This is a genomic window from Rhodococcoides fascians A25f, from assembly GCF_000760935.2.
Classification (GTDB): Bacteria; Actinomycetota; Actinomycetes; order Mycobacteriales; family Mycobacteriaceae; genus Rhodococcoides.
In genome coordinates this window covers 3,158,872-3,216,042 of record NZ_CP049744.1, presented here as the reverse complement: position 1 = coordinate 3,216,042, position 57,171 = coordinate 3,158,872, and the positions used below count along the sequence as shown (strand labels likewise).

General features: G+C 64.8%; 55 protein-coding genes (2 of these 55 cut by a window edge). 33 read left to right on the top strand and 22 right to left on the bottom strand.

Features of this window, described 5'->3' with window-relative positions:
- Positions 1-354 carry the 3' portion of a glucose-6-phosphate dehydrogenase gene (gene zwf, locus BH93_RS15110; RefSeq protein ID WP_032403260.1) on the top strand. It extends 1,101 nt beyond the left edge of the window, so 354 of the gene's 1,455 nt are visible here — the last part of the coding sequence; the start codon falls outside the window, past its left edge; its stop codon occupies positions 352-354.
- 6 nt (positions 355-360) lie between these two features.
- Here the strand turns inward: zwf and BH93_RS15105 are convergent, their stop codons facing one another.
- Complete coding sequence (locus BH93_RS15105; RefSeq protein ID WP_032403261.1) at positions 361-834, bottom strand: hypothetical protein; 474 nt, start codon at positions 832-834, stop codon at positions 361-363.
- 140 nt (positions 835-974) lie between these two features.
- On the opposite strand from BH93_RS15105, the gene thyX reads away from it, so the two are divergent.
- The 3 genes from thyX to BH93_RS15090 all read left to right on the top strand — a co-directional run bounded on the left by thyX (position 975) and on the right by BH93_RS15090 (position 4,596).
- Positions 975-1,727: an FAD-dependent thymidylate synthase gene (gene thyX, locus BH93_RS15100; RefSeq protein WP_032377139.1), complete on the top strand. Its 753-nt coding sequence runs from the start codon at positions 975-977 to the stop codon at positions 1,725-1,727.
- A 101-nt stretch (positions 1,728-1,828) separates the two neighbouring features.
- On the top strand, positions 1,829-2,737 hold the full coding sequence (gene dapA / locus BH93_RS15095; protein ID WP_032377140.1) for a 4-hydroxy-tetrahydrodipicolinate synthase: 909 nt from the start codon (positions 1,829-1,831) through the stop codon (positions 2,735-2,737).
- A 107-nt stretch (positions 2,738-2,844) separates the two neighbouring features.
- Positions 2,845-4,596 (top strand): ribonuclease J, encoded by a 1,752-nt coding sequence (locus BH93_RS15090; protein ID WP_032377141.1) that lies wholly within the window; start codon positions 2,845-2,847, stop codon positions 4,594-4,596.
- A 22-nt stretch (positions 4,597-4,618) separates the two neighbouring features.
- Here the strand turns inward: BH93_RS15090 and BH93_RS15085 are convergent, their stop codons facing one another.
- Complete coding sequence (locus BH93_RS15085; RefSeq protein ID WP_037173944.1) at positions 4,619-5,398, bottom strand: sulfite exporter TauE/SafE family protein; 780 nt, start codon at positions 5,396-5,398, stop codon at positions 4,619-4,621.
- Positions 5,399-5,477: 79 nt separating this feature from the next.
- Here BH93_RS15085 and BH93_RS15080 point away from each other — a divergent pair, with 79 nt between their 5' ends.
- Together BH93_RS15080 and BH93_RS15075 are read left to right on the top strand one after the other, a co-directional pair.
- A complete protein-coding gene (locus tag BH93_RS15080) occupies positions 5,478-6,101 on the top strand; it encodes a TIGR03085 family metal-binding protein (protein ID WP_094618792.1) in 624 nt (207 codons plus the stop codon).
- Positions 6,102-6,171: 70 nt separating this feature from the next.
- The gene (locus BH93_RS15075) at positions 6,172-8,856 is read left to right on the top strand and encodes a DNA translocase FtsK (protein WP_197914405.1); all 2,685 of its coding nucleotides are present in this window, start codon (positions 6,172-6,174) and stop codon (positions 8,854-8,856) included.
- A gap of 83 nt (positions 8,857-8,939) precedes the next feature.
- Here the strand turns inward: BH93_RS15075 and BH93_RS15070 are convergent, their stop codons facing one another.
- Together BH93_RS15070 and BH93_RS15065 are read right to left on the bottom strand one after the other, a co-directional pair.
- Complete coding sequence (locus BH93_RS15070) at positions 8,940-9,224, bottom strand: YciI family protein (protein ID WP_037173942.1); 285 nt, start codon at positions 9,222-9,224, stop codon at positions 8,940-8,942.
- 41 nt (positions 9,225-9,265) lie between these two features.
- Positions 9,266-9,853, bottom strand: coding sequence for an amino-acid N-acetyltransferase (locus tag BH93_RS15065; protein ID WP_230592483.1), 588 nt, complete (start codon positions 9,851-9,853; stop codon positions 9,266-9,268).
- 140 nt (positions 9,854-9,993) lie between these two features.
- On the opposite strand from BH93_RS15065, the gene pgsA reads away from it, so the two are divergent.
- From pgsA to BH93_RS15040, 5 genes are all read left to right on the top strand, one after another.
- Positions 9,994-10,701 (top strand): CDP-diacylglycerol--glycerol-3-phosphate 3-phosphatidyltransferase, encoded by a 708-nt coding sequence (gene pgsA / locus BH93_RS15060; protein ID WP_080734410.1) that lies wholly within the window; start codon positions 9,994-9,996, stop codon positions 10,699-10,701.
- Between the two features lie 198 nt (positions 10,702-10,899).
- On the top strand, positions 10,900-11,241 hold the full coding sequence (locus tag BH93_RS15055; protein ID WP_032403266.1) for a helix-turn-helix domain-containing protein: 342 nt from the start codon (positions 10,900-10,902) through the stop codon (positions 11,239-11,241).
- Positions 11,242-11,385: 144 nt separating this feature from the next.
- Positions 11,386-12,198, top strand: a complete 813-nt coding sequence (locus BH93_RS15050) for a PspA/IM30 family protein (RefSeq protein WP_032377147.1) — start codon at positions 11,386-11,388, stop codon at positions 12,196-12,198.
- 42 nt (positions 12,199-12,240) lie between these two features.
- The gene (pspM, locus tag BH93_RS15045; RefSeq protein ID WP_242458985.1) at positions 12,241-13,110 is read left to right on the top strand and encodes a phage shock envelope stress response protein PspM; all 870 of its coding nucleotides are present in this window, start codon (positions 12,241-12,243) and stop codon (positions 13,108-13,110) included.
- A 99-nt stretch (positions 13,111-13,209) separates the two neighbouring features.
- Positions 13,210-13,383 carry a hypothetical protein gene (locus BH93_RS15040; protein WP_032378230.1) on the top strand — a complete coding sequence of 58 codons (174 nt, stop codon included), beginning with the start codon at positions 13,210-13,212 and terminating at the stop codon, positions 13,381-13,383.
- Between the two features lie 12 nt (positions 13,384-13,395).
- Here BH93_RS15040 and BH93_RS15035 read toward each other — a convergent pair whose 3' ends face one another.
- Positions 13,396-14,292, bottom strand: coding sequence for a diacylglycerol kinase (locus tag BH93_RS15035; RefSeq protein ID WP_032377148.1), 897 nt, complete (start codon positions 14,290-14,292; stop codon positions 13,396-13,398).
- A gap of 238 nt (positions 14,293-14,530) precedes the next feature.
- Between BH93_RS15035 and BH93_RS15030 the strand changes: the two genes are divergently transcribed.
- The 5 genes from BH93_RS15030 (at position 14,531) to BH93_RS15010 (ending at position 18,397) form a co-directional block, all read left to right on the top strand.
- Positions 14,531-15,151 (top strand): TetR/AcrR family transcriptional regulator, encoded by a 621-nt coding sequence (locus BH93_RS15030; protein ID WP_052065154.1) that lies wholly within the window; start codon positions 14,531-14,533, stop codon positions 15,149-15,151.
- 72 nt (positions 15,152-15,223) lie between these two features.
- Positions 15,224-16,396 (top strand): glycosyltransferase, encoded by a 1,173-nt coding sequence (locus BH93_RS15025; protein WP_037173940.1) that lies wholly within the window; start codon positions 15,224-15,226, stop codon positions 16,394-16,396.
- A gap of 10 nt (positions 16,397-16,406) precedes the next feature.
- Entirely contained in the window at positions 16,407-16,598 is a 192-nt protein-coding gene (locus BH93_RS15020; RefSeq protein ID WP_032377150.1) for a DUF3046 domain-containing protein, read from the top strand.
- A gap of 197 nt (positions 16,599-16,795) precedes the next feature.
- Positions 16,796-17,833: a recombinase RecA gene (gene recA, locus BH93_RS15015; RefSeq protein ID WP_032377151.1), complete on the top strand. Its 1,038-nt coding sequence runs from the start codon at positions 16,796-16,798 to the stop codon at positions 17,831-17,833.
- Between the two features lie 12 nt (positions 17,834-17,845).
- Positions 17,846-18,397 (top strand): regulatory protein RecX, encoded by a 552-nt coding sequence (locus tag BH93_RS15010; protein ID WP_165712723.1) that lies wholly within the window; start codon positions 17,846-17,848, stop codon positions 18,395-18,397.
- 106 nt (positions 18,398-18,503) lie between these two features.
- On the opposite strand, the gene BH93_RS15005 is transcribed toward BH93_RS15010, so the two are convergent.
- From BH93_RS15005 to BH93_RS14990, 4 genes are all read right to left on the bottom strand, one after another.
- Positions 18,504-19,376, bottom strand: a complete 873-nt coding sequence (locus BH93_RS15005) for an amino acid ABC transporter permease (RefSeq protein WP_032377153.1) — start codon at positions 19,374-19,376, stop codon at positions 18,504-18,506.
- Positions 19,376-20,053: an amino acid ABC transporter permease gene (locus BH93_RS15000; protein WP_032377154.1), complete on the bottom strand. Its 678-nt coding sequence runs from the start codon at positions 20,051-20,053 to the stop codon at positions 19,376-19,378. Before BH93_RS15000 ends, BH93_RS15005 begins: the two co-directional genes overlap by 1 nt.
- Positions 20,054-20,138: 85 nt before the next feature.
- Complete coding sequence (locus BH93_RS14995) at positions 20,139-20,972, bottom strand: glutamate ABC transporter substrate-binding protein (protein WP_037173936.1); 834 nt, start codon at positions 20,970-20,972, stop codon at positions 20,139-20,141.
- Positions 20,973-21,025: 53 nt separating this feature from the next.
- A complete protein-coding gene (locus BH93_RS14990) occupies positions 21,026-21,754 on the bottom strand; it encodes an amino acid ABC transporter ATP-binding protein (RefSeq protein WP_197914673.1) in 729 nt (242 codons plus the stop codon).
- 342 nt (positions 21,755-22,096) lie between these two features.
- Here BH93_RS14990 and miaB point away from each other — a divergent pair, with 342 nt between their 5' ends.
- Both miaB and BH93_RS14980 read left to right on the top strand, forming a co-directional pair.
- Positions 22,097-23,554 (top strand): tRNA (N6-isopentenyl adenosine(37)-C2)-methylthiotransferase MiaB, encoded by a 1,458-nt coding sequence (miaB, locus tag BH93_RS14985; protein ID WP_037174368.1) that lies wholly within the window; start codon positions 22,097-22,099, stop codon positions 23,552-23,554.
- Positions 23,551-24,138, top strand: a complete 588-nt coding sequence (locus BH93_RS14980; protein ID WP_037174366.1) for an Rv2732c family membrane protein — start codon at positions 23,551-23,553, stop codon at positions 24,136-24,138. Before miaB ends, BH93_RS14980 begins: the two co-directional genes overlap by 4 nt.
- A gap of 40 nt (positions 24,139-24,178) precedes the next feature.
- Here the strand turns inward: BH93_RS14980 and BH93_RS14975 are convergent, their stop codons facing one another.
- A complete protein-coding gene (locus tag BH93_RS14975; RefSeq protein WP_037173934.1) occupies positions 24,179-25,696 on the bottom strand; it encodes a DUF349 domain-containing protein in 1,518 nt (505 codons plus the stop codon).
- Positions 25,697-25,848: 152 nt separating this feature from the next.
- Between BH93_RS14975 and BH93_RS14970 the strand changes: the two genes are divergently transcribed.
- From BH93_RS14970 to BH93_RS14950, 5 genes are all read left to right on the top strand, one after another.
- A complete protein-coding gene (locus BH93_RS14970) occupies positions 25,849-26,571 on the top strand; it encodes a hypothetical protein (RefSeq protein WP_037174364.1) in 723 nt (240 codons plus the stop codon).
- The gene (gene miaA / locus BH93_RS14965; protein ID WP_037173933.1) at positions 26,564-27,499 is read left to right on the top strand and encodes a tRNA (adenosine(37)-N6)-dimethylallyltransferase MiaA; all 936 of its coding nucleotides are present in this window, start codon (positions 26,564-26,566) and stop codon (positions 27,497-27,499) included. Before BH93_RS14970 ends, miaA begins: the two co-directional genes overlap by 8 nt.
- Before the next feature lie 10 nt (positions 27,500-27,509).
- Positions 27,510-28,379, top strand: a complete 870-nt coding sequence (dapF, locus tag BH93_RS14960) for a diaminopimelate epimerase (protein WP_037173931.1) — start codon at positions 27,510-27,512, stop codon at positions 28,377-28,379.
- A gap of 79 nt (positions 28,380-28,458) precedes the next feature.
- Positions 28,459-29,994 (top strand): GTPase HflX, encoded by a 1,536-nt coding sequence (gene hflX, locus BH93_RS14955; protein WP_037173930.1) that lies wholly within the window; start codon positions 28,459-28,461, stop codon positions 29,992-29,994.
- A 5-nt stretch (positions 29,995-29,999) separates the two neighbouring features.
- On the top strand, positions 30,000-31,088 hold the full coding sequence (locus BH93_RS14950; RefSeq protein WP_037173929.1) for a hypothetical protein: 1,089 nt from the start codon (positions 30,000-30,002) through the stop codon (positions 31,086-31,088).
- A 30-nt stretch (positions 31,089-31,118) separates the two neighbouring features.
- Here BH93_RS14950 and BH93_RS14945 read toward each other — a convergent pair whose 3' ends face one another.
- From BH93_RS14945 to BH93_RS14930, 4 genes are read right to left on the bottom strand one after another with little or no spacing between them, the layout of a single operon-like run.
- Entirely contained in the window at positions 31,119-31,376 is a 258-nt protein-coding gene (locus BH93_RS14945; protein WP_032377711.1) for an HPr family phosphocarrier protein, read from the bottom strand.
- Positions 31,377-31,419: 43 nt separating this feature from the next.
- The gene (locus tag BH93_RS14940; protein WP_037173927.1) at positions 31,420-33,468 is read right to left on the bottom strand and encodes a PTS fructose transporter subunit IIABC; all 2,049 of its coding nucleotides are present in this window, start codon (positions 33,466-33,468) and stop codon (positions 31,420-31,422) included.
- A gap of 9 nt (positions 33,469-33,477) precedes the next feature.
- Positions 33,478-34,488: a 1-phosphofructokinase family hexose kinase gene (locus BH93_RS14935; protein ID WP_037173926.1), complete on the bottom strand. Its 1,011-nt coding sequence runs from the start codon at positions 34,486-34,488 to the stop codon at positions 33,478-33,480.
- Positions 34,485-35,252, bottom strand: a complete 768-nt coding sequence (locus BH93_RS14930) for a DeoR/GlpR family DNA-binding transcription regulator (protein ID WP_032377714.1) — start codon at positions 35,250-35,252, stop codon at positions 34,485-34,487. The genes BH93_RS14935 and BH93_RS14930 overlap by 4 nt, the downstream gene beginning before the upstream one ends.
- 171 nt (positions 35,253-35,423) lie before the next feature.
- Between BH93_RS14930 and ptsP the strand changes: the two genes are divergently transcribed.
- The 3 genes from ptsP (at position 35,424) to BH93_RS14915 (ending at position 39,738) form a co-directional block, all read left to right on the top strand.
- Positions 35,424-37,154, top strand: coding sequence for a phosphoenolpyruvate--protein phosphotransferase (ptsP, locus tag BH93_RS14925; RefSeq protein ID WP_052065096.1), 1,731 nt, complete (start codon positions 35,424-35,426; stop codon positions 37,152-37,154).
- A 20-nt stretch (positions 37,155-37,174) separates the two neighbouring features.
- Positions 37,175-38,446 (top strand): uracil-xanthine permease family protein, encoded by a 1,272-nt coding sequence (locus BH93_RS14920; RefSeq protein ID WP_197914403.1) that lies wholly within the window; start codon positions 37,175-37,177, stop codon positions 38,444-38,446.
- Between the two features lie 149 nt (positions 38,447-38,595).
- Entirely contained in the window at positions 38,596-39,738 is a 1,143-nt protein-coding gene (locus BH93_RS14915) for an acyl-CoA dehydrogenase family protein (protein WP_032378423.1), read from the top strand.
- 77 nt (positions 39,739-39,815) lie between these two features.
- On the opposite strand, the gene lexA is transcribed toward BH93_RS14915, so the two are convergent.
- On the bottom strand, positions 39,816-40,493 hold the full coding sequence (gene lexA / locus BH93_RS14910; RefSeq protein WP_032377716.1) for a transcriptional repressor LexA: 678 nt from the start codon (positions 40,491-40,493) through the stop codon (positions 39,816-39,818).
- A 379-nt stretch (positions 40,494-40,872) separates the two neighbouring features.
- On the opposite strand from lexA, the gene BH93_RS14905 reads away from it, so the two are divergent.
- A complete protein-coding gene (locus BH93_RS14905) occupies positions 40,873-41,268 on the top strand; it encodes a hypothetical protein (RefSeq protein ID WP_032403280.1) in 396 nt (131 codons plus the stop codon).
- Between the two features lie 101 nt (positions 41,269-41,369).
- Positions 41,370-41,834 (top strand): transcriptional regulator NrdR, encoded by a 465-nt coding sequence (gene nrdR / locus BH93_RS14900; protein ID WP_008716872.1) that lies wholly within the window; start codon positions 41,370-41,372, stop codon positions 41,832-41,834.
- 12 nt (positions 41,835-41,846) lie between these two features.
- On the opposite strand, the gene hrpA is transcribed toward nrdR, so the two are convergent.
- Positions 41,847-45,743, bottom strand: a complete 3,897-nt coding sequence (hrpA, locus tag BH93_RS14895; RefSeq protein WP_037173924.1) for an ATP-dependent RNA helicase HrpA — start codon at positions 45,741-45,743, stop codon at positions 41,847-41,849.
- A 70-nt stretch (positions 45,744-45,813) separates the two neighbouring features.
- Here hrpA and BH93_RS14890 point away from each other — a divergent pair, with 70 nt between their 5' ends.
- Together BH93_RS14890 and BH93_RS14885 are read left to right on the top strand one after the other, a co-directional pair.
- On the top strand, positions 45,814-46,488 hold the full coding sequence (locus BH93_RS14890) for a Pr6Pr family membrane protein (protein ID WP_052065095.1): 675 nt from the start codon (positions 45,814-45,816) through the stop codon (positions 46,486-46,488).
- A gap of 3 nt (positions 46,489-46,491) precedes the next feature.
- A complete protein-coding gene (locus BH93_RS14885; RefSeq protein ID WP_037173923.1) occupies positions 46,492-47,751 on the top strand; it encodes an aminotransferase family protein in 1,260 nt (419 codons plus the stop codon).
- On the opposite strand, the gene BH93_RS14880 is transcribed toward BH93_RS14885, so the two are convergent.
- The gene (locus BH93_RS14880; RefSeq protein ID WP_032377720.1) at positions 47,735-47,965 is read right to left on the bottom strand and encodes a hypothetical protein; all 231 of its coding nucleotides are present in this window, start codon (positions 47,963-47,965) and stop codon (positions 47,735-47,737) included. The genes BH93_RS14885 and BH93_RS14880 overlap by 17 nt on opposite strands.
- A 60-nt stretch (positions 47,966-48,025) precedes the next feature.
- On the opposite strand from BH93_RS14880, the gene BH93_RS14875 reads away from it, so the two are divergent.
- Positions 48,026-48,673: a hypothetical protein gene (locus BH93_RS14875; RefSeq protein ID WP_037173921.1), complete on the top strand. Its 648-nt coding sequence runs from the start codon at positions 48,026-48,028 to the stop codon at positions 48,671-48,673.
- On the opposite strand, the gene BH93_RS14870 is transcribed toward BH93_RS14875, so the two are convergent.
- The 5 genes from BH93_RS14870 to sthA all read right to left on the bottom strand — a co-directional run bounded on the left by BH93_RS14870 (position 48,663) and on the right by sthA (position 55,763).
- Positions 48,663-49,337, bottom strand: coding sequence for a PhzF family phenazine biosynthesis protein (locus BH93_RS14870; protein WP_037173920.1), 675 nt, complete (start codon positions 49,335-49,337; stop codon positions 48,663-48,665). The genes BH93_RS14875 and BH93_RS14870 overlap by 11 nt on opposite strands.
- A 12-nt stretch (positions 49,338-49,349) precedes the next feature.
- Positions 49,350-51,866, bottom strand: coding sequence for a DEAD/DEAH box helicase (locus tag BH93_RS14865; protein ID WP_037173919.1), 2,517 nt, complete (start codon positions 51,864-51,866; stop codon positions 49,350-49,352).
- Between the two features lie 70 nt (positions 51,867-51,936).
- Positions 51,937-52,977: an alpha/beta fold hydrolase gene (locus BH93_RS14860; RefSeq protein ID WP_032377724.1), complete on the bottom strand. Its 1,041-nt coding sequence runs from the start codon at positions 52,975-52,977 to the stop codon at positions 51,937-51,939.
- Between the two features lie 243 nt (positions 52,978-53,220).
- Positions 53,221-54,165 carry a proteasome assembly chaperone family protein gene (locus BH93_RS14855; RefSeq protein WP_032377725.1) on the bottom strand — a complete coding sequence of 315 codons (945 nt, stop codon included), beginning with the start codon at positions 54,163-54,165 and terminating at the stop codon, positions 53,221-53,223.
- A 182-nt stretch (positions 54,166-54,347) separates the two neighbouring features.
- Positions 54,348-55,763 carry a Si-specific NAD(P)(+) transhydrogenase gene (gene sthA, locus BH93_RS14850; RefSeq protein ID WP_032377726.1) on the bottom strand — a complete coding sequence of 472 codons (1,416 nt, stop codon included), beginning with the start codon at positions 55,761-55,763 and terminating at the stop codon, positions 54,348-54,350.
- Positions 55,764-55,928: 165 nt separating this feature from the next.
- Between sthA and BH93_RS14845 the strand changes: the two genes are divergently transcribed.
- Both BH93_RS14845 and BH93_RS14840 read left to right on the top strand, forming a co-directional pair.
- Positions 55,929-57,014 carry an S-(hydroxymethyl)mycothiol dehydrogenase gene (locus BH93_RS14845; protein ID WP_165712720.1) on the top strand — a complete coding sequence of 362 codons (1,086 nt, stop codon included), beginning with the start codon at positions 55,929-55,931 and terminating at the stop codon, positions 57,012-57,014.
- A protein-coding gene (locus tag BH93_RS14840) for an MBL fold metallo-hydrolase (RefSeq protein ID WP_037173917.1) crosses the window boundary here: on the top strand, positions 57,011-57,171 show its 5' end (the start). 472 nt of this gene lie beyond the right edge of the window; the window shows 161 of its 633 coding nt (coding positions 1-161); it begins with the start codon at positions 57,011-57,013; its stop codon lies beyond the right edge, outside the window. Before BH93_RS14845 ends, BH93_RS14840 begins: the two co-directional genes overlap by 4 nt.

Genomic DNA, 57,171 nt, shown 5'->3' with positions numbered 1-57,171 from the left:
GACCTGGCGGACGCATCCAAGGTTTCGCTGTCGTTCTACGGCAAGCGGCCCGGGCCAGGGATGCGCCTGGACAAACTCAGCATGCAGTTCGCCATTCACGAAACCGAACGCGCCGGCGACGTACTCGAGGCCTACGAGCGGTTGATCCTCGACGCCATGTACGGAGACCACACACTCTTCACCACTGCCGAGGGCATCGAACGACTGTGGCAGGTATCGGAGCCGTTGCTGGCGGATCCACCTCCGGTGCGCCTGTACTCGCCGGGATCGTGGGGCCCCAACGCAATTCATCAACTCATCGCGCCGCACGCCTGGCGGCTCCCGTTCGAGCGGGAGTGGCGCGAGAAGAAGTAGCGCCCCTCAGTTGTTCCAGCCGCGATCCTTGCGCATCTGATCACGCAGAGCGCCCTGAACCGCTTGCGACAACCACGAATTGAGAGATACACCGCTGTTGTTGGCGGCATCCTCGGCGCGTTCCTTGATCTGTTCGACCAGCCGAAGCGTCACTCGTCGTACTTCGCCGGAGACGTCGTCCATCGTCGGGTAGTCCTCGGCTTCGGGTGCGTCGGTTACGCCCATGTCCACAATCGGGATGTCGCGTCGTACATCGGCGTGCGCCCGGGGGCCGTCGAGGCGGACGGTGACGGTGTGACCGTCCAGCTCGTTCGACACCTCGGCCGCGAAATCCGACAGCGCGGTGAGCAACATCAATCTGGCCGAGGCCTCCGCGGTCTTTCCGAGTGCCTCCGCCGTCTGCCGGGTGTGTTCGTCTCCCAGGGCGGCAGCCGCAAGAAGATCGGTGCGTAGCGACTCGGTGTACTTGTCCAATTCCATGACGCCAGTGTGACGTCATTGATGACGTCAGTCAAGGCGCTACAGTGGCGTCGTTCGATCCGTGATGACGTCACGCGTCGCCGAATGCGGTGGTCCGCACTTAGTGTTGTGCGGTGTCATCAGAAATCGAACGTAGAGCGGTGCCCCGAACGGTCGCGTTGAAAGTGCAACTCGTTGCTCGGACCGAATTCGTCCCCCCGGCCGACATCCCGTGGGACACCGACGCGGACGGCGGACAGGCTCTGGTCGAGTTCGCCGGACGTGCGTGCTACCAAAGTTGGTCCAAACCCAATCCCCGGACCGCCACCAATGCGTCGTACCTGCGCCATCTGCTCGACGTGGGGCACCTCTCGGTGCTCGAGCACGCAAGCGTGAGCTTCTACATCACCGGTATCTCCCGGTCGTGCACACACGAGCTCATTCGCCACCGGCACTTCTCCTACTCGCAGCTCTCGCAGCGTTTCGTTCCCGAGCACGACGCCAATGTCGTTCTGCCGCCCGCGATCGAGGGGGACCCCGAGCTCGAAGCACTGTTCGCGACCGCGACGGAAGCCAGTCGCGCGGCGTACACCGAGCTGCTCGGTGCCCTGGAGGGCAAGTTGGAGTCGGTCACCAATGCCGCGCTGCGCGGCAAGCAGGCGCGGCAGGCAGCGAGATCGGTACTGCCGAACGCGACCGAGACACGCGTGGTGGTGAGCGGAAACTACCGCGCATGGCGTCATTTCGTGTCGATGCGTGCCTCGGAGCATGCGGACGTCGAAATTCGCCGCGTCGCCGTCGAATGTCTGCGTAAGCTCGTGTCAGTGGCTCCGGACGTGTTCGGTGACTTCGAGATCTCGACGTTGCCGGACGGTACGGAAGTGGCCCGCAGCCCGTTCGTGACCGAGGTGTAGCGGCAAGGTTCGGATCGGGTCGGAACCGGGTACACCCGCCTGGGTGTCAGCGGGGAGTCCCGCTGCGCGAGAGTGGGCAAAGCACCGGGTAATCTGCTGCCATGACCTACGGTGACGCCGCTCCTTCCGTTGCGCCTGTGTTCGGTACGGTGCTCACCGCCATGGTGACCCCGTTCACGGCGGACGGTAAGTTGGATATCGACGCAGGCGTTCGGCTGGCACATCACCTCGTCGAGCAAGGCAACGATGGACTGGTTCTGGCCGGCACGACGGGCGAATCGCCCACCACCACCGAGAACGAGAAGCTCGAGCTGTTGCGCGCCGTGATCGCCGCGGTGGGTCATCGAGCTCGCATCATCGCTGGAGCCGGGAGCAACGACACAGCGCACAGTGTCGAATTGGCCCGCGATGCCGCTCGTGCGGGTGCGCACGGTCTCCTCGTCGTCACCCCGTATTACTCGCGGCCTCCTCAGGCCGGGTTGTACGCCCACTTCACCGCGGTCGCGAACGCAACCGACCTGCCCGTGATGCTCTACGACATCCCTCCCCGCTCCGTCGTGCCCATCGAGACCGAGACATTGCGCCGACTCGCCGAGCACCCCCGGATTCTCGCGGTCAAGGACGCCAAGGGAGATCTGAACGCAGGCGCGGAACTGATCGCCTCGACAGGCCTGCAGTTCTATTCCGGCGACGATCCACTGAACCTTCCCTGGCTCTCGGTCGGGGCGACGGGCTTCGTCAGTGTCATCGGCCACCTCGTTCCCGCTCGCCTCCGCGAACTGCACACCGCCTTCATGATGGGTGACATCGCGCGGGCGCAGGCGATCAACGTCAGCCTCATTCCGGTCATTCGCTCGGTCGCACGCCTCGGCGGCGTCAGCGCCTCGAAGGCCGGCCTCCGCCTCATCGGAATCGATGTCGGCGAACCACGACTTCCCCAGGTGCCACCGAGCATCGATCACATCGAATTGCTCGCAGCAGAGCTGCGGGCGGCAGGAGTTCTTGTATGACACGACCTAACCGATCGCGCGGACGCGCAACCCGAAACGCCGGACCGCCGTCCGAGCGGCCGGCCCCCACACAGGGCCGGCCGTCAGGTGCCCGGCAGGGCAAGCCGATGGTGCAGAACTCGGCGCGCACTCAGCGTCCCGACACGCGCCGCGAGTTCGATCCGACGCAACGCCTCGGAACTCCGCCCAAGGCACCGTTCAAGGGCCTGCGTGTGGTTGCGCTGGGTGGCATCGGCGAAATCGGTCGCAACATGACGGTGTTCGAGCACCAGGGCAAGATGCTGATCATCGACTGCGGCGTGCTCTTTCCCGAGGACCAGCAGCCGGGTGTCGACCTGATCCTGCCCGATTTCCGGCACATCGAGAACCGCATGGCCGACGTCGAGGCAGTAGTTCTGACGCACGGTCACGAGGACCACATCGGAGCTGTCCCGTTCCTGCTTCGTCTGCGCCCTGACCTGCCCGTCGTCGGATCCAAGTTCACCCTCGCGCTCGTCGCGGCCAAGTGCCGTGAGCATCGGTTGCGTCCGAACCTCGTCGAGGTCATCGAGGGTCAGCACACGCAGCACGGCCCGTTCGACTGCGAGTACTTCGCGGTGAACCACTCGATTCCCGATGCGCTTGCCATTGCCATCAGGACCGATGCCGGTCTGGTGCTGCACACGGGTGACATCAAGCTCGATCAGCTGCCGCTCGACGGGCGCCTGACCGACCTGGCCGGCTTCTCGCGGCTCGGCGACGAGGGCGTCGACCTGTTTCTGGTCGACTCCACCAATGCCGAGGTGCCCGGATTCGTCACCCCGGAACGTGAGATCGGCGGCGTACTCGACACCGTCATCGGCAAGGCGAAGCAGCGCGTCATCGTCGCGTCGTTCGCCAGTCACGTGCACCGCATCCAGCAGGTCATCGACGTCGCCGAGCGGTACAACCGTCGCGTCGCGTTCGTCGGACGCTCGATGGTCCGCAACATGCAGATCGCCCAGGATCTGGGTTATCTGCGGGTGCCCGACGGCCTCGAGGTCAATGTCGACACTGCCGCAACACTTCCCGACGATCGGTTGGTGCTCATCTCCACCGGCTCGCAGGGTGAGCCGCTGTCGGCGCTGTCCCGGATGGCTCGGGGCGAGCACCGTCAGATCAACGTCAAGGCCAACGATCTCGTGGTGCTGGCGTCCTCGCTCATCCCCGGCAACGAGAACTCGGTGTTCGCTGTGGTCAACGGCCTCGCCAAGCGTGGTGCCACCGTCGTGACGCAGCAGAACGCGAAGGTTCACGTCTCGGGCCACGCCTCGGCGGGTGAGCTGCTGTACCTGTACAACGCGGTACGGCCCACCAATGCCATGCCGGTGCACGGCGAGTGGCGTCATCTGCGCGCCAATGCGGCGCTGGCCAAGGCGACGGGTGTACCCGAAGACCGTGTGGTGCTGGCCGAGGACGGCGTGGTGGTCGACATGGTCGACGGGCTCGCCGAGATCGTCGGGCAGGTTCCGGTCGGTCACGTGTACGTCGACGGCCTCTCGGTCGGTGACGTCGGCGATTCGACGCTGTCGGATCGTCTCGTACTGGGCGAGGGCGGCTTCATCGCGATCAGCGTTGCCGTCGATTCGGCCACCGGCCGTGCGGTGACCGCGCCCGAGGTGTCCGGTCGCGGCTTCTCCGACGATCCGGCCGCACTCAAGGAAGCCGGTCAACTCGTCGAGTCGGAGTTGCAGCGTCTGGCGTCCGACGGCGTGTCCGATACGCACCGCATCGCGCAGGCCGTGCGCCGTGTCGTCGGTCGGTGGGTAGCGGACAAGTACCGGCGCAAGCCGATGATCGTTCCGACGATCATCGCGGTCAAGCCGCAAACGCAGTCCTAGGGAGCGAACGCAGTCCTAGGGGTCAGACGAGCAGTCGCCATACGCCGATGAGGCCGAGGACGACGATGGCACCGCGTAGGGCCGCCGGCGACAGCCGGCGGCCGTACCGGGCTCCGACGGAACCGCCGATCAGCGATCCGACGGCGATCAGACCGGCGGCCTGCCAACTGATGTCGTCGAATCGAAAGATCGTGAAAGCAACTGCGGCAACGATGTTCACCACGAGCGACAGCAAGTTCTTGGCTGCATTCATCCGCTGCATCGTCTCGGGGAGCAGGGCTCCCATAACGCCGATGAGCAGAATTCCCTGTGCTGCAGTGAAATAGCCGCCGTAGACGCCGACCAGCAGAGTGCCGATGGTGACCAGTGCCATTCGGCCGCGACCGATCTGGTTCGCCGCCTTGCCCGCCGCCTCCGATCGCCGTTTGGCCCAGGCTTGGATTTTCGGTTGTGCGACAACGAGAATCAACGCACCGATGAGCAGTACCGGAACCACAGAGGCGAATACTTTTTCCGGTAGGTGCAGCAGGAGCCATGCTCCACCGAGCGCTCCGAGGAAAGACGCGGGCAATTGCCAGCGCAGTCGATGCCACTGTCCGCGCAGTTCTCGGCGATACCCCCACGTCCCCGAGACGCTTCCCGCCACCAATCCGATGGCGTTGGACATCGTGGCGACCACCGGGGGATACCCGAACGCGACCAGCGTCGGAAACGTGATCAGCGTTCCGGAACCGACGACGGCGTTGATGGCACCGGCACCGAGGCCGGCGAGCAGGATGACGAGAATTTCCGATACCGGCACTGTTGGGAGGTTACCCAGACAAAGGATGGGATCCCGCGGCAGGATGCCGCTGGTTCCGTCTGGCCGTAGCCTGGAGCGCGTGAGCCTTGCCCAGGACGAACGTTCCCAACTTGTTCAGACCCTTCTCGACGTGGGTCCCGACGCGCCGACGCTGTGCGGTGAATGGACTGCGGCCGATCTGGCCGCCCACCTCGTCGTCCGCGAACGAAGGCTCGACGCGTCGCCGGGCATCCTCCTGCCGCCGCTCGCCGGCTACACCGAGCGGGTTCAGCGTTCCGTCGCGAATCGACCGTTCGCGGCCGTGGTCGAGGACGTTCGCACCGGGCCGCCGATGTGGTCGCCGTTCGCTCTGCTGGATCCGCTGATCAACCTCGGCGAGATGTTCGTCCACCACGAGGATCTACGCCGTGCCACCGGGAGTTGGACGCGACGGGTACTGCCGGTCGCGGTGGAGAAGCGACTGTGGCCGCAGGTTCGGTTCATCGGACGAGCAGGGCACCGCTCGGCGACGATTCCGGTGCATGCTCGCACTCCGGACGGCCGTGCTGCCACGTTCAAGGGTGGCTCCGGCGCCGGTGTGACCGTGGTGGGGGAGCCGTCCGAACTACTTCTCTACGCGTTCGGCCGAGACCAGCTGGAGGTCGAGTTCGAGGGTTCGGCGGGCGACATCGCTGCAGTGAAAGCGCTCGATCTGAGCTTCTGACGCACATCCTGTCCGCTGTTACTGGTGTTGCGGATGGTTTCGACGGGGCTGTTGCGACTAGCCTGGGTGCATGGCAGGAAAGACCAGCACCTCCACCGCCAGGGCCGGATCCAGCGGATCCGGATCTTCGCGCGCGTCCGGCACCGCTCGTAAGTCCGGCACCGGTCGCACGGCGCGCACCGTCACGACGCCGAAGAAGCCCACCGCGCCGCGCAACCCGGCGACCACTCGGGCGAGTGCGTCGTCTCGCGGCAAGGGACCTGCGAGAGGAGCAGCGTCACGGCGTCCGCCCACCAAGAAGAAGTCACGCGGTGCGCTCGACGCGATCGGCCGCGGAATCGCGTCCACATGGTCGATGGCGGCACGAGGTGTCGGTGCCACCACCAGGACGGTCGGCAAGGCCGCCGACATCGAGCACGGACACCGCCGGGACGGCATCGCTCTGGGGCTGATTGCCGTCAGCGTTGTCGTTGCCGCGAGCGTGTGGTTCAGTGCCGGGGGACCCGTCGGTGAATGGATCGAGGTGGGCATCCGCGCCGTCATCGGTGAGGCCGGTTATGTTGCACCCGTTCTCGGTATCGGCATCGCGGTCGTTCTGATGCGGTCCGAACCTCGTCCCGAGGTGCGGCCTCGGCTGGTTCTGGGCTCGATTCTTCTCGGCCTCCCGATCCTCGGCCTGTGGCACATGGCCGCCGGCTCGCCGACCGACGCCGCCGGCCGGTCCGAGGGTGCGGGCTTCGTCGGGTACGTGGCGGGCGGTCCGATCGCCGACGGCCTCACCGTCTGGTTGGCCGTGCCTCTGCTTCTGCTTGCCGGCCTGTTCGGAGTGCTGCTGCTCACCGGTACCACCGTGCGCGACGTACCGGACCGCATGCGTGCGCTGTTCGGCACCGACAGTCGGGGTGACGAATACGAGGACTACGACCCGGCCGACTTCGGTTCCGAATTCGGAGACGAGGGCTACGGCGACTACGACTCCAACTTCGATGCCGACGGCTATCCGGTCCACGGCGGCGCAGACCCGTACGACAACTATCCGACCGAGGAGTACATCCCGGTCGCGAAGCCGCCGCGCGCCCGTAAGACCCCGGCCCCGGAGGCCGCCACCGAGGTCATCACGCCTGCAGCTGCCGCAGTGCCGGTACCCGACGCGCCTGCCGCTCCTGCGCGGCCGAAGCCCAAGCCGATCGTCAAGGCGGCCGAACCGAAGCAGGCAGCCGAGGACGACAAGATCGTCGTCGATCGCGTCGTCGATGGGGATTACACGCTGCCGTCGTTGTCGCTGCTCATCGACGGCGACCCGCCCAAGACGCGGAGCCAGGCCAACGACGCCATGATCGAGGCCATCTCGGAGGTGCTCGAGCAGTTCAAGATCGACGCCGCGGTCACCGGATTCACGCGTGGCCCGACGGTTACCCGCTACGAAGTCGAACTCGGACCGGGTGTGAAGGTCGAGAAGATCACCGCGCTCGCCCGCAACATCGCGTACGCGGTCGCGACCGACAACGTACGTCTGCTCGCACCGATCCCCGGCAAATCCGCGGTCGGTATCGAGGTACCGAACTCGGACCGTGAGATGGTGCGACTGGCCGACGTGCTGACCGCGCCGTCGACGCGTAAGGATCACCATCCGCTGGTGATCGGCCTCGGCAAGGACATCGAAGGCGATTTCGTCAGTGCCAACCTCGCGAAGATGCCTCACTTGCTGGTGGCCGGATCCACCGGTTCCGGTAAGTCGAGCTTCGTGAACTCGATGCTGGTGTCATTGCTCGCGCGGGCGACGCCGGAAGAGGTTCGGATGATCCTGATCGACCCGAAGATGGTGGAGCTGACGCCGTACGAGGGCATTCCGCACCTCATCACCCCGATCATCACGCAGCCCAAGAAAGCTGCCGCAGCGCTGGCCTGGCTCGTCGAGGAGATGGAGCAGCGCTACCAGGACATGCAGATCAACAAGGTCCGCCACATCGACGACTTCAACAAGAAGGTCCGTTCGGGCGAGATCACCGCACCCCTGGGCAGTGAACGCGTCTACCGGCCCTACCCGTACATCCTCGCGATCGTCGACGAGCTCGCCGACCTGATGATGACCGCCCCGCGCGACGTCGAGGAAGCGATCGTGCGGATCACGCAGAAGGCCCGCGCCGCCGGGATCCACCTGGTGCTCGCCACCCAGCGACCCTCGGTCGACGTCGTGACCGGTCTGATCAAGACGAACGTCCCGTCGCGTCTTGCCTTCGCGACATCGTCGTTGACGGACTCCCGAGTCATCCTGGACCAACCGGGTGCCGAGAAGCTGATCGGTATGGGCGACGCACTGTTCCTGCCGATGGGTGCGGGCAAGCCGACACGTCTGCAGGGTGCGTTCATCACCGACGAGGAAATCGCGGCGGTCGTCGACTTCGCCAAGAACCAGGCCGAGCCGGAGTACAACGACACCGTCACCGCAGCGAAGGTCTCGGACAAGAAGGATGTCGACCCCGATATCGGCGACGACCTCGACGTACTGTTGCAGGCGGTCGAACTCGTCGTGACCAGCCAGTTCGGTTCGACGTCGATGCTGCAGCGCAAACTACGCGTCGGCTTCGCCAAGGCCGGGCGCTTGATGGACCTGATGGAGAACCGCGGAGTGGTGGGACCGAGCGAGGGATCGAAGGCTCGCGAAGTGCTCGTCAAACCGGACGAGCTCGACGGTCTGCTGTGGTCGATCAAGGGTGGCGATCCGGACGAGCAGCCGGCGTCGGACGAATTCTGACGCTCCCCGTTCGCGTGAATGAACCACTGCAGCCGTCTGGGCCGTGCAGTGGTCCATTCACGTGGGCCGAGTGAGCAGGGCGATCAGGACGTGAAAGTGCCCATGACCGGAGTCCATTCGTCGAACGTTGCCGACTCGATCAGGTTCTCGATCGCAAACGGATCCTGCGCGAAGAGTGTTTCGACGGTCGCGGAGTCCGGCCCCTCGACCAGCAACAGTGCCCCGCTGCCGTCGGCGTAGGGGCCACTCGAGACCAGCGTCTTCTGCTCGAGCAGTTCGGCCAGCCAAGCACGGTGGGCTGCGCGATGGGTGTCGCGGCCGTCCGTGGTGGTGGGGGAGTAGGTGTAGCTGACGGCGATGAGGGGCATTGCGCTCTCTTCCGGATTCGGGGGTTGTCCCGAGAATTCTGTCAGAGGGACAGCAGCATTCGAGTGTTGCCCAGAGTGTTCGGCTTGACGTAGCTCAGGTCCAGGAATTCCGCCACGCCGGTGTCGTACGACCGGCACATCTCCGCGTAGACCTCGGCGGTGACGGGGGTTCCGTCGATTTCGGCGAATCCGTGCCGAGAGAAGAAGTCCACCTCGAACGTCAACACGAACACTTTCTGCAACGCCAGATCACGCGCGACCTCGACGAGTTTGGCGACGATGAGATGCCCGGCACCGTGTCCTTTCGCAGCGGGATCGACTGCCACTGTTCGTACCTCGCCGAGATCGGCCCAGAGCACGTGCAGTGCCCCGCACCCGATGACCTCGCCGTCACGTTCGGCGACCCAGAATTCCTGTACGGCTTCGTAGAGCGTGACGAGGTTCTTCTCGAGCAGAATCCGGCCGGCGTAGATGTCGATCAGGCGCTTGATCTCGGGAATGTCCGAGGTCCTGGCACGACGCACGGTAAGGGTGCCGACGTGTGCGGAGTGGCGGTCCGTGGTCTCGGAATGTGCGTCGGATTCGGGATTTGCGGTGTCGCGACTCGCCCGATTCGGCCCAGAAGTCATGGGGTGAACAGTAGTCAGTACCGCAACCGATAAACTTTTCGTGTGTCGTTCAGTGAGCTGTGTCCCCGTCTCGGCGGGTGGACGCTGCGCGAGGGTGGACCTGCCGCCGGATTCGACACTGTCGGCTCGCGAGTTCGACGATGACCGAGCCCGTTGCGCCTGATCAGGGCGTCCCGTCGAGTAGTGGTGAGGCAAACGGTCGTGCCCCGGTCAGCGGTGTCTCCCGCGCCGTGAGTGGTGCGCGCAGCACGGATTTGCCACATGGCAACGCAGCCCCCGGTGGGACCGACGAGGTGCCGTTGCTCAACATCGCCAACATCTTGACGGTTCTTCGAATCGCGTTGGTCCCGGTGTTCCTCGCGGCGTTGTTCGTCGGTGACGGCCACGACACCACCTGGCGCCTGACAGCCACCGCGGTCTTCGCTGTTGCCGCCATCACCGACCGGATCGACGGCCAGGTGGCACGCAAGTACGGTCTGGTCACCGATTTCGGAAAGATGGCAGACCCCATCGCAGACAAGGCTCTGATCGGTGCCGCGCTCGTCGGTCTGTCGATGTTGGGCGATCTGTCCTGGTGGGTGACCGTGATCATCGGGGTGCGGGAAATCGGCATCACTGCGGTGCGCTTCGCAGTCATCCGGCACGGCGTGATCCCCGCCGGTCGTGGCGGAAAGGTCAAAACTCTGGTGCAGACATTCGCCATCGGGGTGTACCTGTGCCCGCTGCCGAGTGCGGTCGATCCGGTCGCGATGGCGCTGATGGCTCTCGCGGTTCTGCTGACCGTCTACACCGGTATCGATTACGTGGTGCAGGCCGTTCGGCTGCGCCGAGGAGTGTCCGCCTCGTGAACGCGTCGGCGGGTTACAGTCTTGGCAAACGTGTCGGAGGTGCTTCGACGCGTGTTGGAGTGAACGGGCATATAGGGTCGGGAACCAATCGGACCGACTGGGACGTTGAACATCATGACGGCTCCGGACGAACGAGATATGAACGTTGTCGTCTCGACGGCTCGGCCGTCGGCACGGACACCAACGAGGAGGAGCGAGATGGCGCTGCTATTGCGTGAAGCACTCGGCGACAGTCTGCGGCGTACTCGCGTCGCACAGAGCCGAACCCTGCGTGAAGTCTCGAATACTGCACGCGTGAGCCTGGGGTATCTCTCCGAGGTGGAACGTGGCCGTAAGGAGGCGTCGAGCGAACTGCTCGCCGCGATCTGCGATGCCCTCGCCGTCCCGCTCTCGGATGTCATGAGCGATGTCAGCGTGACACTGTCCGACGCGTCCGTCGCAGCCGCTCGACTCGACGAGGCGGCCGTCGCCACTCGCATCGACGGCGATACCCGCGTCGTGATTCCCGCACCTGCTGCCAGAGCTCTCGCTGCCGCCTAAGATCGGAAAAGTACTCCGTTTCCACTCCTGACCCAGACCAGACACCCGACTTTTTCAGCACGGACAGGTTCATTCCGGTCACTGCGAGAGCAGCCGACCCGTACGCGGCCACCGCGGCGCAACAGATGGAGGCAGGACCACCCCATGGCTAATCCTTTCGTCAAGGCCTGGAAATACATGATGGCGCTCTTCAATTCCAAGATCGACGAGAAGGCCGACCCCAAGGTTCAGATTCAGCAGGCGATCGAAGATGCGCAGCGGCAGCATCAGGCTCTGTCCCAGCAAGCTGCGTCCGTCATCGGTAATCAGCGTCAGCTCGAGATGAAGCTCAGCCGGCAGCTGGACGAGGTCGAGAAGCTCAACGCGAACGCTCGGCAGGCAGTCACGCTGGCAGATCAGGCCGCCACAGCGGGCGATATCGAGAAGGCCACGCAGTACACCAATGCTGCCGAGGCGTTCGCCGCTCAGCTGGTGACCGCCGAGCAGAGCGTCGAGGACCTCAAGGTTCTGCACGATCAGTCATTGCAGGCTGCTACTCAGGCCAAGAAGGCCGTCGAGCAGAACGCAATGGCACTGCAGTCCAAGGTCGCCGAACGCACTAAGCTGCTCAGCCAGCTCGAGCAGGCGAAGATGCAGGAGAAGGTCAGCGAATCGCTGCGCTCGATGGACAGCACGCTGTCCGCTCCAGGTAACACTCCGAGCCTGGACGCTGTTCGCGACAAGATCGAGCGACGCTACGCCGATGCTCTCGGTTCGGCCGAGTTGGCTCAGAACACCGTCTCGGGTCGCATGCTCGAGGTCCAGCAGGCTTCGGTGCAGATGGCGGGCCACAGCCGGCTCGAGCAAATTCGCGCGTCCATGGCGGGCGACTCGCTGCCGTCCGGCGATTCTGCTGCTGCCAAGCCGTCGATCGCCAAGTCCCCGAACGCAACGCCCGAGCCTCCGGCCCAGGCGTGATCGTCCGGACGAACACGCCTGTCGACTGACACCACTCTCGGCATGGGTAGGAAAGAACACGAATCGGGCCGGTCGCGTAAGCGGCCGGCCGTTTCGCTCGATCGGGGCTCCATCACCGCGGCGGTAGCGGAGTCGGGCGCGGTGGTGCGGTCTCTGGCGGAATCGGCGCGCACTGTCGGTACGTCCGTGTTCGATGCTGCCGGACGTCGAAAAGACCCTCGGGCCAAGCATCTGAAGAAGATTCGTCGAGCCAGACGACGAGGAATCCGGTTCGGAGCCGCCTCCAGCACGACGGCAGCGGGAACTGCAGGACTGGCTGTGCTGTCTGCACCGGAGTGGTCGCTGTTCGTCGGCGGCGGAGGTGCCGCGCTCATGGCCGTTCCGGCTGTGTTCGCGGTCACCCGGCTCCGCCGGCTGCGATCCCAGCCCGTACCCGTAGGGATACCGGCCAGGCGCACGTTGCCTCAGCGCGGATCTGCCGCATACGAACCGATGGCGCGGCTGGCCGGAGCCGAGAAGAGTCTGTTCGAGCTGTTGGGAATTCTGGCGAGATCCGAGACGATCGGGACCGACGAGGTGGAAGAGACGATCGGTGTGGCCTCGGACGCTGCCCAGGGCCTCGAGGGTGTCGCCGTCGACATCGCCGCTCTGGAACGAGCAGGGGCAGCCAGCTTCGCCACACGTGAACATCTGCGCATCGGAATAGATTCGGCTGCAGCCGACCTCGCGGCCGGAGTCGATCAATACGAACAACTGGTCGCGGCCGCGGCACGCATGACCGGGCCGGCTGCATTCACATCGACGACCGTTGTGGACGTCCACCGCCGCGAGCTCGAGTCGGCCACCGACCGATTGCAAGGATGGGCCGAGGCACTCACCGAGATCGATCGGATTCGGGCGCGGCACCGCTGACACAATTCAGGGTTCACCCCGATGTGCTCGGAGCGCACCGATGTCAAGATCGACGTACGCGACACGACACGGTGCGCGTCGATACGGTTGGAGTTCCACATGTTCTGGAAAGTGCTCGGATTCATCGTCCTGGTCTGGATCGCACTCGCGCTGCTCGGCACCATCATCAAGGGTGTTTTCTGGCTGGTTGTGGCCGGTGCGATCGTGTTGGGACTGGTGTGGCTGTACAAAGCGATCTCGTCGAACGACGACCACCCTTCGCTCAAGTTCTGACTCGTCCGTCCCTCAACCTCCCGACGAGCGATTCCGGGCTACGAACACCCGTAGAGCACCCGGTACGGTCTGCACTGTGACCGGAAGGTCGCCGACGCGTTCACCGTCCGCATATGCGACGATTCCCTCGCACCTGAGGGTGACCCGTTCCGACGTGTAGGTGTCGACCTCGGGGAGATCGATGTGCGTTCCCCGGTAGAGGGTAGGCGACATCCTGAGAAGTCGAGTTCGGCTCACTCCCCGCACGACGGTGATGTCGAGCAGTCCGTCGTCCACTCGAGCCGCGGGGCATATCTCCATCCCGCCGCCGTAACAGCTGCCGTTTCCGACGGCGACCAGTGTGGCGTCGACCCGAAGTTCGGCATCGTCCAATTCCAAGACGTACGAAAGTTTTTCGAGCGTGGCCAACTGCAGAATCATGGCTGCGTTGTAGCGCAGGGGACCGCCGAACCATCCAAGTCGACCGGCTCTCTCGGTGACCAGGGAATCGAAACCACTGGACAAGACAGTTGCAAACCACCGGTCACCGACTCGACCCAAATCGATCGTTCGCGTGAGATCGTCGGCGACGACGTCAGCTGCCCGGACTGCATCGCCCCGAGGTATCCCCAGAACGCGGGCCAGATCGTTTCCGGTGCCCGCAGGTATCAGACCCAACGGGGTGTCGGTGCCGGCGAGTACCTGGATCACGAGATTGACCAGCCCGTCGCCGCCGACCGCGACCACGGCATCCGTTCCGCTGTCGACGGCTCTGTTCAACAATGCCAACGCGTCTCCCGGGGTGCGGCCTTCGATGGCCGTGACGTGAATTTCGCGTTCGCGGAGTCGTGCCACGGCACGCCGACCGGTATGCGCTGCGCGCCCACCACCGGCCGTCGGATTGGTCAGCACTGTTACCGATCGGGTCATGGTCGTCCGGATTCGTCGGTCACGTCGATCAGCTTGCCAGGGTTGACGATTGCCGTGTCGGTGACCGGCGCTATTCCCCGTCGTCTCTCTTCGGCGTAGATTGCCGATTCGTGCTCTCGCTGAATCGAGGACCGAATGTGACCGAAGCCGTGAGGTACAGTAACGAAATTAGTTGATGCGGCCCGTGGTACTGATCTTCGGCCCATAGTGTGAAGGGTGGCACGTGACCGAGCGACCGGTGTCGAGTCCTGCCTCGTCTCAGTCCACGCATCCGTGCGAGACGGATGCGCCCGAGAAGTCGATCGAAGACTCCGTCCTCGATGCGGCCCGATCGTGCATCCTCGAGCATGGTGTCCGGCGCACCACCCTGGCCGAGATCGCCCGACGAGCCGAGGTCAGCAGACCTACTGTCTACCGGAGGTGGACGGATACCCGGGCAGTGGTGTCCAGCCTGCTCACCCGCGAGATCAGCGCACTCATACCGAGCTTCGACGCGACCGCGTCCGGTCGAGAGCAGATCGTGTCCGCTGTGGGCGAGGCTGCCGATCGGATCCGAATCCACCCGCTGTTCGTGAAGATTCTGCGTTCCGATTCCGATGTGCTCGCTACGTACATCCTGCATCGGCTCGGTACCAGTCAGTCGTTGATCATCGATACTCTGACGTCGTTGGTGGTTGTGGGACAACGTGATTCGTCGATTCGCCCCGGGGATCCCACGACGTTGGCAACGATGTTGCTGTTGATGGTGCAGTCGGCTGTCCAGTCCGCCGAGATGGTGTCCGAGCGCATCCCCGGTGCCGAGGTGATGCACCAGATGGCGTATGCGGTCGATGCCTATCTGCGTCCCCGGAGTGCGTGACGGGATTTCGTTGACCTGTAGTGATCTCGACACGCGTCGAGCTCGTGGAGTCGGGTGTGGCACGCTGGGCCGATGCGAGTTGCAGTGGTGGCCGGGCCCGATCCGGGGCATGCGTTTCCGGCCATTGCCCTGTCTCTGTTGTTTCGTCGGGCCGGTGACGAACCGGTCCTGTTCACCGGAAGTCGTTGGGTGCCCGACGCCCGTGCGCTCGGGCTTCGGGCATTCCCGTTGGGCGGACTGACACCGCGACCGGAGGACGACGATCTGGACGCCGGACAGCGTATCCACTCTCGCGCGGCGTTCGTCTCCACCGAATTGTTGCCCGACCTCGAGCGGGAGAACGTCGATCTCGTGGTGTCCGACATCCTGACCGCAGGAGGCGGCATGGCTGCCGAGCGGCTCGGTACACCCTGGGTCGAGCTCTCGCCCCATCCTCTGTATTCACCCTCGAAAGGGTTGCCGCCCATCGGAAGTGGCTTGGCTCCCGGCACCGGTCTTCGTGGCAGGCTGCGCGATACCGTGATGCGCGCGCTGACGGCACGCTCGATCGCGCAGGGGCGGACTCAACGCTCCCTCGCCAGGGCGAGCATCGGGCTACCCGCCCGGGATCCGGGCCCGAGTGCTCGTCTGATTGCCACCATTCCCGCGTTGGAGGTGGAGCGTCCCGACTGGCCCGGGGACGCGCACGTGATCGGTCCGTTGCTGTGGGAGCCGACCGACGATCTGCTCGAGCTGCCGGACGGCGAATCCCCTTTGGTGATGGTCGCCCCGTCGACGGCGTTCACCGGTGCCGAGGGAATGCTCGAGATGGCGTTGAAAGGGTTGGACGGCACCGGGGTTCGGGTCGTGGCGTCGGTTCTCGACGGGGTCCCCGATGTACTGCCGAACTGGGCGAATGCGGGCCTCGGTCGGCAGGACGAGCTTCTGCGTCACGCCGATGTGGTGGTGTGCGGTGGTGGTCATGGCATGTTGGCCAAAGCTCTCATTCACGGAGTTCCGGTGGTGACCGTGCCCGGTGGCGGTGATCAGTGGGAACTGGCGAATCGGGCCGCGCGGCAGGGGAGTGCCGTGATCGTGCGACCCCCTACGGCAACGTCGATCGCCGGCGCGGTGGCCGACGTTCTCGCCGATCCGCGATTTGCCCGGGCCGCCGCCGTGGCGGCGGCAGGCGCGAAGTCCGTCGAAGATCCGGTGACGGTATGCCACGAGGTCCTCGCCCGGAACGCGCGAGGGACGGGACGTTAGGGTTGACGATGTGCGTCTGACCGAATTTCGTGAACTGCTCACCGAGGAGTTCGGCTCCGTTCGAGGCAATTCCCTGTTGACCGATCATGTGCTGTCCGGGATCGGACGAACCGGGGCTCAGGCCATCGAGGAGGGCGTCGACCCGAGGGAAGTGTGGCGCTCGATCTGCTACGAGTTCGACGTTCCCAGAGAACGCTGGTAGCGCTCCGCGGATCGGATCGAGTTTGCTCGGCGTGTCGAACGTCGTGGTAGTTGACTCGAACACGTGTTCCCCTATGCTGGTGTCAACGGTTGCTGAGCGGTCCAGAGAAACTTCTTGTCGGTACCCCGTTCTAGCGTTACCGACGACAAAGCTGATCGACACGACACAGCTGAACGACACGACACAGGGAGCTCACGATGGCTGCATACGATCGCGACAAAGCACTCGATCTCGCACTCGCGCAGATCGACAAGAACTTCGGCAAGGGTTCGGTGATGCGCCTCGGTGACGAGGTCCGCCAGCCGATTGCCGTCATCCCCACAGGATCGATCGCGCTCGATGTGGCACTCGGCATCGGAGGGTTGCCGCGTGGACGTGTCATCGAGGTCTACGGCCCGGAGTCCTCGGGTAAGACCACCGTTGCCTTGCACGCGGTGGCCAGTGCTCAGCGGGCCGGCGGCATCGCTGCCTTCATCGACGCGGAGCACGCACTGGATCCGGACTACGCGAAGAAGCTCGGTGTCGACACCGATGCTCTGCTGGTCTCGCAGCCCGATACCGGCGAGCAAGCCCTCGAAATCGCCGACATGCTGATCCGTTCGGGCGCACTCGATATCCTCGTGATCGACTCGGTGGCCGCACTCGTGCCGCGCGCCGAGATCGAAGGCGAGATGGGCGACAGTCACGTGGGTCTGCAGGCTCGCCTGATGAGCCAGGCGCTGCGCAAGATCACCGGCGCGATGAGCAACTCCGGCACCACCGTCATCTTCATCAACCAGTTGCGCGAGAAGATCGGCGTCATGTTCGGCTCTCCCGAAACCACCACCGGTGGTAAGGCATTGAAGTTCTACGCCTCGGTTCGCCTCGACATCCGCCGCATCGAGACCCTGAAGGACGGAACCGACGCCATCGGTAACCGCACTCGGGTCAAGGTCGTCAAGAACAAGGTCGCGCCGCCGTTCAAGCAGGCCGAGTTCGACATCATCTACGGCAAGGGCATCAGCCGCGAGGGCTCGTTGATCGACATGGGCGTCGAGCACGGCTTCATCCGTAAGTCGGGTTCGTGGTTCACCTACGAGGGCGATCAGCTCGGCCAGGGCAAGGAGAACGCCCGCAAGTTCATGCTCGAGAACCCCGATGTGCGGGACGAGATCGAGAAGAAGATCATGGAGAAGCTGCAGATCGGCGCGGACGTCACCGCCGAGGAGCCTGCAGTCGCTCCGGTCGACTTCTAACCTGTTGTCGCTGTGCAGCAGCGAGACGAGGGTGGCGGCACCGAGGCGCAGGCGAAAGATGTCTGCCTTCGGTTGCTGACCGACCGAGCGCGTAGCAGGCACGAACTCGAAGCGAATCTTGCGAAGAAGGGCTTCACTGCCGAGATCACGGCCGCAGTTCTCGACCGGCTCGAAAAGGCAAAGCTTGTCGACGACGAGTCCTTCGCGCAGCAATGGGTCCAATCGCGGCACAAGTATTCGGGCAAGGGCAAACGCGCGCTGAGCATGGAGCTCCGAAACAAGGGCGTCAGCAGCGAGCTCGCTGTAAGCGCATTGGATCTGATCGATGCCGATGACGAGCGCCACCGTGCAGGTGAATTGGTACGCAAGCGATTTCGCACCCTGAGGCTGCCTGATCCGAGTGGTCCGGATGCCCGTGTGGAGCGAGACAAGGTAGTCCGCAAGCTGGTCGGTATGCTCGCTCGCCGCGGATACTCGCAAGGAATGGCATTTGCGGTGGTCAAAGAAGAACTCGACCGCGCAGGTGCAGACACCGAAGACTTCGACGGCCCCGACTCGATGTGATCGTCCACCTCGAGTAGGAGCCGTCGAGAAACAGTAAGGCCCGCAACACCATCGGTGTTGCGGGCCTTACTTGTCGAGGGTTTTCTCAGTTGCGGCAGACGTGACGTCAGGCTGCCTGACCGCCGTCGAGAGCAGGAACGACGGCAGTCGCCCCCGCCTTGCGCTTACGAGAACGCAGACGACGTTCGACCACGGTGGCCAGCTTCGTCAGCGCCGAGTTGATGATGATCATGATGACAGCCACGATCACCAACGACGGCAGATAGTTGCTGTAGAACGCACCGACCTGTTGACCGGAGCGGACGACCTCGACGTACCCGATGACGTAACCGAGCGCCGAGTCCTTCAGTGCCACCACCATCTGCGAAATGATCGCCGGAAGCATGGCGGTCACGGCCTGGGGGAGCAGAACCAGCAACATGACCTGGCTCTTGCGCATGCCCAGTGCCGACGCGGCTTCGCGTTGACCCTTCGGCAGCGAATTGACACCGGCGCGCACGATTTCGGCAATGACCGAACCGTTGTACAGAGTCAGGCCTGTGACCACGGCAGCCAAGGCAAGATACTTGACCTTGAAGACCTCGTAGTCGGCGTACACCGCGTACAGGAAGATCATCAGGATGAGTACGGGAACTGCGCGGAACACCTCGACGAATGCGCCACTGATCACCCGTACCACCCGGTGATCGGAGAGCCTGCCGATACCTAGGGCCGCACCGAGGACGAGCGCGAACACGATCGACAGCGCTGCCGCCACCAGAGTGCCCTGAATACCGGGTATCAGATACGTGGTCCACGTGGTCGATTCGAGGAACGGATCCCACTTCTCGGCGGTCAGCTGGCCTTTGGAGTCGAGTGCCCGGTAGATCAGGAACGCGACGCCCAACGAGACGATCGCGACGACGACCGTCAGAATGCGGTAGCGCAGTACCGCTTTCGGACCCGGAACGTCGTACAGAACTGCTACTGCATCACTCATCATGACACCGCCAATCGCTTGCTGATGTAGCCGAACAGCAGCCCGGTCGGGAGCGTCAGAATCATGAAGCCGAGGGCAAAGATGCCGCCGACGACGAAGATCGCGGCTTCGTTCTCGATCATGTTCTTCATCAGGAACGACGCCTCCGCGACGCCGATGACCGAGGCGATGGTCGTGTTCTTCGTCAGCGCTATCACGACACTGCCGAGAGGTCCGACCACGGCTCGGAATGCCTGTGGGAGAACGACGATGGAGATGTTCTGGGTGAAGGTCATGCCCAGTGATCGGCCCGCTTCGGCCTGACCGACCGGGACAGTGTTGATTCCCGATCGCAGAGATTCGGCCACGAACGACGCGGTGTAGACACTCAGACCGAGGATCGCCAAGCGGAAGTTGTTGTCGTCGAGGAATGTCGACGACGACTCCGACGCGAGGGAGACACCCATGGTCTGGTAGAGGCCGAACGAGGTGAACAGGATGATCAGGGTCAACGGGGTGTTACGAAAGATGGTGACGTACGTCGCGGCTATGCCGCGTGCGATCGGGATGGGAGACACCCGCATCGCGGCAATGATCGTTCCGATGACCAGCGCGCCGACGAGGGATGCCAACGTCAGGTAGATGGTCGAGAGGAACGCGTCGATCAGTTGATCGCCGTACTTGCTCAATAGGTTCACGGTGCTTGTTGATCCTCACGGCTCGGCGAGATCGAACCGTCGTGTTCCGCGTGCACACGCACGCGGAACACGACGACAGGGTCGATCAGTAGCGGTCGACGGTGGGCGGGGTCGGCAGCGGGTAGCCCGATGCGCCCACGGTGTCGTTGAACGCCTGCTCCCAGGCACCGCTGGAGACCATCTCTTCGATGGCGTCGTTGATCTTGTTGCGTCCGTCGGTGTCGTCCTTGTTCAGGCCGATGCCGTAGTTCTCCGTGGTGAACGGCTCGCCGACCACCTTGAACTGTCCGGGGGACTGTGCGGCATAGCCGGCGAGGATGATGTCGTCGGTGGTCACGGCGTCGACCGTGCCGTTGCGCAGGGCTTCCACGCAGGCGGAGTAGGTGTCGAACGGCTGCAGCTGAACTCCCGGGTACTCGTCGGCGATGTTCTGGGCCGGGGTGGATCCGGTGACCGAGCAGAGCCGCTTACCGTCGTTGAGCGAATCGGCACCGGTGATGTCGGTGTTGTCTTCGCGGACGAGCAACGACTGACCCGCCACGAAGTACGGCCCGGCGAAGCCGACCTTCTCCTTGCGGGTGTCGGTGATCGAGTAGGTGGCGACGATGTAGTCGACCTCGCCGTTTTCGATCAGGGTCTCGCGCTGTGCCGAGGGAGACTCCTTGAATTCGATGTTCGCCTCGTCGACGCCGAGCTTGCCTGCGACGTACTTGGCGACCTCGACGTCGAATCCGCTGAAGGTGCCGTCCGGATTGCGCAGACCGAGGCCGGGCTGGTCGAACTTGATGCCGACGATGAGGTTGCCGGATTCGGCGCTGCTCGAGATGGTGCGGGCTTCTTCGCCGCCGCCGCAGGCGGTGGCGACGATGGAGAGAGCGGCGATGGCGACACCGAAGCGAAGCGGTCGGGTGATTCTCACAGTGAATGTCCTTAAGGATCGGTTCGGGTATACGGGGTGAACGGTGAAGCGGGTCAGTGACCGAGGATCTTGCCGAGGAAGTCCTTGGCGCGTTCGGACTTGGGGCACTTGAAGAAGGTTTCGGGATCGGTGTCCTCGACGACGGCTCCGTCGGCCATGAAGATGACGCGGTCGCCTGCCTTGCGGGCGAAGCCCATCTCGTGGGTGACGACGAGCATCGTCATGCCCTCCTTGGCGAGCGAGGTCATGACGTCGAGCACCTCGTTGACCATTTCGGGGTCGAGGGCCGAGGTGGGCTCGTCGAACAGCATCACCTTGGGGTTCATGGCGAGCGATCGAGCGATGGCGACACGCTGCTGCTGACCACCGGAGAGCTGAGCGGGGTACTTGTCGGCCTGGTTGGCGATGCCCACGCGTTCGAGCAGAGCCAACGCGCTCTTCTCGGCCTCGTCCTTCTTCTGCTTGCGCACCTTCATGGGCGCGAGCATGACGTTCTGCAGGATCGTCTTGTGTGCGAACAGGTTGAACGACTGGAACACCATGCCCACGTCGGCACGCAGTGCCGCAAGAGCCTTCCCTTCGGCGGGGAGTAGATCTCCGTCGACCTCGATGGCACCGGAATCGATCGGCTCCAACCGGTTGATCGTTCGGCACAGAGTCGACTTACCCGATCCGGAAGGACCCACGACGATGACGACCTGACCGGCCGGCACTTCCAGGTTGATGTCCTTGAGGACGTGCAGATCACCGAAATGTTTGTCGACGGATTTGAGCGAGATCATCGAAGGTGCGCCCGGCGGGGGTGTCGATGCCGGCGCGTCGGTGGCGTGCGTCATAAGTCGAAACCCTATGCGTAGTTTCCTCGCCGACCGGCGTTTTCGCCTGCCATCTTCGATTATGTAATGGAAACTTTACTGTCGGCCCGCATCGGCCCTGCACAGTCTGCGGTGGAGCCTGCGACCCCGGCGGGCCGGTCGGTGCGATGGACGTACCCTGGAGGGGTGCAGACGAGTGTTTTTCCGACCGTGGACGTGGCCGATCGCGGGAGTACCGATCCCGTGCCGGTGACCGACCCGTCGGCGGCAGTTCCCCGCAGCTACGAGGTGCGTACGCACGGTTGCCAGATGAACGTTCACGATTCCGAGCGGCTGTCGGGTCTGTTGGAGGAGGCCGGCTACGTTCCGGCGGATGCCGGCACCGATGCCGATCTCGTCGTCTTCAACACGTGCGCGGTGCGGGAGAACGCCGACAACAAGCTCTACGGCAACCTCGGCATGTTGCGGCCGGCGAAAACGCGAAACCCCAACATGCAGATCGCTGTCGGTGGCTGCCTGGCTCAGAAGGATCGCAACACGGTGGTCGAAAAGGCTCCGTGGGTCGACGTCGTGTTCGGCACCCACAACATCGGGTCGCTGCCGGTGTTGCTCGAGCGCGCCCGGCACAACGAGCAAGCCCAGGTCGAGATTCTCGAGTCCCTGGAAGCTTTTCCGTCCACCCTGCCCGCGAAGCGGGAGTCGACGTACGCGGGCTGGGTGTCGATCTCCGTGGGCTGCAACAACACCTGCACCTTCTGCATCGTCCCGGCGCTGCGCGGCAAGGAGATCGACCGCCGACCGGGCGACATCCTCGCCGAGGTGCAGGCTTTGGTGGAGCAGGGCGTGCTCGAAGTGACGCTGCTCGGTCAAAACGTCAATGCCTACGGTGCCTCGTTCGCCGATCCGGACATGCCTCGAGATCGCGGCGCGTTCGCGTCTCTGCTGACCGCCTGCGGCTCGATCGAGGGGCTCGAGCGGGTGCGCTTCACGTCTCCGCATCCGGCCGAATTCACCGATGACGTCATCGAAGCGATGGCGGCCACTCCGAACATCTGCCCCACTCTGCACATGCCGCTGCAGTCCGGATCGGATCGAATCCTCAAGGCGATGCGCAGGTCCTATCGGCAGACGAAGTTCATGGGCATCATCGACAAGGTGCGCGCGGCCATGCCGCACGCAGCCATCACCACCGACATCATCGTCGGCTTCCCGGGTGAGACCGAAGAGGATTTCGAGCACACCCTCGACGTGGTGCGACGCGCGAAGTTCGCCAACGCCTACACCTTCCAGTACTCCAAGCGTCCGGGCACACCGGCTGCCGACATGCCCGACCAAATCCCCAAAGAGGTTGTGCAAGAGCGGTATCTGCGGTTGATCGCGTTGCAGGAAGAGATCGTTCTCGCCGCCAACCAGGCGCTGATCGGAACCGAGGTCGAACTGCTGGTCGCCACCGGTGAAGGGCGCAAGAATGCCGCCACGCATCGGATGAGCGGTCGAGCACGAGACGGTCGACTCGTGCACTTCGCCGTCGACACCGACAGAGCGAGCGAGATTCGCCCGGGCGACGTCGTCACCACCACGCTCACCGCGGCCGCTCCGTACCACCTCATCGCCGATGCGGGAGTGCTCACGCACCGACGCACGGCAGCAGGCGACGCCCACGAACGCGGCGTCATGCCCAAGACGGCACCGATCGGTGTCGGCCTCGGACTTCCTTCGATCGGCGCACCGGCGCCGCTTCCGGTGCAGACAGGATGCAACGTATGACCGAGACAGACGGACCCGACCGCGTCGTACCTTCTCGATCCGCAGAGGAACTCGGACGAACCGAGAGAGCGGTGATGACCGAGTTGGACCCCGGCGCGCGGGCCATGGTCGTGGCCGGGCTGGTGCTGGTCCTACTGGTCACATTCGCGTTGCCGCACACCGGATCTGCCAGCGGATTCGATGTGCTCTCGGGTAGCGATGCGGCAGTCGCCGAATCGATTGCACTGCCGTCGCGGATCTTCGTCGTGCTGGTGCTGACGTTCGGTGTGGTCATGTCCGTACTGGCGCTCGTCACCCGCATGTGGGCGTTGGCCTGGGCGGCGCTCGCCGGCTGCGCGGTGTCGTCGGTGTTCGGGATGCTCTCGATCTGGTCGAGGCAGACCGTGCCGGACAACCTGCAGGGCGCCGGGCCGGGGATCGGTCTGATCATCGCGTGGATCGCCGTGATGGCGTTGACATTCCACTGGCTCAAAGCAGTGTGGAACAAGACGAACTCGCAACTCGCCGCTCAGGAAGAGCGACGCATCGCGGCCGCGTCGGGCGAACAGAAGCTGCGACTGTGGGACGGCCACTCGGCCCCGTAGGTCCGATCGGCCGTCCCCAGTCAGGAGTGCCGTTGACGAATCACAGCTCGTCTACGGCACTCTCGGCCGCGTCGGCCCACTCACGCCACTGCTGCGCCTGAGCCAGTGCACGCTCGGCGTCCTTGGTCTTTCCTGCTGCCGTCGCCTTTGCCGCCTGATCCTCGAACTGGGCCACCCGTTCGCGGAACTGAGCAGCGCGGGCGACCGCCTCGGGGTCGGAACGACGCCACTGCGACTCCACGGCGTCGTGCACGGACTTCTCGATCGCGCGCAGTTTGCCTTCGAGTTCCTGCATCTTCTCGCGCGGAACCTTGCCGATGGCATCCCACTTGTCCTGCAGGTCGCGCAGTGCGGATCGAGCCGCATCGAGATCCTTGCTCGGATCGATGTGAGTCTTGGCCAACAGAGCTTCCTTAGCCTCGGCGTTGGCTTCGAACTCGGCATCCCGCTCGGAAGCCGCCGCGTTCCGTGCCGCGAAGAACACGTCCTGGGCGGCCTTGAAGTTCTTCCACAGGGCGTCGTCGGCGTCGCGAGGAGCCCGCCCCGACGCCTTCCACTCCACCAGAAGATCGCGGAACGCGGCCGCAGTGGGACCCCAGTCCGTCGACGAGGACAACGCCGTGGCGCGCTCGACCAACTCTTCCTTGCGGACTTTCGCGGCCCCTCGTTCGCGATCGAGATCGGCGAAGTGCGCGCCGCGGCGGCGGTTGAAGTTCTCCCGGGCCTTGGAGTAGCGCTTCCACAGGGCATCGTCGACCTTGCGGTCCACCCCGCGAATCGTCTTCCATTCGTCGAGAATCTCGCGTAGCCGATCTCCGGCCTGCTTCCACTGCGTCGATTCGCTGCCGATCTGCTCGGCCTCGGTTGCGAGAGCCTCCTTGCGAGCAGTGTGCTCGGCTCGTTCGAGTTCTTTCTCGTGCTTGGCCACGGCCGCTGCGGCGTCGGAGTGCTCGACGACGGCGTCGAGTCGTCGGGCGAGCAGGTCGAGATCGCCGATGACCGCAGCGGTCGGCAGACTCTCCAGCAACGAGGAGGCGGCGGCCTTGGTCTTCTTGGCATCGCCGGTGCCCGAGGTCAATCGAGCCTCGAGCAGACCGACCTCCGTGGCCAGGTCGTCGTAGCGACGACCGAAATGTGCGAGGCCCTCGGCTGCGTCGCCGGCCTGCCAGGACCCGATCTGCCGCTCGCCGTCGGCGGTGGTCACCCACGCGGTGCCGTCGTCGTCGACTCTGCCGAACTTGCTGGGATCGCTTGCCGGGGCGACCGTGGGGACCACGGTGGCGACGTGCGAGGACGCCGGGTGAGGTTTGGCTCCGGCCGAACCGCCGGGACGAGGAGAACCAGCACCTGGGCCGCCTGGCCTGGGGCCACCACCGGGCTTCGGCCCCCCGCCTGGCTTGGGGCCACTGCCTGGCTTCGGTGCACTGCCTTGCTCGGTTGCACGGCCTGGCTCGGATCCGCCGGTGGTCGAGGTGCCGGGCTGGGCGGCACCGGGGGTCGGGGCAGGTGCATCCGAGGATGTGGCCTCGGTGGGCGTGCCGGCGTTCGGGTCGGTCATTGTTCCTCATCTCTGCCGCGCGTCACGGCTGCCTTCACTCGCGATCTGGACACCATTGAACTAGGTGACGACCGATCGGACCATTGAAACAGCTCAGACGACTCGAGGTGGACTCGTCCGGCCAAGTCGCGCCACCGACTACCGTGGTGTTCGTGTTTCGTGCCGCGGCCCTGGTGCCCTCTCCACCGTTGCTCGTCCCCGAACTGATGGGCTCCAGTGCTGCCGAGACGGCCGATCTTCGTGCCGCCGCGGCCGACGCGGTGACGCAGCTGACGTCGAAGGTCGACCGGTGGATGGCGATCGGTGTCGATCACAGCGAAGGGACGTACGACGCGACCACAGTCGGTACGTTTCGCGGCTTCGGCGTCGACATCGTGGTGCGACTGTCCGATCGACCGTCGTCGACTCTGCCGGACCCCGAACTGCCGTTGTCCGTCCTGATCGCCGGCTGGTTGCGCGGAACGAGCGATCCGGACTCTACGGTCGAGGTCCGGACGGTCCCCGCCGACGCGAGTGGCCGATGGTGCGCGACACACGGCGCGGATCTGCGGCGCGAACTCGAGGCGTCGTCCGAGAGCTGGGGCATTCTGGTGCTGGCAGACGGCGCGAACACGTTGACTGCGAAGGCACCGGGCTCGTTCGACGAGCGGGCCGAAGCGATTGAGCAGCGGATCGACGATGCCCTCGCCGCGGCCGATGTCGATGCGCTGGCGAACCTCGATGCGGAACTGTGCGCGGCGGTCGGCGTCGGCGGACGGGCAGCATGGCAGGTACTGGCGGCCACGGTCGGCTCGGACACCATCACGGCTACCGAGCTCTACCGTGGGGCTCCCTTCGGCGTCGGGTACTACGTCGGAACGTGGTCCCGTGCCTGACGAACCCGACTCGTACGATCCGGCCACGACTCCGATCGCGGTGATCGGGCCGACGGCCACGGGCAAGTCCGATCTGGCACTCGATCTGGCAGAGAAGCTCGGCGGCGAGATCGTCAACATCGACGCGATGCAGCAGTACCGAGGGATGGACATCGGGACCGCGAAGCTGTCGGTGGCAGAGCGTCGCGGCATACCGCACCACCAGTTGGATGTGCTCGAGGTCACCGATATCGCGACCGTTGCGCGCTACCAGAGTGCTGCCGTCGCGGACGTCGACGACATCCGATCCAGGGGCCGGCGACCGATCATCGTCGGCGGATCTATGATGTACGTGCAATCACTGCTCGACGAGTGGGCCTTTCCGGCCACGGATCCGGTCGTCCGCGCGAAATGGGAAGACGTGCTCGAACGCGACGGGGTCGACGAGATCCATCGCGCGTTGACGGCGGCCGATCCCGAGGCCGCCGCGTCGATTCTGCCCACCGACGGTCGTCGTATGGTCCGCGCGCTGGAGGTGGTGGAGCTGACCGGGAAACCGTTCGCGGCATCGGCCCCGAAGATCGGTGAACCACGGTGGGGCGCAATCATATTGGGAGTCGATCGCGACACCGCCGAACTGGACAAGCGAATCGACACCCGCACCCGGCGGATGTTCGAGGCCGGACTGCTCGACGAGGTGGAAGGCTTGCTCGGACTCGGATTGCGCGAAGGGGTCACGGCGTCGCGGGCGATCGGGTACGCGCAGGCTCTCGACGTATTGGCGGGGGAATACGACATCGAGCACGCCCGCGAGCGCACGTTCATCGGCACCAGGCGTTACGTGCGACGGCAGCGTTCCTGGTTCCGCCGAGACGACCGGGTGTGCTGGCTCGACGGCGCGTCGTCCACGTTGACCTCGGACGCCCTGGGTGTCATCGACCCCCCGTAGACTCGAGACCATGGAATTCGCCAAAGGCCACGGAACGCAGAACGACTTCGTCGTACTGCCGGATCCGTCAGCCGAGCTCGAACTCACCAGATCGGCAGTCGCGGTGTTGTGCGATCGACGCCAGGGCATCGGTGCCGACGGCATCCTGCGCGTCGCCCGAGCCGGTGTACTCCGAGATGCAGGCGTACTCGATCGACTTCCGTCGGGTGTCGAGCCCGACGACTGGTTCATGGACTATCGCAACGGCGACGGCACGATAGCCGAGATGTGTGGCAACGGTGTTCGCGTGTTCGCCCACTACCTGCGCGTGCACGACCTCGAACATCGCGATCAGTTCGTGGTGGGTTCACGGGCCGGGGCGCGCGCGGTGACCGTGCACTCGTTCGACGACACCAACGCCGATGTCACCGTCGCGATGGGTGATGTCACGCTGATGGGCTCGAGCTCGGTGGCCATTGCTGGCGGCTCGTACGAGGGCGTCGGGATAGACGTCGGCAACCCGCATCTGGCCTGCGTCGACGGCACGTTGACCCGTGCGGCTCTGAGCGCGCTCGACCTGTCCGCACCGCCGACCCTCGACCCCGAGTTCTTTCCCCGCGGGGCGAACGTGGAGCTGCTGACCAGGCTGGACGACGGCGGCGTCGAGATGCGGGTGTTCGAGCGTGGCGTCGGCGAGACGCGGTCGTGTGGCACCGGAACGGTGGCCGCAGCCGCGGCCGCGCTGTCGTACGAGGGCCTCGAGACCGGTGAGGTGAGCGTCGGCGTACTCGGTGGTCGGGTCAGCGTGCACATCGATCATGTCGGTGCCACCCTCCGCGGGCCCTCGGTCCTGCTCGCCCGCGGCGAGATCGACGACCGGTGGTTCGCGGCCCAGAACTGACGTCTCCTCGGGCCTCGTGCGTGGGTGGAGCCGAAACCCGCGTGCATACGCTGGGATTTTCGTGGATCATGGGGGATGTATGACGAACTCACATGAAACATCACCTGCGGGCGAACCGGTCGAGAATGCCGACGGTTCACCCGACACCGCATCTGCATGGACCCGCGAGGAGTCCGACGCGTGGTCGAGGCGGTTGGCCCGATCTCCGCTCAACGACGAGGACCCGTCCTCGGGTGACATGCAGCTCGAAGAACGCACCGCGCTACGACGAGTGGCCGGCCTGTCCACCGAGCTCACCGACGTCACCGAGGTCGAGTACCGACAGCTGCGCCTCGAGCGCGTCGTGTTGGTCGGAGTGTGGACCACCGGTACGGCTGCGCAGGCGGAGTCCAGCATGACCGAACTTGCGGCGCTGGCCGAGACGGCAGGCTCGGAGGTACTCGAAGCGTTGATGCAACGGCGCGACAAGCCCGATGCTGCGACGTACATCGGTTCCGGTAAGGCAAAAGAGGTCCGCGACATCGTGCTCGCGACCGGAGCCGACACGGTGATCTGCGACGGAGAACTGACCCCCGCCCAGCTCAACGCGCTGGAGAAGGTCGTCAAGGTCAAGGTCATCGACCGCACCGCGCTGATCCTCGACATCTTCGCTCAGCATGCGACATCGCGAGAAGGCAAGGCGCAGGTCGCTTTCGCGCAGATGGAGTACATGTTGCCCAGGCTTCGCGGCTGGGGCGAGTCGATGTCGCGTCAGGCCGGTGGCCGTGCGGGCAGCAATGGCGGTGTCGGTCTGCGTGGACCGGGTGAAACGAAGATCGAGACCGACCGCCGACGCATCCGTGAGCGGATGGCCAAGCTGCGCCGCGAGATCAAGGGCATGAAGCAGGCCCGCGACACCAAACGGGAACAGCGACTGAGCGGCACGGTGCCGTCCATCGCGATCGTCGGTTACACCAACGCGGGCAAGTCGAGTCTGCTGAACGCGTTGACCGGTTCCGGTGTGCTGGTTCAGAATGCGCTGTTCGCCACCCTCGATCCCACGACGCGTAAGTCGACTCTCGAGGACGGCCGCGCGATCGTGCTGACCGACACCGTCGGCTTCGTTCGGCATCTCCCGACTCAATTGGTCGAGGCCTTCCGCTCGACGCTCGAGGAGGTCACCGACGCCGATCTGCTGCTGCACGTCGTCGACGGCTCCGATCCGCTCCCGCTCGATCAGATCAAGGCCGTCCGTGAAGTGATCACCGACGTGGTGCGCGAGCAGGATGCGAAGATGCCGCCGGAATTGTTGGTGGTCAACAAGATCGACGCTGCCGACCCGGTGCAGCTCACGCAGTTGCGCGGGCTGCTCGACGGCGCACGGTTCGTTTCGGCGAAGACCGGTGAGGGCATCGACGCATTGCGCGATCACCTAGGCGAGATCCTGTCGGAGCCCGACGTGCTGGTGGACGTCCTCGTGCCGTACACCCGCGGCGATCTGGTCGCGCGGATCCACACCGATGGTCGAATCGTGCAGTCCACGCACGAGGAGGACGGCACCCGCGTCGAAGCTCGGGTGCCGCAGTCGCTGGCAGCTGCGCTCGTCGAGTTCACGGCTATCGTCCCCAGCGCCTGACGTCGATGGGGCCACGGCTGGTGGTGCGTGGCGTTGCCGCGTCTGTGGTCGCCACCGCCACCGCGTTCTCCGGAACGGCGTTCGCCGCACCGATCGATGCGGAAACATACTGTCTGCCAACTGATCCCGGTCTCGCGGAATTGTCCGGGATGACGTCGATCGACGGTGTCCTGTACGCGATCGGAGACAGTGGGGCCGACGATCGGGTCGCGGTGCTCGACGCGAACTGTGCAGTGGATCGGTGGATCGACGTACCCGTCGACCCGTACGACGTCGAGGACCTGACCGCCTACGACGGTTCGCTGTGGTTGGCCGACATCGGCGACAACCAGATGCGGCGCGACACAGTGGCATTGACGCGAATGGACCCGACGACGGGCGCGGGCGAACTGCACCGGCTCACCTACCCCGACGGCGCGCACGACGCCGAGACGGTGTTGATCGAACCCGGCGGTCGACCGGTGATCGTCACCAAGGAACTCTCGGGCGTCAGCGGAGTGTACGTACCGACCGGAGACGAATCCGTCACCGAACTGAGCAGTCCGGGGCCGACGGCCCTCCGCAAGGTAGGCGACATGGCGTTCTCCGCTACCGGGACTGTCGGTGGTCCGCCGTTCGTGGTCGGATCGATCCTGGCGACCGGGGGAGCGGTGAGCGTCGACGGCACCGTCGGCGCGGTGCGCACGTACACCGATGTGTACCTGTTTCGTTCGTCCGGCGGCGACATCGCGTCGGCGTTGGTCGCCCCGGACGCGCCGCGTGCGGTGGTGGCGTTACCCGATCAACCGCAGGGTGAGGCACTGGCGTTCCTGGACGATGGAAGCCTACTCCTGGCATCGGAGGCCGGGTTCGGTCCCACCGACGGAATTCTTCCACCCATTCTTCGACTTCCGGATGCGCAGTCACTGGAGCTTTCTGCCCCCGAACGCGCAGCGCCGGAGTCGGTATCGCCGACACCGAGCGCAGATCAGCCCTCGGAGACGCCGACAGCGACGGACTCGGAATGGGAATTCCGAGCGGCCGTCGCTGCCGGTGTGGTGCTGATCGCCGGAGCGGTGGGATTCACCGTCCGGCGATCGATGCGTTCTCGTTAGGCGTCGCAGGAGTGGAGCCTGCGGAACGACCTATGCATCCAGGTCTGCTTCGACGAGTGCGACCACCTTGTCCAGTGCTGCCTGGTCGTCACTGGTGACGGTGACTTCGGTGCCCTTGGTGGCTCCGAGCGTCATGATCATCAGGGCCGAACCTGCGTCCACCGGCTCCGAGTCGGCCACTGCGAGGGTGACGTCCACGCCGGCTTCGGCGACGGCGTCGGCGATCAGTGCTGCGGGACGAGCGTGCAGACCGATCGAAGATCCGACGGCGACTGTGGTGCTGGGCATGTGCTGCTCCTTCGTAGTGGGGTCGTTGCGATCGTAGCGAGTGTCAGACGGTGGCGAGTGCCGGATCGAGTTCGGCCTCGGTCGGGGCGTTCTTGCCCTTGACGAACTGCTTGGCCGCGACGACCAGGAACGCCGAGACGATGGTTCCGACGGCCAGAGACACGATGAACCACAGGATGTTTCCGATGGCGAAGAACACGAAGATTCCGCCGTGGGGCGCGCTGAGGGTGACGTTGAAGGCCATGATCATGGCACCGGTGACTGCGCCACCGGCCATCATCGAGGGGATGACGCGGAACGGGTCGGCCGCAGCGAACGGAATTGCGCCCTCGGAGATGAATGCTGCTCCGAGGAACCAGGCAGCCTTGCCGTTCTCACGCTCGGCCTCGGTGAACAGACGCGAGCGAACGGTCGAGGCCAGTGCCATGGCGAGCGGCGGCACCATTCCTGCGGCCATGACCGCTGCCATGATGCGCAGTGATGCGGTGTCGGTGACCGACAGGCCTGCCGTCGCGAATGCGTAGGCAGCCTTGTTGACCGGTCCGCCGAGGTCGAAGCACATCATCAGGCCGAGGATGATGCCGAGGATGATGACCGAGGAACCGCTGAGTCCGTTGAGCCAGTCGGTCAGTCCGCTGGTGATCGCGGCGAGGGGCTTGCCGAGCAGCAGGAACATGATCGCGCCGACGATGAGGGTGGCGAACAGCGGAATGATGACGACCGGCATGAGGCCGCGCAGAACGGCAGGGATCTTCCACTTGCTGATCCACAGTGCGACGAAGCCGGCGATCAGACCACCGACGAGACCGCCGATGAAGCCTGCACCCACCAGAACGGCGACCGCTCCTGCGGTGAATCCTGGTGCCAGACCTGGTCTGTCGGCAATGGCGTAGGAAATGTAGCCGGCCAGCGCGGGGACCAGGAAGCTGAACGAGAGTGCGCCGATCTGGAAGAGCACGGCACCGAGATACGTCGTCAGTCCGCCGTCGGGAAGTGCGGTGATCGAGTTGTTGACGACGATATCTTCGGCCACGCCGGAGATCTCGTAGCCACCGAGCAGGAAGCCGAGCGCGATCAGCAGACCACCGGCCGCGACGAACGGGATCATGTAGCTGACGCCGGTCAGCAGGATCTGGCGAATGCGGGTGCCCCAGCCGAGCTCGCCGGCAGACTCGTTGGAGCCGGCAGCCACTGCGGTACCTCCGACGCGAGCTGCGTCCGGGTTCAGTGCGGCACGAAGTGCTTCGGTGAGCATGACGTCGGGCTCGTTGATGGCGCGCTTGACGCCCGAGGAGATCACGGGCTTGCCGGCGAAACGTTCGCGGCCCTTGACGCCCACATCGGTGGCGAAGATGACTGCTTCGGCTCCGGCGATGATCGAAGGATCCAGCGGCGTGCTGCCGCTCGAGCCCTGGGTCTCCACGTGAACGGTGACTCCGGCGCGCTCGCCTGCGGCGACGAGCGAGTCGGCAGCCATGTAGGTGTGTGCGATTCCGGTGGGGCAGGCGGTGACCGCGACGATGTGCTTCGGGGCCGAGGACGCCTCGGCCGAGGTGGCGGCCGCACTGTGCTTGGCGGTGTCGACCGGAGCTGCGGCAGCAGTGGCTGCGGCAGGCTTGGCGGCCGGGTTGATGACACCGTCGACGAGCGTGACGATCTCGGTCGCCGAGGACGCGTTGCGCAGTGAGGTGACGAACTCCGGCTTCACCAATGCGCGGGCCAGGCTGGAGAGCAGCTTCATGTGGGCCGAACCGGCACCGGCCGGAGCGGCGATCAGGAAGACGAGGTCTGCGGGGCCGTCGGGGGCTCCGAAATCGACCTTCGGGTTCAGGCGTGCGAAGCCGAGCGAGGCCGAAGTGACTGCCTCGGAGCGGCAGTGCGGAATGGCGATGCCGCCGGGCAGGCCGGTTGCCGACTGCGCTTCGCGGGCCAGTGCGGCGTCACGCAGAGCGTCGGTGTCGGTTGCGCGACCTGCGGATGCCAGAACACCGGCGAGGCGTTCGATGACGGCATCCTTGGATTCGCCGAGATCGGCGTCGAGAAGGATCAGATCCTCGGCGATGATCTGCTGATCTTCGGTGGGGCTGGACATTGGAGACTCCTAGAGACGGTTCGAAGAAGGAGAGAGCGTGGACGGGGTGACGGACGTGGGGAGGTCGAGCGCGCGAACCGTCACCGAAGTCGGGTGGGTCTGCTCGGGCAGTGGAAGCGTGGTGCCTGGTAGTGCGGTGGCTGCTGTTCCGTAGGCGACGGCGCGGCGTAGTTTGTCTGCGGCGGAGCATTTCTCGGCATCGGCGAGGATGTAGCCGGCGAGTGAGGAATCTCCTGCGCCGACCGTGCTGACTGCGGTGATCGGGGGCGTGCTGGCGTACCAGGAACCGTCCTCGGTGACCAGTACGGCTCCGGCGCTGCCGAGCGTGGCCAGTACCGCGCCGACCCCTCGGCCGAGAAGGATGGTGCTGGCCGCGATGGCGGCAGTGGGATCACCCTGTGCCGCTGCGCTTTCCAGCTCCTCCGAATCGTACCCGGTCAGTTGGGCAAGTTCCTCGGAATTGGGTTTTATCAGGTCCGGAGCCGATGCCGGGAACGCTGCCGCGAGAGCGAGGAGCGGCTCGTCGGAGGTGTCGACGGCGACCTTCGCCGAGGTGGCGCGCAACGCGGTGACGAGCTCGGCATACCAATCCACCGGTAGGCCGGGAGGAAGGGAACCCGACAGAACAACCCATTCGGCACCGACTGCGAGAGAGAGCACTCGTTCCCGCAGCTCGGCGCGGGTCTGCTCCGACACCGTTGCGCCCGGCTCGTTGATCTTGGTGGTGGTACCACCGATCTCGCTGACCGTGATGTTGGTTCGGGCAAGCCCCGACGTCGGAACTGCCGAGAAGCGCACTCCTTTCGCGGCCATCGCGTCGAGCAGCGGGTCGCCGACGTTGGCCGGGAGCACTGCCAACGCCTCGACTCCTGATCCGCCGAGAACGCGAGCGACGTTGACGCCCTTGCCGCCCGGGTCGGTGGACGACGTCGACGCCCGGTGCACGCCGCCGCGGACGAGCGGTGCGTCGAGTGTGACCGTGCGGTCCATGCTCGGGTTGGCCGTGAGTGTGACCATCATGCGATCACCACCTCGATTCCTTTGTCGCTGAGATTCTTACGGTCGTGGGTAGAGATGTCGCTGTCGGTGACGATGACGTCGATGGACTCCACTCGGGCGAAACTCACCAGGTGCTCGCGGCCGATCTTCGACGAATCGGCCAGTACAACAACATGATTCGCTGCATCGACCATCGCGCGCTTGACTGCTGCCTCGTCGCTGTCCGGGGTGGACAGCCCGTGCCCGACGCTGATGGCGTTGGTGCCGATGAACGCGACGTCCACCCGGAGCCATTCGAGAGCGCGCAGTGCTTCGTCGCCGACGGCCGCCTGAGTGGTTCCGCGGACACGCCCGCCGAGCAATCGAAGATTGATGTTCGGCATGGTCGCAGCCCGAGCGGCGATCGGTACCGAGTTGGTCACCAATATCAGCTCGCGATCGTGTGGAAGCAGGCCTGCCAGCCGGCCCGTCGTGGTGCCGGCGTCGAACACGGCGCTGCCGCCCACCGGCGGCAGGAAGGACAACGCCGCGGCTGCGATTGCATCCTTCTGATCTGCGCGAGTGAATTCGCGCTCGGATACGCCGGGCTCGAGTGTGGTCAGAGCGGATGCGGGTACTGCTCCACCGTGGACGCGGCGCACGACTCCCATCCGGTCGAGAGTGGCGAGGTCGCGCCGCACGGTTTCGGTGGTGACGCCGTACGTGGCAGAGAGATCGTTGACGGAGACGCGTCCTTGCGTACTGATCAGTTCGGCAATCGCGTGCTGTCGTTCTTCGGCGTACACCTGCGTCTCCTTCCCGGTTGATGTTGCTTTATGTTGTTTTACGCCCGTGTGTGTTGACATGTCAAGGCTTTGGAGTAATCTCGGTCACAACACAGGCAAGCAATTGAGTACGCCACAGCACGCCGATCAGTACGAAGACCATTTGTTCACGCAGGATCCGAGGAGGACCACATGACGGGATCGGTTAGCACCGCGTCGACCGGACACGCAGACACGACAGTCGATGCTGCCGGGACCGGAGCAGCGCAGACGACACTGCGCGGCACGCCCGTCGTGCCCGGTGTCGGATACGGTCCCGTCATTCGCCCCGGTGCACGTCCGTCCATTCCCGCCGATACCGGCGAGGTGGCAGAGGCCGATCGGGAGTCCGAGAAGGCTGTGTTCGATGCCGCCGCGAACGCCGTCGCCACTCGATTGCGCGGTCGCGCAGAGCTGGCGACGGGAGCTGCGTCGGAGGTGCTGTCGGCCAACGCCGCGATGGCAACCGACCGCGGATGGCTCGGTGCCGCGCGCTCCTCGATCGCCAAGGGCAGTTCTGCCGTCGCCGCAACCGCTGCGGCCACCGAGAAGTTCGCTGCCATGTTCACCCAGCTCGGCGGCCTGATGGCCGAGCGAGTGACAGACCTGCGCGACATCCGCGACCGCGTCATCGCCGAGATCCTGGGTGTTCCGGAGCCCGGTGTTCCCGTGCCGGCCGAACCGTCGATTCTGTTCGCCGACGACCTGGCACCGGCCGACACCGCGGGCCTCGACCCCACCCTGATCGTCGGACTTGCGACCTCGCTCGGAGGTCCGACCAGCCACACCGCGATCATCGCCCGCCAGCTCGGCATCCCGTGCATCGTTGCCGTGGCAGGCCTCGACGACATCGCGGCAGGTACGAATGCAGCTGTCGACGGAACGAGCGGCCGCATCGACCTCGAACCCGACGCCGACTCGGCCCGCGCTGCGGTGGTCTCCGCCCGCGACGAGCTCGACCGAGTGTCCCAGTGGGTCGGCCCAGGCAGGACTGCCGACGGTCACGCAGTCGACATCCTCGCCAATGTGCAGGACGGGGCGGGTGCCCGGGCAGCGCGATCGAGCGCAGCAGACGGAGTCGGTCTGTTCCGCACCGAACTGTGCTTCCTGGACCGCGATTCCGAACCCACTGTCGACGAGCAGGCCGAGATCTACGCCCAGGTGCTCGACGCATTCGCGGGCAAGAAGGTCGTTGTGCGCACCCTCGACGCCGGCTCGGACAAGCCGCTGAGGTTCGCCACCCATCCCGACGAGGCCAATCCGGCACTGGGCATTCGTGGCATTCGCATCGCCGAGGCCGATCGCGGCATTCTGTATCGACAGCTCGACGGGATCGCTGCCGCCGCGAAGGCAACCGACTCGTCCCCGTGGGTGATGGCTCCGATGATCGCGACCGCGCAGGAAGCGAAGGACTTTGCCGCCGACGTCCGTCAACGCGGACTGACCCCCGGCGTCATGATCGAGGTGCCTGCTGCGGCCCTGCTCGCAGAACACATCCTCGAGCACGTGGACTTCCTGTCCATCGGTACCAACGACCTGGCCCAGTACACGATGGCGGCGGATCGGATGTCTGCTCAGCTCGCCGGTCTGACCGATCCGTGGCAGCCCGCGGTATTGGCCCTGGTGGCGCACACCGCTGCCGCAGGAGCCAAGGCCGGAAAGCCGGTCGGCGTCTGCGGCGAGGCCGCTGCGGACCCGCTCCTGGCCTGTGTGCTGGTCGGACTCGGCATCACTTCTCTGTCTGCTGCGTCTGCCGCCGTCGCACATGTGGGTTCCAAGTTGGCTACGGTCACGCTCGATCAGTGCAAGGCCGCTGCCGAGGCTGCCCTGAAGACCGACAGCACCGCCGCCGCCCGTGAGGCAGTGAGCGCGATCCTCGGCTGACCCAATAGTCTTTTCCCATCATGAGAAATCTGGGTTGGACGCTGCACGGAAACGGAAAAACCGTCGAGTCCGGGGCGGTGGTGGCACCGGACGAACGGTTGTCGTGGCCGCGCACCATCGGTATCGGGATGCAGCACGTCGTCGCCATGTTCGGTGCCACGCTGCTCGTTCCGACGATCACCGGCTTCCCGGTCTCGACGACACTGCTGTTCTCGGGCGTCGGAACGGTGCTGTTCCTGCTCATCACCAGAGGGCGGGTGCCCAGCTATCTGGGGTCGTCCTTCGCATTCCTGGCTCCGCTCGGTGCCACCCAGGCCAACGGCCCGGCCGCGCAACTCGGTGCCGTCCTGTGTGTCGGGGTCGTGCTTGCGGCGATCGGTGTCGTCGTCAAGATCGCCGGTCGGCGTGTGCTCGACGCAGCCATGCCGCCCGTCGTCACTGGTGCCGTGGTCGTATTGATCGGGTTGAATCTGGCCCCCGCTGCGACCACGTCGTTCGAGGCGCAGCCGCTGATCGCTGCAGTGACGCTGGTTGCCATTCTGCTGGCCACGGCCGTAGGACCGGGACTGCTGGGCCGACTCGGAATTCTGCTCGGTGTCGTCGTGGGCTGGGTCTTCGCCGCCGTCACCGGCGGTATGGCGCAACCACGCCTCGACGCTCTGAGCGCGGCGAGCTGGATCGGTCTGCCCGAGTTTCGTGGACCGTCGTTCGAGCTGTCGGTGATCCTGGTAGCGCTGCCGGTGGTGATCGTCCTGGTGGCCGAGAACGTCGGACACGTCAAAGCGGTCGCGGCGATGACCGGCAAGAACCTCGACGACGTGGCCGGTGACGCGCTGATCGCCGACGGCTTGGCGACCACCCTGGCCGGAGCCGCTGGTGGCTCGGGCACCACCACCTACGCGGAGAACATCGGGGTCATGGCCGCCACTCGCGTCTATTCGACAGCCGCGTACTGGGTCGCGGCCTTCACGGCGATAGTGCTGGCGTTCTCGCCCAAGTTCGGTGCCCTGATCTTCACCGTCCCCGACGGCGTCATCGGGGGAGCGACCCTGGTTCTGTACGGACTCATCGGGCTACTGGGCGTTCGGATCTGGACCGACGCCAAGGTGAACTTCGCCGATCCGGTCAACCTGATCGTCGTCGCGGCGGCGCTCGTCGCGGGCATCGGCGACCTCACGCTGTCGGTGGGCTCGGTCGAACTCGGCGGTATCGCGTGGGGTTCTCTGGGCATCCTGCTGGGCTATCCGATCGTCTCGGCGCTCGCGAAAAGTACCGCCGACCGGCGGACCTAGCGGGGGCGGTCACGGATCGCGCACGTTTTGGTCATCGACCTTCGCTGCACCCCGAACGTACTGTTGGAACGTGACGTCAGTCGTACCGACGACCGCGAATGACACCGTTCACAGGTAGACGTCGGTATGCACCGAACAAGGAGATCTGCGTGGAACGCACACTTTTCGAGCCCGAGCACGAGCTGTTCCGGGAGTCGTACCGGAAGTTTCTCGAACAGCACGTAGCCCCCAATCACGCGAAGTGGGAAGAGCAGAACATCGTCGACCGCGGCGTCTGGGTCGAGGCCGGTAAGCAGGGCTTCCTCGGAACGGCTGCACCGGAGGAGTTCGGCGGCGGCGGCGTCAAGGACTTTCGGTACAACGCCATCGTCACCGAGGAAACCACTCGCGGCGGCTACAGCGGCATCGGCTTCACCCTGCACAACGACGTCGTCGCGCCGTATCTGATCGAGCTGGCCAACGACGAGCAGAAGCAGCGTTGGCTCCCCGGATTCTGCTCGGGTGAGCTGATCACCGCGATCGCCATGACCGAGCCGGGTACCGGAAGCGACCTGCAGGGCATCAAGACCAAGGCCGTTCGCGACGGTGACGACTGGGTGCTGAACGGATCGAAGACGTTCATCACCAACGGAATCAACGCCGATCTGATCATCGTCGTCGCCTGCACCGACCCGGAGAAGGGTGCTCAGGGCTTCAGTCTGCTGGTCGTAGAGCGCGACATGCCCGGTTTCGAGCGCGGCCGCAATCTCGACAAGATCGGGATGAAGGCCCAGGACACAGCCGAACTCAGCTTCACCGACGTTCGCGTGCCCGCGGCCAACCTGCTCGGTGAAGAAGGCATGGGCTTCATCTACCTCATGCAGAATCTTCCCCAGGAACGGCTCTCGATCGCTGTTGTCGCCGCTGCGGCCATGGAATCGGCGCTGGACATGACAATTCAGTACTGCCGCGATCGCAAGGCGTTCGGCAAGTCGATCGGAAAGTTCCAGAACACCCGCTTCGTGTTGGCGGAGTTGGCAACCGAGACCACCGCCACCCGCATCATGGTGGACAAGTTCATCGAACTGCTCAACGCGGGCACCTTGACCGTCCAGGAAGCCGCCATGGCCAAGTGGTGGACCACCGAAAATCAGGTCAAGCTGATCGACCGGTGCCTGCAGTTGCACGGCGGCTACGGCTACATGAAGGAATACCCGATCGCCAAGGCCTACATGGACTCTCGTGTCCAGACGATCTACGGCGGCACCACCGAGATCATGAAAGAGATCATCGGCCGCGGATTGAACCTCTGATCTGCTGATCCGACGAACGCGAAGGGCCGCAGCACAATGTGCTGCGGCCCTTCGCGTGTCACTGCAGAGACGTCGCCCTACAGCTTGCGCATCACGGTGACGACCTTGCCGAGGATGGCAGCGTTGTTACCCGGAATCGGCTCGAACAGCGGGTTGTGCGGCAGCAGCCACACCTCGCCCTTCGACCGCTTGAACGTCTTGACGGTGGCCTCGCCGTCGATCATCGCGGCCACGATGTCTCCGTTGTCGGCCACGGACTGCTGACGGACCACGACCCAGTCACCGTCGCAGATCGCTGCATCGATCATCGACTCGCCGACGACCTTGAGCAGGAACAGCGAACCCTGACCGACCAATTCGCGGGGGAGTGGAAAGACATCCTCGACGGCCTCTTCGGCCAGGATCGGTCCACCGGCTGCGATTCGTCCCAGAACCGGCACGAACGTGGGGGTCGGTAGGCGGTCCTGTTCCTCGGACGAACCGTCGACCGCAGCAGCAGCTTGATCGGCCTGCACCTCGTCGAGGCCGCGAACGTCGACCGCGCGCGGGCGATTGGCGTCGCGCCGTAGGAATCCCTTCCGCTCCAGAGTGCGTAACTGATGGGCAACGGACGACGTCGACGTCAGGCCGACGGCGTCACCGATCTCACGAATGCTGGGCGGGTAGCCGCGCTCGGTCACCGAAGCTCGAATGACCTCGAGTACCTTTCGCTGTCGCTCCGTCAGGCCGGCGCTGATGTCGGTGCCGACTTCCATGGCCTTGGGCGTCGGTTCCGCGGCAGGCTTCCCTGCTGCGGCCTTCGCGGGCGCGGAAGCGGTCGTCTTGGAACCCGTCGTCTTGGAACCCGTGGTCGACCTCGTCGAGGTCTGGTCCTTCATGCTGTCGGCCTCCTGCTGATGTCCTGGATCCGGTCTGCGTGGTTCGGTCTGCGCGGACTGGAGTTGATGGTGTCGACTCGTGTGGCGTGTGGTTTCTGACACGAATCTAGCGTGTATCAGCTGTTGAATCAAACATCTGTTCGACTCGTGTCGCGTTTTCTACAGACTTTGTCGGAGCCTCGTGATAGAACTTCGAACAAGCGTCCATCGAACGCCTGATCGAACAATCGATCCAACGAGCGAAGACGAGGTTCCGATGACCATCACCACCGATCGCCCCACCACCGCAGGTGTCCGTACCCGGTCCACTGTCGTCGAGCGTCGTCGCCGTGCTCGTCCCGCGCTGCGGAGTTCCATCGCGACGCGCGGTGCGCGAACGACTCCATGCCTGCCGGTTCTGGAGCCGTCCTGGACCGACGTCACCGACCGGGAGGCCGCCGATCGCGAATTCGACGAGACCTCGGCGCACTTCGCCGGCCAGCCGGTCCGGATGCGATCGCTCGTGCTGTGGGTGCTTGCCGTCGTCGTCGTTGCCGGTGGCCTGATCGGAATCGCGAACCTACGAGCTGCGTCGGCCGACGCAGGGGTGCAGCCGGCGGGTGTGGTCGAGGTTCACGACGGAGCTGTAGTCGAGTATGCGCCCGGTAGATGACCACCGGCCCCATCGCACCCGCCCATGACTGAGTATCCTCGACTGACTGCCCCGACACGTATGTTCGACGTCGGCGCATCGGCTACGACGGAGGCTCCTTCATGCATTGCCCGTTCTGCAGGCATCCCGACTCACGCGTGGTCGATTCGCGTGAAATGGACGAGGGGCAGGCAATTCGGCGTCGTCGCTCCTGCCCGGAATGCGGTCGGCGATTCACGACCGTCGAGGCTGCAGTGCTCGCTGTCGTGAAGCGCAGCGGTGTCACCGAACCGTTCAGCCGTGAGAAGGTCGTCAAGGGAGTGCGCAGGGCGTGCCAGGGCAGAGATGTCGACAACGACGCGTTGAATCTCTTGGCTCAACAGGTGGAAGACGCCATCCGCGCCGCCGGTTCCGCCGAAATTCCCAGCAACGAGGTGGGGTTGGCTATTCTCGGTCCGCTGCGCGACCTCGATGAGGTCGCATATCTGCGGTTCGCGTCCGTGTATCGCTCGTTCAGCTCGGCCGAGGATTTCGAGAAGGAAATACATGAGCTACGCAAGCACCGAGAGTCTGCCGACATCGACTGACGGTTCCGCACGTCAGCGCGCTTGATCGGAGATCGCCTTCTCGATGCGCTTCTCCGAGACCGGATATGCAGTCCGAATTCCTTGGGCGAACAGCCCTACCCGCAATTCTTCGATCATCCAGAACAGCTCCTGCACACCAGCGCTGTTCTTCCGGTTTTCCGGAAGCGAATCCAGCAGCCGTCCGTACGACGCGTAGACGCGGTCGAGTACGTCCATCGCAGCCGCATCACGGCCTGCGCTGCTCGGAAGCGTGGCCAACCTCTTGGTCGCTGCAGCGAGATATCGCGGCAGATCTGCCAGTCTGCGAGAACCGAATTCGGTGACGAAGCCCCGAAAGACCAATCCTTCGAGCTGTTCGCGTACATCCTCGGCGGGCTCACCCGATGCCGTCTGCAATTGCCCCGATACGGCAAGAGCTGCAGTCAATACAGGGCGTACGAGGGCCAGTACCGCCGCGGTGCGCTGTGGAACCTCGGCATTGACCGATGCTCGAAGTTTCTCGAAAGCCTCCGGATCTCGAACAGGTCCACCGTGTGCGTCCATTGCTTCCTCGACCGCGAGAACTCGGCATTCCTCGAGGAGCGCGTCGACACCGCCGTACGGATTCTGGCCGAGGGCAAGGCGTTCGGCAGTCGGGAGACCGGCCAGCAGCGCTTTGGTACCTTTCGGTGCCGTCGACAACAGTAACGTCCGTGTTCCGGCGCGCATCGCTGCTCGCTGTTGGGCGGGGGTGCTCAGGACTCGAACTGCGACGCCCGGTCCTTCGGGCACCAACGCCGGGTACCCGGTGACCTTCTGTCCGCCGACATCACGGGTAACAGTCGACTCCAGTCGGCCCAGAGTGCCCGAGGTCCACGCGAGAGTCGGTGCGCGCTCCGCGTCGCCGACTGCGCTCGCAACCTGACGACCGACTTCGCCGGACAGACTGGTGCGCAGAACGGTCAGATCTTTGTTGCTACCCAACACCTTTCCGGTCGGGTCGACGGCCGCGAAGGTCATTCTCAGGTGGTCGGGCAGCGCCGCGGTGTCGAAGTCCTTCGCGGTGATGTGGCACTGTGCAGCCCGCGACAGCTCGCGTGCCAATGCCGTCACCAGAGTCTCCGCGCGAGGTCTCATGACCGCCAGCGCCGCGGCGGCGAAATCGGGGGCAGGAACAACGTTGCGGCGCAGAGCTTTCGGGAGCGACTTGATCAGTGCCGTCACCAACTCCGCGCGCATCCCCGGAACCAGCCAATCGAACCCCACCGGCTGAACCTGAGCGAGCAGCGCTATCGGAATTCGTGCGGTGACTCCGTCGGCGGCCGTACCCGGCTCGAACTGGTAGGTCAGCGGAAACTGGATCTCACCCTGTCGCCACGCGTCGGGATACGCGCCGGTGAGCACCGAGGCCGCGTCGGAGTTGACGACTGTGTCCGTCGTGAAGTCCAGCAGGGACGGGTCCTGTCGACGGGCTTTCTTCCACCACGTGTCGAAGTGTCGCGCCGATACCGCTTCGGGGGCGATACGCGCATCGTAGAAGTCGAACAGTGCGTCGTCGTCGACGACGATGTCGCGCCGCCGAGCACGGTGTTCGAGTTCACCGACGTCGTCCAGTAGAGCCCGGTTCTTGTGGAAGAACGCATGCTGGGTCTTCCATTCGCCCTCCACCAGTGCGTGTCTGATGAACAACTCCCGTGACGCCTCGGCGTCGATGCGGTGGTAGTTCACCGGTCGCTGCGTGACCAGAGGAATGCCGTACAGCGTCACCCGCTCGTACGCCATCGCGGATTCGCGCTTGATGGACCAGTGCGGTTCCGAGTACGTCCGCTTGACCAGGTGCGGTGCGAGCCGTTCGGCCCATTCGGGTTCGATGCGAGCGGCCATCCGGCCCCACAGGCGTCCGGTCTCCACCAGTTCGGCGGCCATGACCCACCGCGGGGGCTTCTTGAAGAGCCCGGACCCGGGGAAGATCGCGAAGTGCGCTCCGCGTGCGCCCAGGAACTCGCGCTTGTCACCCTCCCTGAGTCCGACGTGGGAGAGCAGCCCCGACAGTAGTGATTGGTGCAGAGCGGTTTCGGTGGAGTCGGCATCGGGCACCGTCCAGCCGAGTCCGCGAGTGATCTGACGGAGTTGGCCGTGTAGATCCTGCCACTCGCGAATCCGCAGGTAGTGCAGAAATTCGGTGCGGCACATGCGCCGGAACTGGTTGGACGACAGCTCGTTCCGTTGCTCGCGCAGGTACGTCCACAGCTTGACGTAAGCCAGGAAGTCGGAGTTCTCGACTGCGAAGCGGGCGTGTTTTTCGTCCGCAGCCTGCTGATGCTCGGCGGGCCGCTCCCTGACGTCCTGAATCGACAGGGCGGACACCACCACCAGTGCGTCCCGCAGCGACCCGTTGCCGTTGGCCTCGACCAACATTCGCGCCATTCGTGGATCGACCGGCAGCGCCGACAGTTCCCGGCCGATGGGGGTGAGTTCCGCCGTGCCGTCCTTGGTGGCCGGCTTCAGCGCCCCCAATTCTTCGAGCAGGCCGATCCCGTCCCGAATGCTGCGCGGGTCCGGTGGCTCGACGAACGGGAAGGCGTCGATCTTGCCGAGCCCGAGGGCGGTCATCTGCAAAATGACCGACGCAAGGTTGGTGCGCAGGATCTCCGGCTCGGTGAACTGCGGCCGCGACTCGAAGTCCTCTTCCGAGTACAACCGGATGCAGATACCGTCGGCGACTCGGCCGCAGCGGCCGGCTCGCTGCCGCGCCGATGCCTGGGAGATCGGTTCGATGGGTAGTCGTTGCACCTTGGTGCGCAACGAGTATCGAGATATACGAGCCGTGCCGGGATCGACGACGTAGCGAATGCCGGGAACTGTCAACGACGTCTCCGCAACGTTCGTCGAGAGCACCACGCGTCGGCCCGAGTGCGGTGAGAACACCCGATGCTGTTCGGCCGCAGACAATCTGGCGTACAGAGGCACGATCTCGGTGTTACGCAGATTGCGGTCGTTCAAAGCGTCCGCGGTGTCGCGGATCTCGCGTTCACCGGACAGGAACACCAGAATGTCGCCGTCGCCCTCGGCTGTCAACTCGTCGACAGCCTGGCAGGTGGCATCGACAGGATCGAGGTCGATCGTGGTGTCGCCGGCGTCGACGGTCAGTGGCCGGTAGCGCATTTCGACCGGGAACGTGCGGCCGGAAACCTCGATGATCGGAGCGGGTACGCCGCCGCGGGCGAAGTGTTGGGCAAATCGTTCCGGATCGATCGTCGCCGAGGTGATGATGATCTTCAGATCGGGTCGCCGGGGGAGTAACTGCGCGAGGTAACCCAGGATGAAGTCGATGTTGAGGCTGCGCTCGTGGGCCTCGTCGATGATGAGGGTGTCGTACTGGCGAAGCAGTCTGTCTCGCTGGATCTCGGCCAGGAGAATTCCGTCGGTCATCAGTTTGACGAGGGTCGAATCCGACGACTGATCGGTGAATCTCACCTTGTAGCCGATGGATTCGCCCAGGGGCTCGCCGACTTCCTCGGCGATGCGCTCGGCCACCGTACGTGCGGCGAGCCGGCGCGGTTGGGTGTGACCGATCGACCCGCGAATTCCGCGACCGAGTGCGAGACAGATCTTCGGAATCTGGGTGGTCTTACCCGAGCCGGTTTCACCGGCGACGATCACGACCTGATGCTCGGCGATGGCGGCGGAGATGTCGTCCTTGCGGAGACTGACCGGAAGTGACTCGGGGAACTCGAGGGTGGGGACCGCTGCTCTGCGATGGGCGACCACGGCTTCGGCGCGAGCGACATCGCGATCGAGGGCTGCGAACGCGTCGTCGGTGCGGGCCTTGTCCAGCCGCCGCCGCAGTCGGTTCTCGTCGCGGATGGTGACGTTCGCCAGACGTGTGGCGAGAGATTTTCGCTGACCGGACGGATTCGAGGTAGACATACTCACACCAGGATATCCGTATCTACGCAACCTTCGTGAATGCCGGCCGCGACTGTGCCAGGATCGCCGAATGGGCATCTCGCACGATGTGACCGCGGAACCACGCACGCCGGTACCGATCAGGACGCTGCGGGTGCTGTTCGCGGCCCTCACCGCCGCGGCGCTCGTCTCGATCGTCGTGAACGGGCTCGGCTCTCCGACGTTCTCGTTGGTCAACTACTTCAGCTACTTCACCGTGATCAGCAACGTCCTGACGGTGCTCGTACTCATCGTGGGCGGCGTGATCGATCCACGGTCTCCGGGTTGGCAGCTCTTTCGCGGAGCAGTGACGCTGTACATGGTGATCACCGGGATCATCTACGCGGTGTTGCTCGCGAACATCGATGTCGGTGTCGCGGATCCGTGGACCAACAACGTGGTGCATCGCATCATGCCCGTGGTCCTTCTGCTCGACTGGATTCTCGCTCCGCCGCGGCGTCAGATCTCCGAGTCGCGCAGTCTGACATGGTTACTGTTCCCGCTGATCTACGGGGTCTACACCTTGGTGCGTGGACCCGTCGTCGACTGGTACCCCTATCCATTTCTCGATCCGCGGGCGCAGGGATACCTCGCGCTCGCGGTCGGGCTGGTCGTGCTGACCGTCGCTTTCGCGCTGATGGCGCTGGCAGTCAATGCTCTCGGACGGCTCGCAGGACGCTGGAGGTACGGATCGGACTCGATCGAAGCGGACTCCACTACTGTGTAGCGCATGTCTTCCGACCTGGATCCAGCCGCCACCACACACTCCTCTGCGCTGTGGCACGGCTTCGCCGACATGGGCAACGTCACCGCCAACGGACCGTTCGTCGTGTCGCGAGGCGAGGGCGCGTACATCTTCGACAACAAGGGAACGAAGTATCTCGACGCGACCGCCGGTCTGTGGTTCACCAACGTCGGTCACGGCCGACGCGAGATCGCCGACGCTGTCGCCACACAGCTGAGCTCGATTGCCCACTACTCGAACTTCGGCGACTTCGTTCCCGAGACCACGCTGGCCCTGGCCGATCGTCTCGCCGCCATCGCACCGGTTGCGGGCAGCAAGATCTTCTTCACCTCGGGTGGATCGGACTCCATCGACACCGCCGCCAAGCTCGCACGCCGCTACTGGGTGGAAATGGGACAACCGTCCAAGAAGCTGATCGTCGGTCGGCAGAAGGCGTATCACGGCATGCACGTCGCCGGCACTTCGTTGGCCGGCATCCCGGTCAACAAGGAGAACTACGGCGAACTCATGGCCGACGCCAGGACGGTGTCGTGGGACGACGCGAAGTCGCTGCTTGCGTTGATCGAGGAGGTCGGCGCGGAGAACGTGGCTGCCTTCTTCTGCGAGCCGGTGATCGGAGCAGGCGGAATCTACTTGCCGCCGGAGGGCTATCTGCGCGAGGTTCGACAGATCTGCCGCGACAACGACGTCCTGTTCGTGGCCGACGAAGTGGTCACCGGGTTCGGCCGCATCGGCGGTAGCTGGTTCGCGTCGACGCGCTTCGAGCTCGAACCCGATCTGATGACGACCGCCAAGGGGCTGACGTCGGGATACGTGCCCATGGGTGCCGTGTTCATCGCCCCGAAGATCGCCGAACCGTTCTTCGCGGGCGGAGTCTGGTGGCGACACGGCTACACCTACGGCGGCCACGCAGGCGCGGCTGCCGCAGCGATGGCCAACCTCGACATCATCGAGCGCGAAGAACTGTTGACGCACTCCAAGCGCATCGAAGCCGCACTGCACACGCACCTCGCGCCGCTCGCCGAGCACGATCGGGTCTCGGAAATCCGCAGCGGCATCGGCGCGGTTGCCGCAGTTCAGCTCGCCGACCCGGCCGAGGCGCTACCGTTCGTCAAAACACTGCGTGCGCATGGGGTTTCGGGCCGCGCCGCCGGTCAGGGTGCGATGCAGATATCGCCGGCCTTCGTCATGACGGACGGCGAGATCGAAGAGCTGGCCTCGCGAATCCTCAGCGCCCTCGGCTGAACCGGAGCTTGTTGCGCAGTTGCTGCCCCCGCGAGAGCGGGGGAGCAGCTGCCGGTTCCGGTTCACCCGAGAGAGCCGCGAACCGCTGGTGTAGCTGATCGCGTACTTCGTTCGGCGCGTAGGCGCGCCGCTTGCGCTCGGACCGCACCACCAGCGCCCCGGTGGCCGCGACACCGGCCATCCCGGCGAGGCCGAGAGCTTTCCACACGTTCATTCGGCAACCGTACCGTCACGACGTGCGGTTGCCGATCCGCCAAGACCTAGGGTGAGAAGCATGAACCCGTCTCGAATCAGCCTCGATACCGCCGTCGATGCCACCAGGACGGGCGACATCTGGATCTTTCGCGGAGAGTCGACGGCCGATCGTGCAATTCAGGCGCTGACCAACAGCCCGGTCAATCACGTCGGAATGGCCGTCGTGATCGACGACCTGCCGCCGCTGATGTGGCACGCAGAACTGGGAAAATCGTTGCAGGACATGTGGACCGGTAACTTTCAGCGTGGTGTGCAGCTCCACGATCTGCGCGCGGCCGTCACCCAGTGGGCCACGAAGTACCAACAGCGTTGCTGGCTGCGGCAATTGGACGAGACCGTCACGAAGGACCAGGAAGACGCACTGCTGCGCACGATAGCGCGCATGGACGGAACTGCGTTTCCCACCACGGCCGCGCTCGCCGGCCGGTGGTTCCGGGGGCGGGTGCCGACATTGCGTCGACAACGCGAGCAGGACGGACCCACCCTCGAAACTGCCTATTGCGCGGAGGTGGTCGCCATGACCTACGACTCGATGGGATTGCTCACCGGCAACAAGAAGGCCAATTGGTTCGACCCCGGAAAGTTCTGGAGCGGCGACCGACTCCCACTGGCTGCGGGCGTCCGGCTGGGCGAGGAAATCGAAGTGGACGTACCGCTCACACCGTGATCGACGCGTCGGTCACGGTGCGTCCGCCCAGTTCCACCCAGCCGTCGTCGTCGACCGTGGTGCGCAACCGCGAGCCTGCTCCCTGCACGATGAGGAGACCGCGGCCGAGTTCCCCGGTGAGCCGGACGGCGGCGGCACCGGTCGCCTCGTCCTCGGCGATGCCCATCATGGGGGCGAACATGCGCGATCGCAGCGCCCCGTCCTTCTCGTCGGTCCACGCCCAGACGTAGTGGTGCCCACTGTCGTAGGCGCTCGGATCGTCCGCGGCCACCTCGGCGGCATCGCGAACCTGATGGAACGTGAAGTCCGGAGCCCAGTCGGCGCGGGCGCGAACCCAGGTGTCGTCGCCGTCGTAGCGGATGCTCAGCGGTGCAGCGGGAACGGCGAGGGTGGTCACCGGATGACCCTGCTCGCGGAGCCACCAGGACAGTCCCACGGTGGGGTGTCCGGCGAAAGGCAGCTCGACCGCCGGGGTGTAGATGGTCGCCGACGCGGTACCCGGTTCGGTGAGTTCGACGAACACCGTCTCACTGAAGCCGAGATCGGCGGCGAACTGCTGCCGCTCGTTCTCCGCGACGGCGTCGGCGGAAACGATCCCGAGGGGGTTGCCGAACCTGCCGTCGGCATCGGTGAACACACGGACGACGGACACGTCGGTAGCCATGCTTGGACGGTATCAGCCTGCAGTGATCACGATCTCGTCGAACACGATCTCGCCGGCGGCATCGGATTCCGGCACGTCGACAACCGCGTCGAGGGACCAACCGTGGTCCCCGTCCGGATCCTCGAGTACCTGACGCACCGTAGTGGATTCTGCACCGACATTCAGGGTGAACAGTGCGGGACCACGGGCCGAGGGGCCGGTTCCGATCTCGCCGTACTCGGCGAAGAACGGATCCAGCTCTGCCTCCCAATCGGGACCGTCGTCCAGTTCGTCGAGCGCGTTCCACTGGCGACGCGCCGCGAGATCGACTCGACGGAAGATCGCGTTGCGGGCCAGCACCCGGAATGCCCTGGGATTGGCCGAGATCGGACGCGGCGCGTCGGATCCGTATGCCTCGACGAGGGCTTCGGGCTCGGCGCCGGGGTCGGTCAGGTTCTCCCACTCGTCGAGCAGGCTGGAATCCACCTGTCGGACGAGTTCGCCCAACCATTCGGTGATGTCCTGGACCTCCTCCGTTCGAGATTCAGGCGGAACCGTCTGGCGCAGTGTGCGATAGGCGTCGGCGAGGTAGCGCAGCACCAGTCCCTCCGAACGCATCAAACCGTAGTGACTGATCAGCTCGGCGAAGGTCATCGCTCGCTCGACCATGTCGCGTACGACGGATTTGGGCGAGAGCCCGATCTCGGAGAGCCAGGGGTGGGTGCCGCGGTAGATCTCGAATGCCGGAACCAGCAGTTCTGCAAGAGGTTTCGGCCAGGTGACCTCCTCGAGCAACTCCATTCTCTCGTCGTATTCGATACCGTCGGCCTTCATCTGCGAGACCGCCTCACCGCGCGCAGCATGCTGCTGAGCCATCAGGATCTGGCGAGGATCGTCGAGCGTCGATTCGATGATCGACACCACATCCAGTGCGTGGGTCGGTGACTCGACGTCGAGCAGCTCGAAGGATGCGACCGCGAAGGTGGACAGCGGCTGGTTGAGCGCGAAATCCGGTTGTAGGTCCACGGTCAGTCGAGCGTGTCGACCGTCTGCGTCCGGCTCCTCGAGTTGCTCGACGATGCCCGCGTCGACCAACCCCCGATACAGCGAGAGCGCACGCAGAATGTGTTTGCGTTGAGCGGACCGGGTCTCGTGGTTGTCTTCGAGCAGGTGGCGCATGGCGTAGAAGCAATTGCCCGGCCGTGCAATGACATTGAGCAGCATTGCGTTGCTCACCGAGAACCGAGAGGTGAGCGGCTCGGGGCTCGCTGCGATGATCCGCTCGAACGTCGGCTCGCCCCAAGAGACGAAACCGTCGGGTGCCTTCTTGCGCTGCACTCGCTTGAGCTTCTTGGGATCGTCGCCTGCCTTGGCCACCAGCCGCGCATTCTCGATGTCGTGCTCCGGGGCCTCGACGACGACCGTACCGAGCGTGTCGTATCCCGCCCGGCCCGCGCGGCCTGCGATCTGATGGAACTCGCGGGCCCGTAGCTTGCGGGTCCTGATGCCGTCGTACTTGGTGAGTCCGGTGAACAGCACTGTCCGAATGGGAACGTTGATACCCACGCCCAGTGTGTCGGTCCCACAGATCACCTTCAGCAGGCCGTCCTGCGCGAGCTTCTCGACCAAGCGCCGATACTTGGGCAGCATGCCGGCGTGGTGCACGCCGATGCCGTGTCGGACCAGCCTCGACAGAGTCTTGCCGAATCCGGTGGTGAACCGGAAGTTGCCGATGGCCTCTGCGATCTCGGCTTTCTCCTGTTTGGACGCGACGTTGACGCTCGTCAATGCCTGAGCGCGTTCGAGAGCCGAAGCCTGAGTGAAATGCACGACGTACACCGGCGCGAGGTGCGTTTGCACCAGTTCTTCGATGGTCTCGCTGATCGGAGTCGTGACGTAGGAGAACATCAACGGAACCGGGCGCTCGGTGCCGGAGACGACCGTCGTGGTTCGTCCGGTGCGCCTGGTCAGATCGTCTCGGAAGAACGACACGTCGCCCAACGTCGCCGACATCAACAGGAACTGAGCGTGCGGCAGCTCGATCAACGGAACCTGCCAGGCCCACCCTCGATCGGGTTCGGAGTAATAGTGGAACTCGTCCATGATCACCTGGCCGATGTCCGAGCCGGCACCCTGGCGCAAGGCGAGGTTCGCCACGATCTCGGCGGTGGCGCAGATGATCGGGGCTCCGGAATTGACCGACGCGTCGCCGGTCATCATGCCGACGTTCTGGGCACCGAAGATCTCGCACAGGGCGAAGAATTTCTCACTGACCAGTGCCTTGATCGGCGCGGTGTAGAAGCTACGAATGCCCGCCGCCATCGCGGCGTAATGGGCCCCGATGGCCACCATCGACTTACCCGACCCGGTGGGGGTCGCGAGGATGACATTGGAGCCGGAGACCAGCTCGATGAGAGCTTCCTCTTGCGCGGGATAGAGAGTCAGACCGCGATCGGCGGTCCAGGTGGTGAACGTGTCGAACAGGACGTCCGGGTCGATGCCGTCGGAATTCTCGGCGGAGACTTCGGGAATCAGTTCGGTGAGGAGCACCTCTACAGGCTATGTGGGATGTGCCTTTCGTCCCGCATCGACACCGTGCGTCCGGAGCCGATGCGACGCGTCAGGTCGCGCTGCGCTCGTCCGAACCCATGGCACCGAGAACGGCCATCCGGGTGCTGGCGCTTCCGGTGATCATGTCCTCACCGACGCCGGTGATGAGCAGATTCCGCCACCGCACCTCGTCGAAGGTCAGCGACGGGGTCGAGTCGATGAAGTCTTCCACCACCTGCAGGAAGCGCATGGGGTCGTCACGGAACGGGAAATGTCCGGAGTTCTCGAACACTTCCAGAGTCGAGCCCGGCATGGCCGAGTGGGCGAGGCGCGCATGGCTCACCGGAATGACGGAATCCTGATCACCCCAGACGAGCAGGACGGGCAGGTTCTCGGTGAGATAACAGCGGTCCAGCATCGTGACCACCTGACCTCGCCAGTCCACCACAGCGCGCAGGGTCCGCAGATACGCCTCGTATGTGGTCGGTGCAGGCAGCTCGCTCAACACCCGGATCAGATCCGGGGTGTCGTGCAGCAGTGAACCGGGTCGAAGCGGTGAGCTGTGCAGCTTGCTGAGTACCCCGCCGGCCAGCTTGACCGCGGGTATCGCGCCCGGTAGACGGAGTAGCTTGACCGCCTCGCTCAGGAAAGGCATCGACGCGAGCCGAAGAATGGGGTGCACGTCCTTGGTGACGCCGCCGGAGGACACCAGCGCCAGCCTGTCGACCATGTTGGGAAACTGGTAGGCGAACTGCATCGCAACGCCACCACCGAGTGAATGACCGATGACGGTGACGTGCTCGATGCCGAGAACCGAGAGCAGGTCGCGCATGCCGTTCGCGTACGCGGCGACGGAGTAATCCGCGCGAGGCTTGTCCGAGCGTCCGTGTCCGAGAAGATCCGGCGCAATCACGGTGTAGTTCTTCGCGAGGTGCGGAATCACCTCGTTCCACGTCTCGGAATTGTCGCCGATCCCATGGATCAACAACACCACCGGGCCCTCACCGGCCATCCGAAACGCCCGCCGATATCCGTGAATGGTCCGAAAGATCAGCCGTGGTTCTTCGTCGGGAACCGGCCGGAGCTTGCGACTGCGCGGAGTGGTAGCCATCTGCGCCTCCTGACATTCCCTGGTGCGCCGCACGCGCGAGGCAGTACGGCGTCGCCGTGTACGAGTGTGTTGACGGTACATACCGGAGTACGTGTCGCTACGACTCTCGCACGAGATGACGTTCGGGGCAGAACATCGAGCGTATTTGCGGTTACAGGTATGTTTCGATCCGCTCCCGCTGTCCGATTCGACGGTTGCTACGACTCCACGCTGTGACTACTCACACTGTCGTCGGGTGTCGTATCACTGACGGTCGGTGTCGTCGCCCTCGTCGAGGCCGGCCTGTTCGGCCAGGAAACGCTCGAATTCTGCACCGAGTTCGTCCCCGCTCGGCAACGGCTCGTCACCGGCCAGCAACGTCGACTGCTGCTCCTGTGCGGCGACGTACGTGTCGTACTGACGCTCGAGCGCCTGCACCACCGACTGCACCTCGTCGTTTCCGGTGATGTGCTCGTTCACCTGCTCGCGAACTCGCGCCGCAGCCTCGCCGAGTGCTGCGAGCGGAAGATCGAGCTCGGCGGCCTCGCTGACGTTCTCGAGCAGAGTCTCGGCCGCGCCGGGGTAGTCCGTCTGGGCGAGATAGTGCGGGACGTGCACCGAAAAGCCCATCGACTCGTGCCCGTGCTGAGCCATCCGAAGCTCGAGCAGCGAGGACGCACTTCCGGGCACCTGCAGGTCGCCCGCCCAGCTGTTGCCTTCCTTGACCAGCTCCCGATCACTGGCATGCGCCGTGACCCCGAGTGGGCGCGTGTGCGGAATCGCCATCGGGATGGAGCCGAGACCGATGGTGCGCCGCACACCGAGCTGCTCGGCGAGCAGGCGGACGGCGGTGGTGAACTTCTCCCACCGCAGATCCGGCTCCATACCGGCCAGAAGCAGGAACGGTGTCCCGGCCCGGTCCTTGACTGCGTAGAGGTTCAACTCGGGAGCGTCGTAGTCCGAGAAGTGGTCGGATTTGAACGTCATCGTCGGACGACGGGACCGGTAGTCGATCAACTCGTCGACGTCGAACGACGCCACCAGTTCGGATTCGAGGCTCTCGCGCAGATGGGTCGTCGCCAACTTCACGGCGTGACCGGCGTCGGAGAATCCCTCCAGGCCGTGCACGAGGACGGGTCCGACGCCGTCGTCGGAGAAGATTTGCGGTGCCGGAAATTCCAGCTCGTACATCTTCGACTGTTCGGTCATGGCCGGGCCCCTTTCGGATCGACTCGTCGGTACCTCGATGCGAGATCCGGGTCAGAATACGCCGACCCTCCGTATGCACCGTGTACACGCCGACGTCGAACGTGGCGAATCACTGATGGAAAGAACAACCGGACGGCCGTCGTTCATTCCCCAGTGGTCGTCGGGGTTCCGAGTGAGGCCCGTCAGCGGTCGAAGTTGGCCAGCGCTCGGATCTTGTTGGTGACATCGAGCGCGGCCACCTTGTACGCCTCGGACAGCGTCGGGTAGTTGAACACGGCGTCGACGAGGTAATCGACGGTACCGCCGCATCCCATGACTGCCTGTCCGATGTGCACCAGATCCGTCGCACCGGACCCGAAGATGTGCACACCGAGAATCGACCGGTCTTCGGTGGAGACGAGCAACTTCAACATTCCGTACGAGTCGCCGGCAATCTGGCCGCGGGCCAGTTCGCGATATCTCGACACTCCCACCTCGTAGGGAATCGACCCCTTCGTCAGATCGACCTCCGTTGCACCGACATAGGACACCTCCGGGATCGAGTAGATGCCGATGGGCTGAAGGTCGGTCAGTTTGGCGCTCGACTCACCGAATGCGTGATACGCCGCCAGCCTGCCCTGGTCCATCGACGTCGCGGCCAGCGCCGGGAACCCGATGACATCGCCGACTGCGTAGATGTGATCGACCTTGGTCTGGAAATGCTCGTCGACGAAGATGCGGCCGCGCGCGTCCGCCTCGAGTCCTGCGTTCTCGAGTTCGAGCGCCGTGGTCAATCCCTGGCGCCCGGCCGAGTACATCACCGTCTCCGCCGGAATGCGCTTGCCGCTCGCGAGCGTGGTGACGGTACCGTTCGGGCCGACGTCGACCGCGGTGACCGCTTCGCCGAATCTGAACGTCACGGCGAGGTCGCGGAGATGGAACTGCAACGACTCGATGATCTCGCGATCACAGAAGTCGAGCATCGAATCGCGCTTCTCGACGACCGTGACCTTGGTGCCGAGGGCTGCGAACATCGAGGCGTACTCGATCCCGATCACGCCTGCTCCGACGACCACCATCGAAGCCGGGATGAACTCGAGATTGAGTATTCCGTCGGAGTCGAGTACCCGGTAGTCGTCGAACGCGACGTCCGCGGGACGCGCAGGCGCGGTTCCGGTGGCGATCACCACGTTGGCGGCTGTGACGGTGATGCGCTCACCTCGCGAGTCGTCCTCGATCGCGATGGTGTGGGCGTCGACGAACCTGCCGACACCGGTGATCAGTTCGATGCGGTTGCGCAGCAATTGCGAGCGAACCACCTCGATCTCCTTGCCGATGACGTGCTGGGTCCGCGCCAGCAGATCGGCCGGAGTGATGTCGGCCTTCACCCGGTAGCTCGCCCCGTACAGCTCACGTTGGTTCATGCCCGTGAGGTACAGGACGGCTTCACGCAGAGTTTTGGACGGGATGGTCCCGGTATTGACGCAGACCCCGCCGAGCATGTGTCCCTTCTCCACGATCGCCACTCGCTTGCCGAGCTTCGCAGCCGCGATGGCCGCCTTCTGGCCGCCAGGGCCGGAGCCGATGACCACCAGGTCGTACTCCATGGGTTCAGACATTTCTCATAGGTACCGGGCGCACGCAAAGACTGCGTGCCCACCCGGTCACAACCTTGTGAACTCCACGGTTCGAGGCGTCGAACCCATGCAGATGTCGCCACGTGACGATGCGTTGTGCGAGGCTGAACAGAGCACGAAACACCCGATTTTTCAGTGGAGGAACACATGCCGCAGCAGGTCCGCGCCGTCGTCGCCAAGAGCAAGGGCGCACCCGTCTCCATCGAGACGATCACCATCCCCGATCCCGGCCCCAACGAGGTCGTCGTGAAGATCCAGGCCTGCGGGGTGTGCCACACCGACCTGCACTACCGCGAAGGTGGCATCAACGACGAATTCCCGTTCCTGCTCGGACACGAAGCCGCCGGCATCGTCGAGACCGTCGGCGACCGCGTCGAGCACGTCGAGGTCGGCGACTTCGTCGTCCTGAACTGGCGCGCGGTCTGTGGGGAATGCCGGGCCTGCAAACGCGGCACCCCGTGGTACTGCTTCGACACCCACAACGCCGCGCAGAAGATGACCCTCGACGACGGCACCGAGCTGACCCCCGCCTTGGGGATCGGTGCGTTCGCCGAGAAGACCCTCGTCCACGAAGGACAGTGCACCAAGGTCGCCGCCGACGCCGATCCCGCCGTCGTCGGGCTGCTCGGCTGCGGGGTGATGGCCGGGCTCGGGGCGGCGATGAACACCGGCCACGTCTCACGCGGTGATTCGGTGGCGGTGATCGGGTGCGGCGGTGTCGGTGATGCCGCGATCGCCGGAGCGCGCCTGGCGGGGGCGTCGACGATCATCGCGGTCGATCGCGACAAAGGAAAACTCGACTGGGCCCTCGAACTCGGAGCCACCCACACCGTCGACTCCTCGCAGGTCGACGCCGTGGAGGCCGTTCAAGAGTTGACCGGGGGTTTCGGTGCCGATGTGGTCATCGACGCCGTCGGCCGCCCCGAAACGTGGAAGCAAGCGTTCTACGCGCGGGATCTGGCCGGCACCGTCGTGCTCGTCGGGGTGCCGACCCCGGAGATGACCCTCGAGATGCCGTTGATCGACTTCTTCTCCCGCGGCGGATCGCTGAAGTCGTCCTGGTACGGCGACTGCCTACCCGAACGCGACTTCCCGCAGTTGGTCGATCTGTATCAGCAGGGCCGGTTGCCGCTCGAGAAGTTCGTTACCGAGCGGATCGGCATCGAGGACGTCGAGGCCGCGTTCGACAAGATGCATCAGGGCACCGTGCTGCGTTCGGTGGTGGTCCTGTGAGCGGGACGTTTCGTGTCCAGAACGTCGTCACGTCGGGAACGTTCAGCCTCGACGGCGGCACCTGGGACGTCGACAACAACATCTGGCTGATCGGCGACGACGACGAGGTGGTGATCGTCGACGCCGCCCACACCGCAGCACCGATCATCGACGCCGT

Bases quoted from the DNA above. Each gene is read 5' to 3' on its own strand.
- BH93_RS15050 (WP_032377147.1), top strand. From the start codon at position 11,386: ATGGCTAATCCTTTCGTCAAGGCCTGGAAATACATGATGGCGCTCTTC.
- hrpA (WP_037173924.1), bottom strand. From the start codon at position 45,743: ATGTCTACCTCGAATCCGTCCGGTCAGCGAAAATCTCTCGCCACACGT.
- lexA (WP_032377716.1), bottom strand. From the start codon at position 40,493: ATGGAAGTCGGCACCGACATCAGCGCCGGCCTGACGGAGCGACAGCGA.
- BH93_RS14920 (WP_197914403.1), top strand. From the start codon at position 37,175: ATGAGAAATCTGGGTTGGACGCTGCACGGAAACGGAAAAACCGTCGAG.
- BH93_RS14870 (WP_037173920.1), bottom strand. From the start codon at position 49,337: ATGGCTACCGACGTGTCCGTCGTCCGTGTGTTCACCGATGCCGACGGC.
- BH93_RS14885 (WP_037173923.1), top strand. From the start codon at position 46,492: ATGTCTTCCGACCTGGATCCAGCCGCCACCACACACTCCTCTGCGCTG.
- BH93_RS15065 (WP_230592483.1), bottom strand. From the start codon at position 9,853: ATGACTTCTGGGCCGAATCGGGCGAGTCGCGACACCGCAAATCCCGAA.
- BH93_RS14855 (WP_032377725.1), bottom strand. From the start codon at position 54,165: ATGACCGAACAGTCGAAGATGTACGAGCTGGAATTTCCGGCACCGCAA.
- BH93_RS15090 (WP_032377141.1), top strand. From the start codon at position 2,845: ATGGTGCAGAACTCGGCGCGCACTCAGCGTCCCGACACGCGCCGCGAG.
- BH93_RS14860 (WP_032377724.1), bottom strand. From the start codon at position 52,977: ATGGCTACCACTCCGCGCAGTCGCAAGCTCCGGCCGGTTCCCGACGAA.
- pspM (WP_242458985.1), top strand. From the start codon at position 12,241: ATGGGTAGGAAAGAACACGAATCGGGCCGGTCGCGTAAGCGGCCGGCC.
- BH93_RS14990 (WP_197914673.1), bottom strand. From the start codon at position 21,754: ATGATCTCGCTCAAATCCGTCGACAAACATTTCGGTGATCTGCACGTC.
- BH93_RS14975 (WP_037173934.1), bottom strand. From the start codon at position 25,696: ATGACCGACCCGAACGCCGGCACGCCCACCGAGGCCACATCCTCGGAT.
- BH93_RS14905 (WP_032403280.1), top strand. From the start codon at position 40,873: ATGACCATCACCACCGATCGCCCCACCACCGCAGGTGTCCGTACCCGG.
- BH93_RS14945 (WP_032377711.1), bottom strand. From the start codon at position 31,376: ATGCCCAGCACCACAGTCGCCGTCGGATCTTCGATCGGTCTGCACGCT.
- BH93_RS15070 (WP_037173942.1), bottom strand. From the start codon at position 9,224: ATGCCCCTCATCGCCGTCAGCTACACCTACTCCCCCACCACCACGGAC.
- sthA (WP_032377726.1), bottom strand. From the start codon at position 55,763: ATGTCTGAACCCATGGAGTACGACCTGGTGGTCATCGGCTCCGGCCCT.
- BH93_RS15035 (WP_032377148.1), bottom strand. From the start codon at position 14,292: ATGACCCGATCGGTAACAGTGCTGACCAATCCGACGGCCGGTGGTGGG.
- BH93_RS15005 (WP_032377153.1), bottom strand. From the start codon at position 19,376: ATGAGTGATGCAGTAGCAGTTCTGTACGACGTTCCGGGTCCGAAAGCG.
- BH93_RS15025 (WP_037173940.1), top strand. From the start codon at position 15,224: ATGCGAGTTGCAGTGGTGGCCGGGCCCGATCCGGGGCATGCGTTTCCG.
- dapF (WP_037173931.1), top strand. From the start codon at position 27,510: ATGGAATTCGCCAAAGGCCACGGAACGCAGAACGACTTCGTCGTACTG.
- nrdR (WP_008716872.1), top strand. From the start codon at position 41,370: ATGCATTGCCCGTTCTGCAGGCATCCCGACTCACGCGTGGTCGATTCG.
- BH93_RS15055 (WP_032403266.1), top strand. From the start codon at position 10,900: ATGGCGCTGCTATTGCGTGAAGCACTCGGCGACAGTCTGCGGCGTACT.
- BH93_RS15075 (WP_197914405.1), top strand. From the start codon at position 6,172: ATGGCAGGAAAGACCAGCACCTCCACCGCCAGGGCCGGATCCAGCGGA.
- BH93_RS14875 (WP_037173921.1), top strand. From the start codon at position 48,026: ATGAACCCGTCTCGAATCAGCCTCGATACCGCCGTCGATGCCACCAGG.
- BH93_RS14950 (WP_037173929.1), top strand. From the start codon at position 30,000: ATGGGGCCACGGCTGGTGGTGCGTGGCGTTGCCGCGTCTGTGGTCGCC.
- ptsP (WP_052065096.1), top strand. From the start codon at position 35,424: ATGACGGGATCGGTTAGCACCGCGTCGACCGGACACGCAGACACGACA.
- pgsA (WP_080734410.1), top strand. From the start codon at position 9,994: ATGACCGAGCCCGTTGCGCCTGATCAGGGCGTCCCGTCGAGTAGTGGT.
- BH93_RS14935 (WP_037173926.1), bottom strand. From the start codon at position 34,488: ATGATGGTCACACTCACGGCCAACCCGAGCATGGACCGCACGGTCACA.
- BH93_RS14980 (WP_037174366.1), top strand. From the start codon at position 23,551: ATGACCGAGACAGACGGACCCGACCGCGTCGTACCTTCTCGATCCGCA.
- BH93_RS14890 (WP_052065095.1), top strand. From the start codon at position 45,814: ATGGGCATCTCGCACGATGTGACCGCGGAACCACGCACGCCGGTACCG.
- BH93_RS14880 (WP_032377720.1), bottom strand. From the start codon at position 47,965: ATGAACGTGTGGAAAGCTCTCGGCCTCGCCGGGATGGCCGGTGTCGCG.
- BH93_RS14845 (WP_165712720.1), top strand. From the start codon at position 55,929: ATGCCGCAGCAGGTCCGCGCCGTCGTCGCCAAGAGCAAGGGCGCACCC.
- BH93_RS14940 (WP_037173927.1), bottom strand. From the start codon at position 33,468: ATGTCCAGCCCCACCGAAGATCAGCAGATCATCGCCGAGGATCTGATC.
- hflX (WP_037173930.1), top strand. From the start codon at position 28,459: ATGACGAACTCACATGAAACATCACCTGCGGGCGAACCGGTCGAGAAT.
- BH93_RS15105 (WP_032403261.1), bottom strand. From the start codon at position 834: ATGGAATTGGACAAGTACACCGAGTCGCTACGCACCGATCTTCTTGCG.
- miaB (WP_037174368.1), top strand. From the start codon at position 22,097: ATGAACGTTCACGATTCCGAGCGGCTGTCGGGTCTGTTGGAGGAGGCC.
- recA (WP_032377151.1), top strand. From the start codon at position 16,796: ATGGCTGCATACGATCGCGACAAAGCACTCGATCTCGCACTCGCGCAG.
- BH93_RS15040 (WP_032378230.1), top strand. From the start codon at position 13,210: ATGTTCTGGAAAGTGCTCGGATTCATCGTCCTGGTCTGGATCGCACTC.
- dapA (WP_032377140.1), top strand. From the start codon at position 1,829: ATGACCTACGGTGACGCCGCTCCTTCCGTTGCGCCTGTGTTCGGTACG.